39 protein-coding genes and 2 pseudogenes (2 of these 41 cut by a window edge) are annotated in these 57,671 nt (G+C 60.3%); 32 read left to right on the top strand and 9 right to left on the bottom strand.

The features are described 5' to 3' along the window. Window positions 1–954: the 5' portion of an Ldh family oxidoreductase gene (locus ACIPZE_RS09455; RefSeq protein ID WP_283436588.1), read on the bottom strand. It extends 87 nt beyond the left edge of the window; the window shows 954 of its 1,041 coding nt (coding positions 1–954); its start codon is at window positions 952–954; its stop codon lies off the left edge, out of view. 222 nt (window positions 955–1,176) lie between these two features. Here ACIPZE_RS09455 and ACIPZE_RS09450 point away from each other — a divergent pair, with 222 nt between their 5' ends. Then, window positions 1,177–5,994, top strand: a complete 4,818-nt coding sequence (locus tag ACIPZE_RS09450) for a dermonecrotic toxin domain-containing protein (RefSeq protein ID WP_400772575.1) — start codon at window positions 1,177–1,179, stop codon at window positions 5,992–5,994. Between the two features lie 58 nt (window positions 5,995–6,052). Here ACIPZE_RS09450 and ACIPZE_RS09445 read toward each other — a convergent pair whose 3' ends face one another. Further along, window positions 6,053–6,322, bottom strand: coding sequence for a PepSY domain-containing protein (locus ACIPZE_RS09445; protein WP_122855145.1), 270 nt, complete (start codon window positions 6,320–6,322; stop codon window positions 6,053–6,055). 152 nt (window positions 6,323–6,474) lie between these two features. Between ACIPZE_RS09445 and ACIPZE_RS09440 the strand changes: the two genes are divergently transcribed. After that, window positions 6,475–7,476 carry a FecR family protein gene (locus ACIPZE_RS09440; protein WP_283436589.1) on the top strand — a complete coding sequence of 334 codons (1,002 nt, stop codon included), beginning with the start codon at window positions 6,475–6,477 and terminating at the stop codon, window positions 7,474–7,476. 198 nt (window positions 7,477–7,674) lie between these two features. Here the strand turns inward: ACIPZE_RS09440 and ACIPZE_RS09435 are convergent, their stop codons facing one another. Next, on the bottom strand, window positions 7,675–10,011 hold the full coding sequence (locus ACIPZE_RS09435; protein ID WP_400772573.1) for an acylase: 2,337 nt from the start codon (window positions 10,009–10,011) through the stop codon (window positions 7,675–7,677). A gap of 302 nt (window positions 10,012–10,313) precedes the next feature. Between ACIPZE_RS09435 and ACIPZE_RS09430 the strand changes: the two genes are divergently transcribed. After that, on the top strand, window positions 10,314–10,691 hold the full coding sequence (locus tag ACIPZE_RS09430) for a fe2+ zn2+ uptake regulation protein (protein WP_129393542.1): 378 nt from the start codon (window positions 10,314–10,316) through the stop codon (window positions 10,689–10,691). 18 nt (window positions 10,692–10,709) lie between these two features. Here the strand turns inward: ACIPZE_RS09430 and ACIPZE_RS09425 are convergent, their stop codons facing one another. Continuing rightward, complete coding sequence (locus ACIPZE_RS09425) at window positions 10,710–10,898, bottom strand: hypothetical protein (RefSeq protein WP_283436591.1); 189 nt, start codon at window positions 10,896–10,898, stop codon at window positions 10,710–10,712. A gap of 537 nt (window positions 10,899–11,435) precedes the next feature. Between ACIPZE_RS09425 and ACIPZE_RS09420 the strand changes: the two genes are divergently transcribed. Genes ACIPZE_RS09420 through ACIPZE_RS09400 form a run of 5 tightly spaced genes read left to right on the top strand, consistent with a single transcriptional unit; the run spans window position 11,436 to window position 18,512 of the window. Then, the gene (locus ACIPZE_RS09420) at window positions 11,436–12,656 is read left to right on the top strand and encodes an MFS transporter (RefSeq protein ID WP_283436592.1); all 1,221 of its coding nucleotides are present in this window, start codon (window positions 11,436–11,438) and stop codon (window positions 12,654–12,656) included. 45 nt (window positions 12,657–12,701) lie between these two features. Further along, window positions 12,702–13,832, top strand: coding sequence for an acyl-protein synthase (locus ACIPZE_RS09415; RefSeq protein WP_400772631.1), 1,131 nt, complete (start codon window positions 12,702–12,704; stop codon window positions 13,830–13,832). Window position 13,833: 1 nt separating this feature from the next. Beyond that, window positions 13,834–16,236 (top strand): acyl-CoA reductase, encoded by a 2,403-nt coding sequence (locus ACIPZE_RS09410; protein WP_400772570.1) that lies wholly within the window; start codon window positions 13,834–13,836, stop codon window positions 16,234–16,236. 48 nt (window positions 16,237–16,284) lie between these two features. Then, window positions 16,285–17,586: a phenylacetate--CoA ligase family protein gene (locus ACIPZE_RS09405; RefSeq protein ID WP_400772568.1), complete on the top strand. Its 1,302-nt coding sequence runs from the start codon at window positions 16,285–16,287 to the stop codon at window positions 17,584–17,586. After that, entirely contained in the window at window positions 17,574–18,512 is a 939-nt protein-coding gene (locus ACIPZE_RS09400; RefSeq protein WP_283436595.1) for a GNAT family N-acetyltransferase, read from the top strand. The genes ACIPZE_RS09405 and ACIPZE_RS09400 overlap by 13 nt, the downstream gene beginning before the upstream one ends. Window positions 18,513–18,565: 53 nt before the next feature. On the opposite strand, the gene ACIPZE_RS09395 is transcribed toward ACIPZE_RS09400, so the two are convergent. Beyond that, window positions 18,566–19,093: a hypothetical protein gene (locus ACIPZE_RS09395; protein WP_283436596.1), complete on the bottom strand. Its 528-nt coding sequence runs from the start codon at window positions 19,091–19,093 to the stop codon at window positions 18,566–18,568. Between the two features lie 383 nt (window positions 19,094–19,476). Here ACIPZE_RS09395 and ACIPZE_RS09390 point away from each other — a divergent pair. The 20 genes and pseudogenes from ACIPZE_RS09390 to ACIPZE_RS09295 all read left to right on the top strand — a co-directional run. Beyond that, window positions 19,477–20,607, top strand: a pseudogene (locus ACIPZE_RS09390) (cache domain-containing protein); the annotation flags it as partial. Between the two features lie 333 nt (window positions 20,608–20,940). Continuing rightward, a pseudogene (locus ACIPZE_RS09385) lies at window positions 20,941–21,468 on the top strand (methyl-accepting chemotaxis protein); the annotation flags it as partial. A 241-nt stretch (window positions 21,469–21,709) separates the two neighbouring features. Beyond that, entirely contained in the window at window positions 21,710–22,156 is a 447-nt protein-coding gene (locus ACIPZE_RS09380) for a DUF411 domain-containing protein (RefSeq protein WP_400772566.1), read from the top strand. Continuing rightward, the gene (locus ACIPZE_RS09375) at window positions 22,156–22,590 is read left to right on the top strand and encodes a YqaA family protein (RefSeq protein WP_400772564.1); all 435 of its coding nucleotides are present in this window, start codon (window positions 22,156–22,158) and stop codon (window positions 22,588–22,590) included. Before ACIPZE_RS09380 ends, ACIPZE_RS09375 begins: the two co-directional genes overlap by 1 nt. A gap of 86 nt (window positions 22,591–22,676) precedes the next feature. Continuing rightward, entirely contained in the window at window positions 22,677–23,723 is a 1,047-nt protein-coding gene (locus ACIPZE_RS09370) for an alpha/beta fold hydrolase (RefSeq protein ID WP_400772562.1), read from the top strand. A gap of 13 nt (window positions 23,724–23,736) precedes the next feature. Then, entirely contained in the window at window positions 23,737–24,690 is a 954-nt protein-coding gene (locus tag ACIPZE_RS09365) for a D-2-hydroxyacid dehydrogenase family protein (protein ID WP_283436600.1), read from the top strand. 636 nt (window positions 24,691–25,326) lie between these two features. Continuing rightward, a complete protein-coding gene (gene glgA / locus ACIPZE_RS09360; protein ID WP_129393503.1) occupies window positions 25,327–26,913 on the top strand; it encodes a glycogen synthase GlgA in 1,587 nt (528 codons plus the stop codon). Between the two features lie 14 nt (window positions 26,914–26,927). Further along, window positions 26,928–28,730, top strand: coding sequence for a malto-oligosyltrehalose trehalohydrolase (gene treZ, locus ACIPZE_RS09355; protein ID WP_400772560.1), 1,803 nt, complete (start codon window positions 26,928–26,930; stop codon window positions 28,728–28,730). Beyond that, window positions 28,727–30,805, top strand: coding sequence for a 4-alpha-glucanotransferase (malQ, locus tag ACIPZE_RS09350; protein ID WP_400772558.1), 2,079 nt, complete (start codon window positions 28,727–28,729; stop codon window positions 30,803–30,805). Before treZ ends, malQ begins: the two co-directional genes overlap by 4 nt. After that, window positions 30,802–33,570: a malto-oligosyltrehalose synthase gene (locus ACIPZE_RS09345; RefSeq protein WP_400772556.1), complete on the top strand. Its 2,769-nt coding sequence runs from the start codon at window positions 30,802–30,804 to the stop codon at window positions 33,568–33,570. Before malQ ends, ACIPZE_RS09345 begins: the two co-directional genes overlap by 4 nt. Window positions 33,571–33,597: 27 nt before the next feature. Continuing rightward, window positions 33,598–33,915, top strand: a complete 318-nt coding sequence (locus tag ACIPZE_RS09340; protein ID WP_283436604.1) for a DUF2934 domain-containing protein — start codon at window positions 33,598–33,600, stop codon at window positions 33,913–33,915. 303 nt (window positions 33,916–34,218) lie between these two features. Continuing rightward, window positions 34,219–36,378 carry a glycogen debranching protein GlgX gene (glgX, locus tag ACIPZE_RS09335; protein WP_129393485.1) on the top strand — a complete coding sequence of 720 codons (2,160 nt, stop codon included), beginning with the start codon at window positions 34,219–34,221 and terminating at the stop codon, window positions 36,376–36,378. Between the two features lies 1 nt (window position 36,379). Next, complete coding sequence (locus tag ACIPZE_RS09330) at window positions 36,380–37,378, top strand: acyl-CoA dehydrogenase family protein (RefSeq protein WP_283436606.1); 999 nt, start codon at window positions 36,380–36,382, stop codon at window positions 37,376–37,378. Then, window positions 37,375–38,133, top strand: coding sequence for a PIG-L deacetylase family protein (locus ACIPZE_RS09325; RefSeq protein ID WP_400772554.1), 759 nt, complete (start codon window positions 37,375–37,377; stop codon window positions 38,131–38,133). The genes ACIPZE_RS09330 and ACIPZE_RS09325 overlap by 4 nt, the downstream gene beginning before the upstream one ends. Beyond that, window positions 38,130–38,729: an SAM-dependent methyltransferase gene (locus ACIPZE_RS09320; RefSeq protein ID WP_400772552.1), complete on the top strand. Its 600-nt coding sequence runs from the start codon at window positions 38,130–38,132 to the stop codon at window positions 38,727–38,729. Before ACIPZE_RS09325 ends, ACIPZE_RS09320 begins: the two co-directional genes overlap by 4 nt. Then, complete coding sequence (locus ACIPZE_RS09315; RefSeq protein ID WP_283436609.1) at window positions 38,726–39,382, top strand: glycosyltransferase family 2 protein; 657 nt, start codon at window positions 38,726–38,728, stop codon at window positions 39,380–39,382. The genes ACIPZE_RS09320 and ACIPZE_RS09315 overlap by 4 nt, the downstream gene beginning before the upstream one ends. 187 nt (window positions 39,383–39,569) lie before the next feature. After that, a complete protein-coding gene (locus ACIPZE_RS09310) occupies window positions 39,570–40,325 on the top strand; it encodes a PIG-L deacetylase family protein (RefSeq protein WP_129393474.1) in 756 nt (251 codons plus the stop codon). 193 nt (window positions 40,326–40,518) lie between these two features. Beyond that, on the top strand, window positions 40,519–41,301 hold the full coding sequence (locus tag ACIPZE_RS09305; RefSeq protein WP_400772549.1) for an endonuclease/exonuclease/phosphatase family protein: 783 nt from the start codon (window positions 40,519–40,521) through the stop codon (window positions 41,299–41,301). A gap of 194 nt (window positions 41,302–41,495) precedes the next feature. Beyond that, a complete protein-coding gene (locus tag ACIPZE_RS09300; RefSeq protein ID WP_400772547.1) occupies window positions 41,496–44,000 on the top strand; it encodes an autotransporter outer membrane beta-barrel domain-containing protein in 2,505 nt (834 codons plus the stop codon). Window positions 44,001–44,322: 322 nt separating this feature from the next. Continuing rightward, window positions 44,323–45,393, top strand: a complete 1,071-nt coding sequence (locus ACIPZE_RS09295; RefSeq protein WP_283436611.1) for an autotransporter outer membrane beta-barrel domain-containing protein — start codon at window positions 44,323–44,325, stop codon at window positions 45,391–45,393. Window positions 45,394–45,516: 123 nt separating this feature from the next. On the opposite strand, the gene glgB is transcribed toward ACIPZE_RS09295, so the two are convergent. From glgB to ACIPZE_RS09280, 3 genes are all read right to left on the bottom strand, one after another. Then, window positions 45,517–47,748, bottom strand: coding sequence for a 1,4-alpha-glucan branching protein GlgB (gene glgB, locus ACIPZE_RS09290; protein WP_283436612.1), 2,232 nt, complete (start codon window positions 47,746–47,748; stop codon window positions 45,517–45,519). Window positions 47,749–47,750: 2 nt separating this feature from the next. Further along, window positions 47,751–51,092 (bottom strand): maltose alpha-D-glucosyltransferase, encoded by a 3,342-nt coding sequence (gene treS, locus ACIPZE_RS09285; protein ID WP_400772545.1) that lies wholly within the window; start codon window positions 51,090–51,092, stop codon window positions 47,751–47,753. Between the two features lie 147 nt (window positions 51,093–51,239). Beyond that, complete coding sequence (locus ACIPZE_RS09280) at window positions 51,240–53,237, bottom strand: alpha-1,4-glucan--maltose-1-phosphate maltosyltransferase (RefSeq protein WP_283436614.1); 1,998 nt, start codon at window positions 53,235–53,237, stop codon at window positions 51,240–51,242. Between the two features lie 217 nt (window positions 53,238–53,454). Between ACIPZE_RS09280 and ACIPZE_RS09275 the strand changes: the two genes are divergently transcribed. After that, window positions 53,455–53,613: a hypothetical protein gene (locus ACIPZE_RS09275; protein ID WP_007966757.1), complete on the top strand. Its 159-nt coding sequence runs from the start codon at window positions 53,455–53,457 to the stop codon at window positions 53,611–53,613. Window positions 53,614–53,738: 125 nt separating this feature from the next. Here ACIPZE_RS09275 and ACIPZE_RS09270 read toward each other — a convergent pair whose 3' ends face one another. Next, window positions 53,739–54,251, bottom strand: coding sequence for an MgtC/SapB family protein (locus tag ACIPZE_RS09270; RefSeq protein ID WP_283436615.1), 513 nt, complete (start codon window positions 54,249–54,251; stop codon window positions 53,739–53,741). A gap of 123 nt (window positions 54,252–54,374) precedes the next feature. Here ACIPZE_RS09270 and ACIPZE_RS09265 point away from each other — a divergent pair, with 123 nt between their 5' ends. From ACIPZE_RS09265 to mapR, 3 genes are all read left to right on the top strand, one after another. Continuing rightward, window positions 54,375–54,623 carry a DUF3203 family protein gene (locus tag ACIPZE_RS09265; protein WP_283436616.1) on the top strand — a complete coding sequence of 83 codons (249 nt, stop codon included), beginning with the start codon at window positions 54,375–54,377 and terminating at the stop codon, window positions 54,621–54,623. Between the two features lie 195 nt (window positions 54,624–54,818). After that, window positions 54,819–56,249 carry a cytochrome c oxidase accessory protein CcoG gene (gene ccoG / locus ACIPZE_RS09260; RefSeq protein ID WP_400772543.1) on the top strand — a complete coding sequence of 477 codons (1,431 nt, stop codon included), beginning with the start codon at window positions 54,819–54,821 and terminating at the stop codon, window positions 56,247–56,249. A gap of 274 nt (window positions 56,250–56,523) precedes the next feature. After that, a protein-coding gene (mapR, locus tag ACIPZE_RS09255) for a GntR family transcriptional regulator MpaR (RefSeq protein WP_129393444.1) crosses the window boundary here: on the top strand, window positions 56,524–57,671 show its 5' portion. Its footprint extends 262 nt past the window's final position; 1,148 of the gene's 1,410 nt are visible here — the first part of the coding sequence; the start codon lies at window positions 56,524–56,526; its stop codon lies off the right edge, out of view.

The raw sequence follows: 57,671 nt of genomic DNA, 5'->3' as shown, positions 1-57,671 counted from the left end.
GCGACGGTCGCCCGGCAAACGCTTCAAACCGACGCCGTGCATCTGTCGCACCAGTTCCTGACTGCGCGCGGCGAAGTCCTGCCCGGCGGCTTTGCTCGGATCGATGACAATCAGCAACTGACCAGTCCAAGGCGTCCGTGCGCCCGGATGGTTCGACCAGTCGAACTCGAAGGAAAAATTGCCCCCGGTCAACGCCGCGGCGAGCAATTCCACCATCATCGACAGCGCCGAGCCCTTGTGGCCGCCGAACGGCAGCAACGCCCCGCCCTCAAGAATGGCTTTCGGATCGCAGCTTGGCTGGCCGAGGCCGTCCACGCCCATACCCGGAGGCAAGCGCTCGCCCTTGCGCGCGGCGATCTGCACATCACCATGCGCAATGGCGCTGGTTGCCAGGTCGAAGACAATCGGTGCGCCGCCGGCTCGTGGGGCAGCGAATGCGATCGGATTGGTGCCGAACAGCGGCCGGTCGGCGCCGTGCGGCACCACGCAGGTCATGCTGTTGACCACGCTGAGCGCCACCAGGCCTTCTTCGGCAAAAGGTTCGACGTCCGGCCACAGCGCGGCAAAGTGATGGGAATTACGAATCGCCAACACCGCGATCCCGGCGTTGCGTGCCTTTTCCACTAATAGCGGGCGGGCCGCCGCAAGCGCCGGTTGCGCAAAGCCGTTGCCGGCATCGACCCGCACGAAACCGGACGCCACATCCTCGACCAGTGGCACGGCCTGACCGTTGACCCAACCGCTCTTGAGTGTCGAGACATAACCGGGGATGCGAAATACGCCATGACTGTGGGCGCCGTCACGTTCAGCCCCGGCGCAGTTGGCCGCCAGCGAACGTGCGACAGGCGCGGACGTTCCGTGGCGCAGGAAAACCTTTTCGAGCAACTGCGTCAGCGCTTCGAGCGACAACGCGGGCGAGACAGCAGAAGACACAGCATCGTGTGGCGCAGACATCTGAAGCTCCAGACTAATTATTGGAGGGAACAACAGCGTACTAATGGCTTGCCCTGCGATTAACCACGTCAGGCCCGGGTGCTGTCAACCGTTCAGAAGCGCCCATGCACATCTGCACCCCTTGTGTGCGGTAACTATGTACCACCTTCTCTGACCGCAGGGCTTTTAGGCTGGCAGTTCAATTTACCGGCGCACTGAAAGCCGCCTGACCGAGACCCGACAATGTCCGCTTCCGTTCCACCGCTGCTGTTTGCCTTTTTTCTTGACTCTCCTGGCCTATGGGCCGAACTCGGTGTTGCACACAATCTGTCCACCCAGGACTTCAAATGGCTGCAGCATGTACAACTGGCTACCCAGGCCCTGCGCAGTCAGCAAACGCCGCCCATGCTTGCTCATCGTTTGCTGCTCAATACCGAGGATCCACCCGCCCTGCCGCTGGCCGGCTGTTTCATCCTCAGTAGCACTCCCGAAGACGGCGCTTACCTGCTTTACACGCCGTTTGCAGGATTGAAGAAGTTCGACAGCCTCAAGGCCTTGACCGGACACCTCGAACAACGCCTCAACGAAGCTGACGAAAAGGACCGGTTGCTGGCGTTCCTCGCCCTGTCGCAACGCAAATACCTGCTGGAAAAGCGCGGTATGACCGTGACCTGCCAACTCATCGACGGCGACATATTCGATGATCAGCGCGCCGCGCTCGAACACTGCCAGAGCCTCAACGCCCAGGCTTTGCTCAACGAGACGTTGCACCTGCCCGCGCTCGGCGCCCTGCTTGAGACCATCCTTGCCCAATTGCTGGCTTTGACGATGCCGGGTGTGAACCAGGCCCAGACTCGTCTGAGTTTTCACGCGGGCACTGATACTGCCGATGATACGGGGCCGAGACGCTGGCTCGATACAATGACACTGACTGATGCCGTGCTGCTTTATTACCGCCATGGCGGATGGCCTGCCGATCAGACCCATGTATTTTCCCATCCGCACAGGCCGGCTCAGACTGACGACCAAAAGCACTGGGAAAGCGCGGTCAAAAACGCCTCCGCCAACCTCCTGACCCGGCTTTACAAACAGATGGAAGTTTACTGGAACGGAGCAAGCGCCGACGGCAGCACACGGCGCGCGTTCTTCACCCAGGCCATCCGCCAACAGGCGCTCACCGACTTCGTACTCAAGCGCGAGGCGGGCATCATCGATGCAAAAAAATGCACAGACCTGCTGGCATGGATAGAACTCGATAGCGTTTCCCGGCGCATTGCCACACTGGAAACCGTACGTTTGTGGGAATACCAGGCCAACTTTGTCGAGCTGGCAGGTTCGCTGATGTTCAGCCACACCGACGCCTGCCTGTACACCCCCTCTCAAGGGTTGCAGGTGCTCAAGGATTATCAGGATCTGAAAAATACACTGCTGAGCAAGTTCAGCAGTGCTGGCCACGAAGAGGAACTCTATGGCTTGCTGAGCCTGGAGGAACGCCAGCAGTTTCTTGGCTTCGACAAACCCCACGTCTCGGGTGAAATGATCGCTGGCGACATCTTTGCCGTGCTGCTGTCCGGCATTATCACCAAGCAACGCCAGAACATCGAATATGCCTTGCAGGTATTTCGTCACAGCGAAGGTGCGATAGACATCCGCGCCCTGTTCGATAAAGCGCTGGATGTCCGCTCGATGCTCCACGATCGCCTGCTGACGCTCGACACCGAAGGGCGCTGGAGTACCCGCCCGGCACTCAGCGGCGGCGTTCTGCCGTCTTTGTTGAGCGCAGATGCGGCGGCGGCTGAAACGAAGAAATTTGCCAGTGTGCTGGACGCCATCAGCGGCGACTTTTTCGCGCAACCGATCACAACGCCAGCGTTGCAAAGCCTGTACCTGGACAACATGAAAAACAAACTCGCGCATGCGCTGTTTGTCGGCATGACCGGTGAAGCCAGAATTCGCGTGCTCAACGGTACATTGCGCCGTGATGAACAAGCGATTGTCGATACGGTATTCAACCCCGAAAAGCCTGAGCGCGTTCGGCGCAAGGGCCTCAACGGCTTCCGTCCCGACGCCTTTTCGCTCAGCTTGCAGGCTACCGGCCAGAGCGAAATTTCACCGCTGGCGAACTGCGTCATGCTGACCGAACGTGGAGGCCTCGATAATCAGCATTCAGGGCGCGCGCTGTTGTGGACACCTGCCTTGGGCCTTGAAGTATTCGATGGCGTCGACGCGGTGCGGTCAGTTCTGAACCAGCGATTGCTCGACTCGGAAAAAAGACCCTTGCTGCTGGAGAACCTTTCACCGCTCAGCAATGGCTTTCACCAGAAATACACGATGGCAGAGTTCCACCTGATCGGCGAAAGCGTGCCAGAGAACCGCGTGCAATCGGCCATCGAGCAGTTTCTCCAGCGCTGCAAACGCGTGCGGGATCTGAATGTGCCGAAACTCGCCAAGAATAACGCGCTCAAAAACCTGAGCCAGCAGGTAATCGACAGCAACCTGCATCAGGCCAGCGCACTGGCCAAAGCCCTCGGCAAGCAACAGTCACTACCGGCATGGCTGGGCATGGCCGCGCTCGGTGATCAGCAACTGCACCTCGAAATACTCGAGCAATGGCGCAACAGCGTCACGGATGACAAAGACTATCTGCACGGGCTGCCGACCCTGCATGACTATGTTCAGCAGACCCTGAAGTCATTGTTGTCCAGCCGTTTCCAGGCACCGGACCTTGATCCCCGGCAAATCGCGATCACCCCGGCGCTGGCCTTGGCCGGTCCTGCCATGAGCCTCACCGATTTCGCCCTGAATCATAGCCACACCGCCCAGCAAACCAGCTTCAAGGTGACGTCAGGTACGAACGCCGTGCTGCCGAAGAATATCGACCAGCAAGCAATCCGAAGCCTGCTGCTATCGCTGGATATAGGCTCGACGTTCGCCAACAAGCTCACCAGCGCACTCTCAGCCAAAAATAGCGATGCACAAGCATGCCAACAGCGCTATGTCCGTCAGTTGCCCTGGCAACTCCTGCAACACGCTCATCAATTGAAACTGCAACAGCGGTTGAGCGCTATGGCCTTCGACCTGATCACTCAGGTACTCGACATGCCGGATGCCACCGCGCGCGCAAGGGTGCCGGGGGCCGATGCGCTGTTGCGTCCACTGGCGCTGATCAAAACCGCCGGAGCAAAAGCCGTCACCGCTCTTGGTATGTACCTGATCGGCCCCGCATCCGGCAAACCCGGGCCACAAGTGCTGTATACGCCGTACCACGGTGAACAAGCGTTCAGCGAATTTGCCGATGAAGCTGCTGTCATCTCCGCCCTCAACATTCCGGGGGCACTACAGAACCTGCTGCTGCGACGGTTGCCCGCCAGCGAACAATCGATCTTCGGCGCGCTGTTCAAGAGCAGTACCGGACAAACCAGCGAAATAACCCTCGCGTCAAAATCTGTCGACGGCAATGCGCTGATGCAACTGTTCAGTGACAACCTTGCGTTGTTGCCACGCTTGCTGAGCAGTCATTCGTTGCCGTCGGCACAAGAGGACTGGGAAGTGGCGAAAAACCTCTTCAGTTCCGGCATCAAACTGGTTCGCGGACTGCTGCCGGGCAAACTCGCCTATGTGCAGTTTCTCTGGCAAGCCTTCAAGGACGCCATGAACTCCGCCGAGGCGCTACAGGATCATCACTGGAAGCGTGCGCTGGAAACGTTTATTGCCGGCGCCGCAGAAATGATCACCCTCGGTCGGCTTTCACTGGAGTCGAAATTGACTACAAAAGAAGCATCGATTCAGCAGGTGCCCGTCGCAACAACGCCCAGCGCGCCTCAATGGCAGGAGATTCGCCCCACTGCGGCGTCTCGCACTAATCTGCAAACGTTCGAAACACCCACGATTGCGTTAAAAGACCTGACGCATAAAGTGGCGGATGGCACCTATGAGGATCTGCCGACGAAAACCCTCTATGCGCCGATCGCCGGCAAGGTCTATCCAGTGGAGAAGCCTGGAGCGGTCTGGCAGATCAAGGGAGCCGAACAGGCAGGCCCGGTATTGCAACACACGGCATCCCGACAGCTGATTATCGATACCGACCGGCACACCGTGCATTTCGGCAAAGCCTTGTCAAAAATGTACAACCGCCACGCCAACGAGCGAGAAGCCAGAGTGTGGTTGAACATCGAAGCCCAGGGCATGGCAGAAATTCGCGCCAGGCACCCGGAAAAGGCACGGTTGCTGACGCAGGCCGTCGACATGGCCCGGTACTATGCGCTCAACAGCCTGCACAACATGGCGCAACTGAAAAACCATGCCCCTGGGACGCGACTGGACACGTTCCTCAAATCGTTCTTCGGCGTGCAACGCATCGATGCCGACATTCTCGCCAAGATCAAAAAGACCATCGTGCCGATCTGCAATGCCCTGGTCGACCCTACCGAAGACCTGATGAACACCGACCGCTTCGTCGTCGGCTCGAACAAATACCGCAACAGCGGGCTGATCGCCTTCGTGCTTGATGACGACGCACGGAAAATGGTGCATTTCACTGAAAAATTCTTCAATCAGGAACTCGACTGGTACAAGGTTGGCCTCACCCAGCCGTTCAACGTCGAGGGGCATGCCCAGGCATCCACGCTGATCCATGAATTCGCCCATCAGGCCAACAAGGCGGTGGACATCGCGTCCCTCGAAGCCCGGCGGCCGTTCAGTGACCTGATTGCCACCATTACCGGTTACGGCGCGGCGATGAAAGAGACCCAGACGCGATTCCAGCGCGAAGCACTGTCACTCGAAACACCGCGCGAGGAGCTGTTTGCACGCTGGAGCAATGAACTGCAGGAGTGGATCAGCTTCGATGAGATTCCAGGTATCGAGCATGTCGCCAAGGAAATTCTCAAAGTCACGCAGAGCCCAACCGTCGAGGACGCGCGAACGGCATTTCTGAGCACATCCAATCCACACCCGCGCATCGACACGATTTTGCGCAATGCCGATTCGATCGCTTTTCTGATCTGTGAAATGGGTCGGCAACTGGACCCGGTTACCAGCCCCAACGAAGCGCTGAGCTGACCGGCAAAAAAAATGCGCAGGCCATGGTGCCTGCGCATCGCTTGATTACGCGGCGAGGTCAGTCTTTCTGGTCGCGCAACACGTTGCCCGAGGCACCGTCGATGCGGAACTCATAGACCACGCCATCGGCTTTGCGCCCCTCGCCTTTCCAGTAGCCGTCGTTGTCGGCTTCGATCTCATACACTTCGACGTAACCGGCCTTGGTCTTGATAATCTCGATAGCCTTCTCGATGGTGATCCATCCCGCACCCGGGCGGTCGGCCATGGCCGCGCCGGCACTCAACAAGGCGGCGGTTGCCACGAAAGCTGCGAAGGTTCTTTTGATCATTTTTTCACTCCATTTATGGATGATGTTCGTCAGACGTCCTGTTTTTGGGTGTTGCCGAGGAAAATAAGTTCCAATTTGATGGGTAAATGCCATGACGGTTGTTCTCGACCAACGGCCCGGAAGGTTAGAATGCAGCAAACCAGGATGAGTCAATGACCGAAGACACCCTCTCGGAAGCCGAATACGATGCGATCACCGATGCCGCCGCGCATTGGTGCATGCGTCTGCACGCAGTCGACTGTTCCGCCGAGGAGCGTGTGGCATTCGAGCAATGGCGCGAGGCGCATCCGCTCCATGCCTTCGAATACGAAGCGATGCTGGAGATCTGGGACGTCGCCGAACATCTGCCGCGTCCGGATCCTGTCGTCGCGCTGCCGGCCAGCAATCCGGCCCCGGCCTGGCGTCAATATGCAATATCCGCCAGCATCTTCGCGCTGGGCCTGCCACTGGTCGCCTACACCGGGTGGAACATGGGCTGGCTACCCAACAGCTACCAGCATTTCGAAGCCAGCGACAATGTCCGCCAAGTCACTTTGAACGATGGCAGCCAGGTCGAGCTGAACCTGAACACCGAGCTGACCTACAGCAACTACAAGGACGAACGCCGGGTCACCCTGAAAAAGGGTGAAGCGTTTTTCAGCGTCAGTCACGACATCACTCACCCATTCATCGTCAAGGCTGCCGAAGGTCGCGTCCGCGTCACCGGCACTCGCTTCAACGTGTGGATGTATGAAGATCAGGTACGCGTCAATCTGGTCGAAGGCTCGGTGCTGGTCACCAGCAACACGGCATTGCCTGGCGACGGTTTGCGCCTCGGCCCGTCGATGCAGGCGCAGTACAGGCATGGCGACTACACGCCACAGATCAGCCAGACCTACGACAATGACAGTTCACTGGCGTGGCGCAACGGCAAACTGATCCTCGACAACCTTGCACTGAACGACGCGTTGCCGCTGATCAACCGTTACCTGAACAACCCGCTGATGCTCGCCGACACCAGCACCGGCGCGATCCGCGTGGGCGGCGTCTACAACATCAAAGAGATCAACGGCCTCGTCAACTCTCTGCCCAAAGTGCTGCCGGTCTACCTGACCCGCAATGCCGAAGGCAATCCGGTGATCAACTCGATCCCCAAGCACGCACCGAAGTCCTGACAACCCAGTGGCAAGGGGATTTATCCCCGTTGGGTTGCGCAGCAGCCTCTTCTCCATCTGACTTGCCCCCCATATCCTCCGCCAACTCGACACAATGTGCCGCACGCCAAAAAGTCCCGGCGCCTTAGACGATTGCAGGTGAAAAAAACCGCCGCCCTCAATCAGAGGACAGCGGCTTTCTCATTGCGACGCAGACGTCTATTGCGCAGCCACCTTATCCGCCGCTTCGCTGATGCTCTGCACCTGATACTGCGGATCAGCCTTGATCTGCTGCTCGGTGAAGGGCAAGACGCTCCACTGCTTCTTCGAAAACGCTTCGGTCTGGTCGCGCGAGTATTTCGACGCCGGATCGCTGGACAGCGAGAACGCCAGCAGCCCCTGAGCGTGCGGTCCTTTATCGTCAAAGCTCACCACTTGCAGATAGCTGGTGCCGCTGACCACTTCGAGTTTGCCGTCTTCACGCGGAACGCTCTGAATGGCGTTGTAGATGCCGAGAGTACCTGGCCCGCCGTGAATCGCGGTTTGCTGACCACCACTGCTGACCACTTGGATATCGCCCCAGCGGGTATCAGGCTTGATGCCCATTTGGCTGCTCAGTTCGAGCGAGGCGAGCATCGCTTCGCGCACGGCTTTGCTGACGTCAGGCTGTTCGATGGCAAGCCCGCGCGGCGTGCTTTGCGCGGCCTTCGGGTCGAACGCGACACGCCAGACCTGCGGCGATTCCTGCAGGGTTTGCATGATGTTCTGGAAATGCACCAGGCCGCTGCCGGAATCCAGATTCGCGCGGCCGTCCCAGGCCTTGAGGCTGGCGCAGACCGGTTTCAGTTTGCTCGCGTCCGCGCCAAGGTCCTTCGCGCAGAATTTCAGCAGGTCCGGTAACACCTGGCTCGCCAGATAGACGTTGTCGTCCATCACCATCCGTTGCAGATCCTGCACCGCCAACGGGCCTTGCTTGTCCAGCGACGCGAGACGATCCAGGGCGAAGCGCGAGCGCATCCCCAGCGGTTGACCGTCCTGACTGATCAGCGGCGAGAAACCGGTCAGCGGTTGCGCCGGGTTGGCCAGCCACGCGGAATCGTTGGAGTGCTGGACGAAGTCTTTACGCAGCAGTTGCGGTAACTGGCTGGAGGCATAAATACCCGGCTGCGCGGCTTGCGGATCGATATCCCAGGCACAGCCACTGCGGGCACCGTCGAGCACGATCATCTGCAAACCGGCGCGCGGATCACTGCACTTGGCGAGCTTGTCAGCGCTGACGTTCGGCACCACTGACAGATTCATGTACAGCGTCTGGCCCTTGTCATCGACCGCCAGGGTATTGACCCACGGAATGCCCTGAATCTTGTGCACCGAATCCTGCAGATCCTTGAGACTGTTGGCCTGGTTCATCGCGTACCACTGTTTGAGCACGCGATCATTTTCGAGGTTGGCATCGCGCAGGCTGAACGCATATTGGTGATCCCAGTCGAGCTTGCCCGGCCACTGCACGATCGGCCCGAACTGCGAGCTGTAGATCTCACGCGACACCGGCACGACCTGACCATCCGCCTGTTTGACCTGCACGGTCACCGTCTGCTTGTTCAGCGGCAGGGATTTGCCGTCGAGCAAATAGCGCGTCGAATCCCTTGGATCGAGTTGCAGGCGATACAGGGTGAAGTGCTTCGAAGAGTCGACCGTGTGGGTCCAGGCCAGATGCTGGTTGAAACCGATATTGATCATCGGCAACCCCGGCAGAGCGGCACCCATGACGTCGAGTTTGCCAGGTATGGTCAGGTGCATCTGATAGAAACGCATGCCGCCGACCCAAGGAAAATGCGGGTTGGCCAGCAACATCCCACGACCATTGAACGACCGCTCGCTGCCCACCGCCACGGCGTTGCTGCCGCGATCCAGGGCAAAGCGTTGCTGACGCGTGTCGGCCAGTTGCCAAGCGTGTGATGGCTGCTCGATTTGCGCGCTGGCTTGCGGCGGAGTGGCCCCGGCCAAGGCTTCGGCGAACTGCCCGACACCGCCTTCAACCAATAGCCGACGGGTCAGTTTGACCAGGTCTTCGGCGGCGATATCGCGTACCCACTCGCCTTGGCATTGCTGCGGCAGCCCTTGCTGACGGCGCTCGCCAAGATAGCGGTTATAGCCGGCGACATAACCCTGCATCAGGTCGCGCACCTCGGTCGGCTGCGCCTGCCAGAACGCCTGCACTGCCTCGGGCGTGTTCAACCAGGTGAAGAACACATCGCTGACACGATTTTCACGCTCCTCGACGGTGAACTGATCCGGGCCGAAATAACGCGAACGTTGGCCGTTGACCGTAACGATCTCGTTGGCCAGCAAACACAGATTGTCCTGCGCATAGGCGTAGCCAATGCCGAAACCCAGGCCACGCTCGTTTTCGGCGCGAATGTGCGGCACACCAAAAGCGGTGCGACGAATATCGGCACTGGCCTGGGTGGCGGGACTGAGCGCATGGGCTGACAGACTCAGCCCGAGAAACATGCCGGCAAGGGCCAACCCGGTTAACTGCCTGGAAATAATCACGCTCGCTCCTGATCGATAAGGCAAGGATCGGCCCGCGCAAGACGTAGAAAAACACCAATTGCGCCGGGTCCGATCTGAAAGTCATGCTCGCGCCTGGGCGCAATGCTGCTGTTCAGGAAACGAATCGGCGAAAAAAAATTTAGCCGGGTAGGCAGCTATCTGGAGCCGTGATTACGGGGAAACGACAAATCAGCGACAAATTTTCTACATATTGCCCTTCATGATTTGTCGTGCTGAAACGTCTTGTTTAGAGAGAGCACAAAAAACCCTTTCCTGATCAGGTCCTGAAAAGGAGTCACCGCATGTACAACTCGCAACTACCAACGGAAGGTAGCCAGGCGCCACAAGGAGCTTCCATGGGGCCGAGCGCCAGCGATTTCGGACAAAGGATCGAGCGCCACGGCAATGAACGAATCCGCCTGCTGCTGAAGAGTTTCGGCCTGCGCACCAGCCTGATTCGTCTGAAGGTCATCGACGCGCTGTTGAGCGCTGCGCATGGCAATCGTCGCCTTGGCGTGCGTGGCGTGCACAGCCAATTGCTCGATCTGGACATTCCGCTGTCGTTTCTCAGCGTGCGCGAAGTATTGAAGCGTTTGTGCGCCGAAGGCGTGATCACCATCAACGCCGACAAGAGCTACAGCCTGCACCCGCAGGCTGCTGCGATTCTCGACAACGAGTGATGCATCAAGCAGTCGCCGTCAGGGTTTGACCTTGCGGCGCATCACGGCGTTGATCACTACCACGACCACCGCCACACCGATGGCGATGTACTGGAACATTTTCTCACTGATCGCCCCGGTGTTTTGCAGCCAGGACAGGCCGAGCATGATTGCCAGCACCATGAGGGCGATCAGAATCGAGTATTTCAAGCGTTGCGACTGAGTCATTGCAGGTTCCTGAAGCGTTGGAATGTATCCGGTTTGTATCCGTTAACATGCCAGGCACATACCTTGTTTCGGGGATGCGCGGCAATTGCCGGAGTCTCATGTTACAGCCGCTGAAGAGTTTTGGCTTCATGGCGGCGTAACCATGAGGATTGTAGAAATGTTCCGTCGAATCGCCTGGCTGATTCCCCTGCTTGCCGTGCTGACCTTGAGTGGTTGCATCATATTTCCCCACGGCGGGTGGCACGATGACCACCATCGCTACTATGGCGGTGGCCCCGGCTACTACCATCGATAGAACAGGATTGTTCGCCCCGCTGGATGATGGCTGATCCCGTAGATTCAACAGCAAAAAATGCCCGCCTTCTGGTGGGCATTTTTTTTGCCTCAAGTTATCTCAAAGCCCCGCCAGCCAGCGCTCAGGGCGCATCGAAACAACCCGCTACTTTTTGAAATTTCCTGTCTACGCAGACCGTTAGCACGCCCAGCCAAGCCCCAATAGGCTATGCAGCAGGTTTTTGACAAAAGAGACAGGATGTCATGCAGAGAACACTCATCGCCCTTGGACCGGTAAAAATCATTGGATTTTGCTTGGCCATAACCCTCTTCGAACTTCTGACCTACATGGCCAGCGACATGATCATGCCGGCCATGCTCAGCGTGGTTAAGGAGTTCGAAGCAGACGCACGTCATGTGCCAAATGCATTCAATCTTTATCTGATCGGCGGGGTCTGTCTGCAATGGCTGATCGGGCCTTTATCCGATCGTTATGGACGACGACGTTTGTTGTTGATCGGCTGCGCACTGTTTGCTCTAGCCAGTTCGGCAGCCATAGCGACACGCTCGATCGAAGCATTCAATGTATTGCGCCTGATACAAGGCATGGGCCTGGGCTTTGTCGTCGCCGTCAGCTATCCGGCATTGCAGGAAGTTTTCCGCGAGGCCGATGCCGTACGCCTCATGGCGCTGCTCGGCAACGTTGCATTGCTGTCTCCGTTGCTTGCGCCACTGTTGGGCAGCCTGTTGCTGGAATGGCTGAGTTGGCGACAGCTGTTTCTCGGCCTCGGGTTTGCCGCAGCGCTGGCCTGGCTGCTATTGCTGATGTGCATGCCGGAAACCATCGGTGTACTGCGCAATGACGGCAAACATCTGCCGCCGACGCCGCTGTCTTTCAGGCAGATCTTGCGACGCTACGCAGCGCTACTGGGTAACCGCACCTTCCTTTGCGCAAGCCTTGCGCTGGGGTTCATGAGTTTGCCGCTGATCGCCTGGATCGGCCTTGCCCCCTTGTTGTTGATGCAATGGCAAGGCTTGTCTGCCGTGGAATATGGCCTGTGGCAGATACCGGTATTTGCCGCCGTGATTGTCGGCAACCTTCTCCTTGATCGACTGCTGCCCACCCACGCACTGCCGCGTTTGATTGGTCTGGCGCTGTGGCCTTACTGCCTTGGATTGCTGGCCCTGCTCTGTTCGATGCTGACCGATGAATCGGTGCCGATGCTGGTCGCAGCGCTGGCGATGTATGCGGTCGGCCTGGGTATGAGCAATGCGGTGCTGTATCGAATCGCCCTGTTTGCCAGCGAGGACAGCAAAGGTCTGGTGTCCGCCATGATCGGCATGCTTTCGATTGCTGTCATGGGCGCTGGCGGCTGGCTGATTGCGACGCTTGGAGGTGGCACCAGCCTCAAACTTTTTAGCTTGTGGGCCGCTTTCGGCGGCCTGTTGTGCCTGCCCCCCTTGCAGCGTGTTCTGCGCACCTGACCGGGTGCGTTCCCCCCTGTCCCCTCTCGATGATGGATATTGATGATTAATCACTTCCCCCTGGGCGATGCGCTTTGTGCGTTGCCGCAGCCCTATTGCGCCGATTCCGTGCCGGCCGGTCTGTTCGACCGGGCGATGGCCGAAATCAGTCACTTTCATTGTCAGCAGACACCGGGCTATCGGCATTGGCTGAATGCCAACGGTTTACAGGAAAGCGACCTCGACAGTCTTGAAGACTGGTCGCGCTTGCCAGCGATCTTCGCCAACTTCTTCAAGCAACAATTGCTGCTCAGCTCAACGGGCGAAAACGCGCTGGAGCTGACGTCCTCCGGCACCAGCGGCCAGAAAAGCCGCATGCGCTATGACGAACGCAGCATTGCCGGTGCGCAATACATGGTTGAGCGAATTTTTCAGCATTACGGCTGGAACACACCGGACACGCCGTGCAACTACCTGCTGTTGAGCTATGAACCGCAGGGGCAAATCAGCCTGGGAACCTCATACACCGACCAGTTCCTGTGTCGCTTTGCCAAGGCCAACCGTGTCGCCTATGCCTTGCGCAACACTGGCGATGGTCATCAGTTCGACGTGTTCGGGGTGATCGCCGCTTTGCAGTCGTTCGCCGAAGAGGGTATGCCGGTGCGCATTTTCGGTTTCCCCGCATTCCTCTGGCAGTCCCTCGAGCACATGCAGGCAACCACCGTGAAAGACCTGCAATTGCCATCAGGCTCGCTGGCATTTTTTGGTGGCGGCTGGAAAACCCGCGCCCGCGAGGAAATCCCCAAGGCGCAGTTGTATGCACGCATCCACCAGCAATTGGGCATCGATACCACGGATTGCCGTGATGGCTATGGCGCTGTCGAGCATGCGGTGCCGTATGTCGAATGCAGTCACCACCACTTCCATGTGCCGGTATATGCCAAGGCCTATGTGCGCGATCCGGCGGACTTGCGCGTGCTGCCCTTTGGCCAACGTGGCCTGCTCGGATTCGTCTCGCCCTATATCTCGTCAAGCCCCGCCCATGCGGTGGTCATGAGCGATCTCGCCACCCTGCATACCGGTACAACCTGCGGATGCGGATTGAGCGCCGACTGGTTCGAACTGCATGGCCGTGCCGGCACCACTGCCAGCAGAAGTTGCGCAATGGCTGCGGCCGAATTGCTCGGAGAGCATTGATATGTATTTGATCAACGGACAACTGCACGCCGATTACCCTGTCGACACGGCCCTGGAACAATTGCACCAGGCGCTGCCACAACATCTGGCGAGCCCGCTGCACAGCCGCACAGTGATTCACGCGGCGGCGCGTTTTGCCGAACAATTGCGCAGCGGCGATAGCAACGTAGTGCTGGATGAAGATCAGCGCCAGGCTTTGATCGGGTTTTGCCAGCCGCAGGCGCTGCAAAGCAAACTTGAACGCGAGCTCGGCGATCAACCCGGTTCTCTGCGACGCCTCGATTACACGCAAGCGCGCTTCGAGAACTGGAGTCCGCTCGGACTGGTTGTGCACATCACCCCGGCGAATGCACCCATGCTGGCGTTCTGTGCAGTTGTGGAGAGCCTGCTGGCCGGCAACATCAACTGGCTACGCCCCAGCAGCAGCGATCAAGGCCTGACTGCCCGCTTGCTCAGCGCACTGCTGCAATGCGATCCAAGCGGTCAGTTGGGTCACTACCTCGCCGTGTTGCCGGTAGCAACCACGCAAATCGCTCAATTGTGCAAACGGGCCAATGGTGTTGCCGCGTGGGGTGGCGCTGCGGCGCTGCAGGCGATTCGTCAACACCTGCCTTCCGGGTGCCGCTGGATCGACTGGGGACATCGCATAAGTTTCGTCTACATGACCCCCGATTCGGTTTCCGCAGAAGCGCTGGATGCCATCGTCGACGAAGTCTGCCGCCTCGATCAGCAGGCGTGTTCGAGCCCCCAATGGTTATTGGTCGACAGTGACGAGCCGGGCGTTCTCAAGCAAATCGGTGCGGCGCTGGCAGATGCATTCGGTCGTCGAGCCGAACGCTGGCCAGCGTTGCTGCCGACGCTGCAGGAAGCCTCGGAAATCACCAGCCGGGTGGCGATGACTCGACTCGGCCAGAGTTTTTCCGGATTGACCGCCGAAGTCTGGAGTGCTCCCGGCTGGCGCGTGATCTGGACTCACGATCAGGTGCTGACACCCTCCCCGCTGTTTCGCACGCTGTTGCTCAAACCGCTGCCGCGCGCTCGCCTCGCACACGTTCTGCTCGATTGGCGCAACGTGTTGCAGAGTTGCGCGCTGGTGTGTCCTGCGGCACAGACCGGCGAACTGTCGCGCACCTTGATTGCGGCTGGCGTTACGCGCATCGCACCGATCAATTTGATTCATGACGGTTACGACGGTGAGCCCCATGACGGTGTATATGCGCTGCAACGCTTGAGCCGCCGCGTCTCGATCAGCTTGCCGGCAACGCTGCTGCCGACTCACGCGACGCTCGATCCGCAGTCCCAGGCGATAGACGTCAGTGACCTGCCGATCATGGATAAACAAGCCTTTGTCGAACGGCCTGCCAACGCGGCTGCGCAGTTGTATTTCCGCTCGGGAGGCAGCAGCGGCACGCCGACCTTGTCCGGCTTCAGCCATCGCGACTTCCAGCGCCAAATGCGCGCGACTGCCGACGGCATGTTTGCCGCAGGGCTTGATCCGCGCCGCGACCGGGTGATGAACCTGTTTTTCAGCGGTGGGCTGTACGGCGGTTTTTTCAGTTTCGCCAAAGTGCTGGAATTGCTCGGCGCCACGCACCTGCCAATGGGCGCGCCGGCCGATGACGATTACAGCGAGATTGCGCAACTGATCGTCGAACAACGCGTGAGCGTGTTGATTGGCATGCCGAGCACCCTGCACCGCTTGTTCCTCAACGAGCAGCAAACGTTACGCGATTACAACGGGATCGAAAAAGTCTTCCTTGGCGGTGAACACCTCAGTCAGCCCTGCCGTGAGCTGCTGCAAAGTTGCGGCGTCAAAAGCATTCGTTCGGCGGTGTATGGCAGCGTCGATGCCGGCCCGCTTGGGCATGCCTGCGCTGCGACAGGCGATAGCGTTTTCCATCTGCTGAGCGATATCCAATCGCTGGAAATTGTCGCGTTCGATGACGATGTGCCGGTTGCCGGCGACGAAGTTGGCCGACTGTTATTCACCTCGAAGGCGCGTGAAGGCCAGCCGATCCAGCGTTATGACGTGGGTGACAGCGGCCGCTGGCTATCCGGCCCATGTGATTGCGGCCTGACATCGCCGCGTTTCGAACTGTTGCAGCGACACGGTCGGCTGATGCGTATCGGCACCGATTTCATTTGCCTGAGCACGCTGGCCGAGCATCTGCAGACCGAATTTCAATTGCTGATGGCGCACGCGCCTGACGGCGTTGAAAGCCTGCTGTTTCGCAGTCCCCGCGAACCGGCAGATGTTCTCGAACGCCTGCAAGGCTATTCCCTCCTGGCAACCCTGGTGCGCAGCGGACTGCTGAAACTGGAGGTCGAGGTCTGCCCACCGGCGTCATTCCACCGCAACAAGCACAGCGGCAAAACCCCTTTATTGATCGATGCGCGCCGTTGAAGTGCAGCAACCGCACCCGGCCTGGCGCCATTACTTCGAGAGATCACCATGACAGCTGCAATTGAACTGAACCAGTTGGTCGGCTTTGCCCGAGCGTATTCGAATTACTATCGCGAACATTTGCACAACGTCGCGCCCTGTATAGCGAGCCTCGGTGAATTACCGCTGATTGATCCGCACACCTACTGGCAATCGAGCCATGACCTCGATCATTGGTCAGTACTCACAGGCAGCCTCGCCAAGGCGCTGGTATTCAAGACCGGTGGCACCACCAGCAACGGCAAACTGTCGGTATTCACCCGTGACGAATGGCAGACACTGGTCAGCGACTTTGGCGTCCAGCTCACCGCGCAACTGAATGACGGCGACCGCATTGCCAATCTGTTTTTCGTCGGCGACCTGTATGCCAGTTTCGTGTTCGTCCACGATGCCCTCGCGCATACGGGCAGTGCCGTCACCGAATTCCCGTTTACCGGTAACGTCGATTCTGCAGTGTTGGCCGATTCGATTGCTCAATACCGGATCAACGTTTTAGCCGGTGTACCGGCGCACCTGCTGACGTTTGCTGCGTGGCTTGCGCGTCAGTCGCGCACGCTTGAAGGTATCGACACCCTGCTCTACGGCGGCGAAAGCCTGTTCGGCGGGCAATTGCTGCTGTTGCGCCGGATCTTTCCCAACGCCCGGATCGCCTCGATCGGTTACGCCAGTGTCGACGCCGGGTTTATCGGTTTCAGTAGCCGTGACTGCGCCCTGGACGAACACCGCATGCTCGACCGCCACAGTGTGGTGGAAATCCTCGATGAACAGACCGGTGAGGTTATCGAGGATTGCGGGCGGACGGGACGTCTGGTCCTCACCAATTTCACCCGTCGCCTGATGCCGCTGATTCGCTATCCGGTGGGCGACCTCGCCTGCTGGAAAGAACCTTGTGGCGCACCGATGCGTAAATTCGCCTTGATGGGGCGCAGCATGGACAGCCAGCGTGTGCGGGTCGGCAGTTTGACCCTGCTGACCGCCGAAATCGGCGAGATCGTGCAACGCATTGCTGCCGGAGGTGAATGGCAACTGGTGCTCGATCATTCAAACAATCGCGATGACTTGCACCTTAAGTGGCGGCACGCCGCGCAGCGCCTCGACACGACGCAAGTCAGTGCAGAACTGCGCGCGGCGTTGATCGATCAGTACCCTTTGATCGAACAACTGACTGCCGATGGATTACTCAATCTGCAAGTGGCGAGCTGCGTCGGTGAGGATTTCGCCTGTCATCCCCGCTCGGGCAAACACCAGAAAGTTGTCGACCTGCGCCTCTATGGCAATGCTTCTGCGGAGCCGCACACATGGACATCGTGACCCTGAGAAACTACCGCAGCACCGATGCTGTGGCGGTCAGCCGCCTGTTCCGCGAAGTCTATGGCGACCACTACGTTCATCCCCACGTTTATCTGCCCTACATGATCAGTCAGAACCACGACGATGGCCGTTGGCATTCGCTGGTGGCCGTGAGCGGCAAAAAAATCCTCGGCCACGCGACACTGTTCAGAAATGCCGGCTCGCCGGTCGCCGAACTGGCGCTGACTGTGGTTCATCCAGCGACACGTGAGCAAAACATTGCCACGCGGCTGGGGCAACAGTTGCTGATCCATGCGCAAGCGCTGGGCTGCCGTGGCGTGACGATCAAACAAGTGACCCATCACGCCTACTCGCAAAAAATGGCCGACAGGCTCGGATTTCACAGCACGGGACTGTTACCCGACTACGCGCCTTCGCCATTTGGCGAGATATTGCCGGAGTCGATCGTCATGGGTTTCAGAGGCATCGACGACTACGAGCGGCCGCTGCCATCGCTTGACTGGCCAGCCAGCTGCGCCGATTTCATGCAGCAGATGTGCAACGAGTTTGGCACGCGCAAAAAACCCTCACCCTGGGTCGGGCAAGCAATGCATTTCGACCAGCATTCAGGGCGTTATGACATGGTGCTCAAACAACTGAGCAGTGCCGTGCTCCAGCAACTGCGGCAATTGCCGGCACACTGGATGGTTTCGATCAGGCTCAGGCTGGCAGAAGGTTTTGCCGGCGCAATGCACAATCTGTCGATGGCAGGGTTCACGTTCACCGGGATTGTCCCGGATGATCGCGGCGAAGGCTGGCTGGCACTGTTTCACCGCAACTACTTGCCGCGCCAGTTGCAATTGCACTGCGCGCGCATGCAACAGCTGCAGGATCAAATACAGCAACGCTTCGGCGATTACTGCAATACCGCACTGCAAGCTCGTTGAACCAAAGACTGGCAGGCCCGCCGAGAGATTGTGCGGGCCTTGTTCCGTGGTCTTTACGCTTTGGCTTTGACGCCGCTGTCGACAGGTTTCGGCATGTTGCCTTCACCGTAGGTTTTCAGGTTCTGCAGGACGTAAATCGCTTTTTTAAACTCGGGGATCAGGCTCTTGCCGTAAGCGTTGCCATTGAGGCCGTTGCTCTGGATGGCATCGAGTTGGGTCGCGAAGTACTCCAGCGCGTTGAATTTCGCATCGATATCTTTCGTCACGCCAAAACGATCGAACTTGTCGCCGGCGTTCTTCAGCGTAAAGGAAGTAATCTCGGAGATCAGCCCGCGGCTACGCAACGTTTCGCTCAGGTTGCCCAATTGTTTTACCGACACATTCGCCGGATCGAAACCCTTGATTGCCCGTCGCAAACCCTGCTTATCCATTTCGGCAGTATTCAACGCCATAGGATTGCTGCCGACCATGGTGAGCATCTGCTGCACCTTGACGCTCTGGGATACTTGTTTTTTGGCGCCGGTGTCGCGTACCAGAACCCCTGCCTTGGCCTGCCAGCCGCCGACAATACCGATCGTCATGAGAAGACTCCCTGAAAAATGACCATAAAAATGTCCGTGTTGAACGCAGTAATGGACGCGAGTATCAGCGGGGCGAACTGATGGCACCAACCTGTTTCTGCACTTTTTTACAATTCTTGTACATTCTCGATACAAATAACCCATAGCCCCACAAACCTTGGGCTAAAGCGCCTGCGACTGTCGGTAAACAACCAGCGCTTGACGCTGACAAGCAGGTAAGTCCGCTTGAATGTATCCAACCCGATACTGACCAGTCATCGGCGGCAATCTTTTTAGTACGCCAGTACCTCAAGCTTCTTGCCAGCGCGACGATACGCTGAGATACCCGCACTGTTTCACTCCCACCCCTCTAACAAGAATCGCAGTTCAAGGACCGGATCCCCATGCCCGCATTCCGTACCATTCAGGCTCGCTACACGCTGTTTCTGGTTCTGTTTATCCTGCTGTTGTCGGTGCTCACGGTGGTTGGCATCAGCCAACTGGTCGCGCCCAAGTTGCGCCACACCGAAGAACAGGTGGTGCTCAACCGCATCGCTGAAGTCGCCGAGCAGATTCAGGGCGAACTTTACAAAGTCCAGGCGCAGCAACGCAGCATCACCCAGACCATCCCGCTGCTCGACAGTGCCGCGATCGACACGGTGTTGCCGGGGTTGGTGGATCAATACGGCGAGCTGAAGGTTTTTGGCGGCGGCATCTGGCCGTTGCCGGGGCAGCGTGAAGCCGGGCGCAACAAGTTCAGCACCTTCTGGCACCGCGATGCTTCGGGCAAATTGGCGGTGAACACCTTCTGGAACAGCGACGCGGCACCCAACTATTACGACCAGAGCTGGTACAAGGGCGGCATGGCGACGCCGCGCGGCCAGTGCGCCTGGGCCGCAGCCTATAAAGACGACGCCAGCGCCGAGCCACGTACCAACTGCGCGATGGCCATTCAGAAGAATGGAGCCGCTTACGGCGTGTCGACCATCGACGTCACCCTCGGCTTCTTCAATGACCTGGTCGCAAGCAAGGAGAAAGACCTCAACGCGCAAATGCTGATCGTCGAAGCGGACGGCAAGATCATCAGCAACAGCTCGCGCATCAGCGGCCCGATCGTGCTGAAGAACATCAGCGAACTGGCCGGCGCCTCGACTTTCGCCAGCCAGGTCAAGGCCGGCCTGCAAAACCGCGATCAGGCGCAACGCGTCGAGTTCGACAACAACGGCGAAGCCAGCACCTTCTTCATGCGTCCGATCGAGGGCACGCCGTGGTTCCTCGCCACGGCCCTGCCGACCAAAATGCTCACCGCGCAGCGTGACGATGTACTCAGCACCCTGAGCCTGCTGCAGATTCCGCTGGTGATCCTGCTCGTGCTGTTGCAGGTCTATGCGATCCGCCAGTTGGTTTCGCGCCTGAAAGCCTTGAAAGCCAACATCGATTCGCTGTCCAGCGGCGACGCCGACCTGACGCGACGGATCACCATTCGCGCCGAGGATGAACTGGGCGCGATCGGCCATTCGGTCAACACGTTTATCGCTTACCTGCAAAGCATGATTGGCGAAGTCACCCAGGCCACCGGCGCCATGGCGTCGGGCCTCGACAACCTGCAACGCACCTCGGCGCACACCAGCCAGATCCTGTTGCGTCACGCCTCGGAAACCGATCAGACCGTCACCGCCATCACCGAAATGAGTTCGACGGCGGAAAGCGTTGCACAAAACGCCGCCGAGACCGCTGCCTTCACCCAGCGCGCCAACGAAAACGCCGACCGTTCACGCGTGGTGGTCGGTGAAGCGACCAGCAGCGTGGTCGCGCTGATCGATGAGGTGGCCAGCGCTACACACAAGGTTGAAAACATGCAGCAAGACGCCCAGCGCATCACCGAGATTCTCGGGGTGATCGGCGCGATTGCCGGCCAGACCAACCTGCTGGCACTCAACGCGGCGATCGAAGCGGCGCGTGCCGGTGAGCAGGGTCGTGGCTTTGCGGTGGTGGCCGACGAGGTGCGCGCCCTCGCCGCCCGCACCCAGGCCAGCACGTCGGAAATCAACGAGATGTTGACCCGTCTGACCCAAGGCGTCAGTTCTTCGGTCAGCGCCATGGAAAACACCCAGGCCAGTTGCCAGTCGGCAGCGGATGCCACCGCGCGGGTCAACTCGGGTCTGGATGAAATGGCCGGTTCGGTCAGCCACATCAACAGCCTCAGCACGCAGATCGCCACCGCCGCCGAACAGCAAAGCGCGGTGACCGAAGAGATCAACCGCAGCATGGTGCAGATCCGCCACATGGTCGACGAACTGGTGCAGAGCGGCCAGGCCAGCGAACTCAACACCCGGCAACTGCTGGAAGCCAACAGCCGCGTGAGCGCAATCATGGGCCGCTTCAAAGTCCGCTGATCCAACACAATGACACCTCTGCAGGAGCTGCCGCGGGCTGCGGTCTTTTGATCTTGATCTGGAAAGACAAAGTCAAAAGATCGCAGCCTGCGGCAGCTCCTACAGGGGGTCGCAGGTTTTTGATCTACGATGATCGTGCCGGTTTGTCTTGTAGCAACTGGAAACACTCCGTTGATGCCAGGCAGGAAAAACCGGTCAAAATGCGTTCTTTTTTGACCGCCATCCGAGTCGAGATCTCATCATGCGAAACCACCTGCGTCTGGTCGCCCTGAGCGCCCTGTTTCTCTCTTCCCTGGCCCAGGCGGCCGACCTGATCCCGATCGAAGTGCATCGCGACGCCAATTGCGGTTGCTGCAAAAAATGGATCAGCCATCTCGAAGCCAACGGTTTCAAAGTCGAAGACCACGTCGAAAGCGACATGAGCAGCTTCAAGCAACAACACGGCGTGCCACAGCGCCTGGCGTCGTGTCACACCGCACTCATCAACGGCAAATTCGTCGAAGGCCACGTGCCGGCTGATCAAGTGCTGGCCCTGAGCAAGCGCGACGACCTGCTCGGTGTCGCCGCACCAGGCATGCCGATGGGCTCGCCTGGGATGGAAATGGACGGCATGAGCGATGCCTATCAAGTGATCGGCTTAAAGAAGAACGGCGCTGACGTGGTGGTGGCGGACTATCCGGCGCACTGATGGCAGTTGCCTATACCGGGCTGTTCTTTGCCGCATTCGGCGCGGCGACGTTGTTGCCGTTGCAGTCCGAGGCGGTGCTGGTCGGCTTGCTTGCCAGTGAGCGATATTGGCTGTGGGGGCTGCTTGCCGTGGCGACGCTGGGCAACGTGCTCGGCTCGCTGGTCAACTGGTGGCTGGGGCGGGGCATCGAACGGTTTCAGCAGCGGCGCTGGTTTCCGGTCAGCCCCAGGCACATGGCGCGGGCGCGCAAACACTATGAACGCTACGGCCATTGGTCATTGCTGCTCAGTTGGCTGCCGGTGATCGGCGACCCGCTGACATTGATCGCCGGGGTGATGCGCGAGCCGCTCGGGCGGTTCCTGTTGATCGTCAGCCTCGCCAAAGGCGCGCGTTATGCCGTGGTCGCAATGCTGACCCTCGGCTGGCTCGGTTGAACGATCAGACGTGCTGATTGCCTGTGTTTAACGTCGCCCTAATCCCGCCGTTCCAGGATCGGCCGATTTCAATGGAGTTTGCCCTTATGTCCGTCACGCGTTTCCGCTGGCTGCCCGGTCTGTTGCTCAGTGCCGCGCTGCCGCTGTTTGCCCATGCTGCCACTGAGGCAACGCCTGCCGAAGGCCCGGCTTACGGGCCAGAGCTGCAAGGCTTTGAATACCCCTACACGCTGAAACACTTCGCCTTCCAGTCCCAGGGCAAATCGTTGCAGATGGGTTACATGGATGTCGCTGCCCACGGTAAGGCCAACGGTCGCACCGTGGTGCTGATGCACGGCAAGAATTTTTGCGCGGCGACCTGGGACAGTTCGATCAAGGCTTTGAGTGAAGCCGGTTTTCGGGTGATTGCCCCGGACCAGATCGGTTTCTGCACCTCCAGCAAACCAGACAATTATCAATACAGCTTTCAGCAACTGGCGACCAACACCCAGCAATTGCTCAAGGCGCTGGGTATTCAGAAGGCTACCCTGCTCGGCCATTCCACCGGCGGCATGCTCGCCACCCGTTATGCGTTGCTGTTTCCCGAGCAGGTCGAGCAACTGGCGCTGGTCAACCCGATTGGCCTGGAAGACTGGAAAGCCCTCGGCGTGCCTTATCGCACCGTCGATCAGTGGTATCAGCGCGAGTTGAAAGTCAGCGCTCAAGGCATCCGTGATTACGAGCGCAGCACCTATTACGATGGTCGCTGGAAGCCCGAATTCGATCGCTGGGTCGACATGCTCGCCGGCCTCAGCAAGGGGCCGGGCAAGACCCAGGTCGCGTGGAACTCGGCGCTGATCTACGACATGATTTTCACCCAGCCGGTGTACTACGAGTTCAAGGACCTGAAGATGCCGACGCTGTTGCTGATCGGCACCTCCGACACCACGGCCATCGGCAAGGACCTCGCGCCACCTGAGGTGAAAGCCAGAATCGGTCACTACGAGGTGCTCGGCAAACAAGTGGCCAAGCTGATCCCGCAGTCGACGCTGGTAGAGTTTCCCGGCATGGGCCACGCGCCACAAATGGAAGAACCGGCGCAGTTCCACAAGGCGCTGCTCGGCTGGCTGAACACAACCAATCCCGTTCGTTGATGAGGTAAGGCTGATGGCGGTGCAGATTGCAGTAATCGATGACTGGCAGGACGTGGCCCGCGACGTTGTCGACTGGTCGCTACTCGACAGCATCGGTGAAGTGACGTTCGAGCATGACTACCCGGCGGACAACGCCACCCTGGCCGCGCGCCTGGGCAAATATCAGGTCATCTGTGTGATGCGCGAACGCACGCGCTTCGATGCCGACCTGTTGGCGCGTTTGCCTAATCTGAAACTGCTGGTGACCGGTGGCATGCGCAATGCTGCACTGGATCTGCCGGCGGCAGCAAAACTCGGCATCCAGGTCTGCGGCACCGACAGTTACAAGCATGCGGCGCCGGAACTGACCTGGGCGCTGATCATGGCGGCCACGCGCAATCTGCTTGCTGAAGCCAACGCTCTGCGCGCCGGGCAATGGCAACAAGGGCTGGGCGGCGACCTGCATGGCAAGACTCTGGCCATTCTCGGTTTGGGCAGTATTGGCCAGCGTGTCGCGCAGTTCGGTCAGGTGTTTGGCATGCGCGTGATTGCCTGGAGCGAAAACCTCACCGCCGAACGCGCGCAGCAGGTTGGCGTGACCTATGTCAGCAAGCAGCAACTGTTCGAGCAGGCTGATGTGCTTTCGGTGCATCTGGTGCTCAGCGAGCGCAGTCGCGGGCTGGTCGATGCACAGGCACTGGCCTCGATGAAAGCCACAGCATTGCTGGTGAACACGGCGCGCGGGCCGATTGTCGATGAACCTGCGCTGATCAAGGCGCTGCAGAAGCGGCAGATCGCCGGCGCGGCGCTGGATGTTTTCGCTGAAGAGCCGCTACCAGCGCTGCACCCTTTTCGCACACTGGATAACGTACTGGCGACACCGCACGTGGGGTATGTCAGCCGACAGAACTATCAACAGTTCTTTTCGCAAATGATCGAGGATATTCAAGCCTGGGCGACGGACAAGCCAATTCGCCTGTTGAATTAATTTGCCTGACACCGCACCTGTGTAGGAGCTGCCGAAGGCTGCGATCTTTTGATGTTGTTTTTAAGATCAAGATCAAAAGATCGCAGCCTTCGGCAGCTCCTACAGGGGTCACCTGATCAACAAACTGTTCGCACCACAACAGTGCACCCGCACTTCTCGCTAGCACAAAATCGTGACCGCCCAGTCACCGTTTTGGCCCCTCCCGCTAAAAAAACCTGCACTTCGTCGGTGCGTTTGCCCCTCCCGAGCACGGTTGCCGTTAACGGCAAACCGATTGTCGAACAATTTACCCATTTGCTCTGGCCCGCTCTAGGATCTGGCCTAGACTGGTTTTTTCGGGGTTCGACCTGCCGGTCATATTGCGGAAAAAAACTCGAAACTTTTGCACGAAGCGGCAGGTCATCTGAAAGGCAGGGCCAAAGCGACTGGTGCAATCCTTGCAACGGCCCGATCACCCATTCTGCTTGCGCGTGTTGGGTAGCGTTTGCTCACCGATGCCGGGCGTGATTGCGCTCGCGGTATGTAGGAGCTGCCGCAGGCTGCGATCTTTTGATCCTTGCAAAAGCCAAAGATCGCAGCCTTCGGTAGCTCCTACAGGGAATGAGAAGAATCAGATCAATAACACGGGAGATTCATATGATCAGTGCGGCATTGGATATTCAGGGAGAGCGTGCTCAACAGTCAGTTGGCGAAGCGAGCACCGTCAGCGTTCCCGGCAGCCGACAGATCAACGTCCCCGGCACCAAGACGCTGACTCCGGTTGCGAGTCAGAATCCCAACAAGAAGAAAGTGTTGTTCGTGACCTCGGAAATCGCCGATCTGGTCAAGACCGGCGGTCTGGGTGACGTGTCCGCCGCCCTGCCCCGCGCCATGGCGCACCTGCATGACGTGCGCGTGCTGATTCCCGGTTACCCGCAAGTGATGCACAGCGAGAACCCGATCCACATCATCGGCGAACTCGGCGGCCATGCTGCGCTGCCACCGTGCCAGATCGGTCGCATGGACATGCCGGACGGCCTGGTGATTTACGTGCTGATCTGCCCTGAACTCTACGAGCGTGAAGGTTCGCCCTACGGCGCCAACAACGGTCGCGACTGGCCGGACAACCACATTCGTTTCGCCCGCCTCGGTCTGGCCGCTGCCGACATTGCCGCCAACCTTGCGCAAATCCACTGGTGCCCGGATCTGGTGCACGCCCATGACTGGCCGGCCGGCCTGGCCCCGGCATATATGCACTGGCGAGGGCAGCGCACGCCAACACTGTTCACTATTCACAACCTTGCCTATCAAGGCGTGACCAGCCTCGGCTCTTGCCCTGAGCTGGGTATTCCCGCGCATGCCCTGCAACAGGAAGGGATGGAGTTCTACGGCAAGATGTCGTTCCTCAAGGCCGGCATGGCCTATTCGAGCCACATCACCACCGTCAGCGCGACTTATGCTCAGGAAATCACCACCCCGGATTTCGGCTGTGGCCTCGACGGTTTTCTGGCCGCCAAGACCCAGCAAGGCTTGCTCAGCGGTATTCCCAACGGCATCGATGAGAGCTGGGACGCGGCCACCGATCCACACCTGTTCGCACCGTTCGCCATTGGTGACTGGGAAGGCAAAGCCGTCAACGCCGCCCACGTCCGCGACCTGTTTGAACTGAATGACTCCGAAGGCCCGTTGTTCGCTGTGGTGTCACGCTTGGTCTATCAGAAAGGCCTCGACCTGACCCAGGCCGTTTCCGAGTACATCGTACAAAACGGCGGCCAGATCGCGATCATCGGTCGCGGCGAGCCGGAGGAAGAACAGGCCATGCGTGAACTGGCACTGCGCTTTCCCGGGCAGATCGGTGTGCGCATCGGCTTCAATGAAACCGACGCCCGACGCATGTTCGCCGGCAGCGATTTCCTGCTGATGCCATCGCGTTATGAACCTTGCGGCCTGAGCCAGATGTACGCCCAGCGCTTCGGCTCGTTGCCGGTGGCGCGCAATACCGGCGGGCTGGCCGACACCATTGAAAACGGTGTCACCGGGTTCCTTTTCGACGAATCCACCGCTGAAAGTTACCAAGAAGCCCTGAGCCGTGCGTTCAAGGTTTTCGCCTTCCCAGAGCTGCTCAATGCCATGCGTTGCCGCGCGATGGCGGCGCCGTTCAACTGGTGCAAAGCGGTTGAACCGTACGCCGAACTCTACGAACAACTGGTGGCCAAGGCCTTGGGCAAAGCGATTCACAAGTAACAGGGAGGTCAACGATGCCGTTACGGTCTACTGAAAACTGGCCCCACGGCGCGATCATGCTGGACGCCGAACACACGCAATTTGCGCTGTGGGCGCCGGATGCGTTTTACGTCAGTGTCGAGCTGGACAATGGCCAGTCGCTGCCGATGCTGCCGCAGGCAGACGGCTGGTTCGTGATCAAGACTCGCTGTCCGGCGGGTACGCGTTATCGCTACAACATCGACGGCGAACTGGAGGTGCCCGACCCGGCCTCCAGAGCGCAGGACGGCGACCTCGACCGTCACAGCGTGGTGGTCGATCCGCTGGCCTACGCATGGCGACACAGTGCTTGGCACGGTCGGCCGTGGAGCGAAGCGGTGATCTACGAGTTGCACGTTGGCGCGCTCGGCGGTTTTGCCGAAGTCGAACAACATCTGGCGCGCCTCGCGGGGCTTGGTATCACCGCCATCGAACTGATGCCGCTGGCGCAGTTCCCCGGCGAACGCAACTGGGGTTACGACGGTGTCTTGCCCTACGCACCGCAAGCCTCCTACGGCACCCCGGAACAACTCAAACACCTGATCGACAGCGCTCACGGCCACGGCTTGGCGGTCATTCTCGATGTGGTTTACAACCACTTCGGCCCTGACGGCAATTACCTGCACCGATACGCCAAAGGCTTTTTTCGCGAGGACAAACATACGCCGTGGGGCGCAGCGATCGATTTTCGCCGCGACGAAGTGCGCGAATTCTTTATCGAAAACGCCCTGATGTGGTTGCTCGAATACCGCTTCGACGGACTGCGCCTGGATGCCGTGCATGCCATCGAAGACCCGGATTTCCTCACGGAGATGGCCCAGCGCATCCGCGCGCAGATCGACCCGAGCCGTCATGTCTGGCTGACCGTGGAAAACGAACTCAACCAGTCGAGCCTGCTGGAATACGACTACGACGCGCAGTGGAACGATGACGGCCATAACGCCCTGCACGTCCTGCTCACCGGCGAAACCGACGCCTATTACGCCGACTACGCCGCGCAACCCACCGAACAATTGGTGCGCTGCCTGAGTCAGGGCTTTGTCTTCCAGGGCCACATCACCCGCCACGGCGAACCGCGCGGCGAGCCGAGCGAGCACCTGCCGTCGACGGCGTTCGTGCTGTTCCTGCAAAACCACGATCAGATCGGCAACCGCGCGTTCGGCGAGCGCCTGCATCAATTGGCCGACCCACGCGCAGTGCAGGCCGCGACCGTGCTGTTGCTGCTGTCGCCGATGATTCCGCTGATGTTCATGGGCGATGAATTTGCCGCCGAGCAACCGTTCCTGTTTTTCACCAGTCACCACGGTGAACTGGCCGAACGGGTGCGCGAGGGGCGACGCAGTGAATTCGCCGCGTTCAGCGCCTTCACCGATCCGCACAAGCGCGAGCAGATTCCCGACCCGAATGCCGAACAAACCTTCCACGCCTCGCAGCCAAGGTTGATCGGCACTGGCAGCGCAAAACAGCAGGAAACCTTCGCGCTGTACCAAAAACTCCTGCAGTTTCGCCATCAATACCTCATTCCGCATCTGTCCGGCACGCAAGCGCTCGGCGCGCATATGCTCGGTTATGGCGCGGTCAGTGCGCGCTGGCGCCTGGGCGACGGCAGTGAGCTGCGAATTGACCTGAACCTCAGCGACACGCCAGTGGTCAACCCTCCACAGACCGACGCCGTGTGGCTGTTTCAACAGCCGCCCGTTGCGGCGCTGTCGGAGCCGGGCCAACTGCCGGCGTATTGCGCGCTTGTCAGCCTCACGGCCGCAACCCCTTTGCAACCTCTGGATGGAGAGCGCCTATGAGCGATGCGCAACTGGAAATTCTCGCCAGCCGAGCCGGCCTTGCCGTCGACTGGATCGACGCCAATGGTCGCCCGCAAAAAGTCGCCCCGGCGGTACTGCGCAACGTCCTCATCGGATTGGGCCACCCCGCCAGCACGGCGCAGGAAATCGACGCCAGCCTGCTCGAACTGCAAGCCGTGCAGCAAGACCGCCATCTACCGCCGCTGCTCACCAGCGATGTCGGCGTCGGCCTTGATCTGGCGCGTTACTTCGCACCGCAAACACCTTGTGAAATCCACCTCGAAGACGGTTCGCGGCTGAACCTCAAACTCGACAGCGAAGCGGTCTTGCCCGGCCTGATCCCGGTCGGATATCAGCAAGTGCACATTGCCGATCAATATTTCACGCTGGCCGTGGCCCCGGAACGCTGCTTCAGCGTCGGTGATGCGGTCGACAATCCGATCCCGCGCGCCTGGGGCCTGAGCGTGCAACTGTATTCGTTGCGCCGCCCCGGCGACGGCGGCTTCGGTGACACTCAGGCGCTGGAAGAACTCGTCCGCGTTGCCGGTGAGCGCGGCGCCGAAGCGTTGGCGATCAGCCCGTTGCATGCGATGTTCAACGCCGACACCGGCCGTTACAGCCCTTACTCGCCGTCCAGCCGCCTGTTCCTCAACTCACTTTACGCCGCCCCGGGGGCGATTCTTGGCGAACGCGCCCTGCGCGATGCCATCGACGCCAGCGGCCTGGCCGAAACATTCGCGCGACTGGAAGATTTGAAACTGATCGACTGGCCCAGCGCTGCCGAGGCCAAACAGCAACTTCTGCACGCCTTGTATGAAGGTTTTATTGCCGGTGATCACCCCTTGCATCCGGACTTCGCCAGTTTCCGTCATAGCGGTGGCGAAGCCCTGGAAAACCACTGCCGCTTCGAAGCGATTCAGGAAATGCGCGCCGCCCGTGGCGAAAGTCTCGACTGGCGCCAATGGCCGGCGCACTGGCATGACCCGCGCGGCGCCGCGCTGGAAGCCTTCGCCGAAGAATATGCCGAACGCATCGGCTACTTTGCCTTTTGCCAATGGCTGATCCATCGCTGCCTGGAGCGTGCGCAAACCGCCGCCCGCAGCGCTGGCATGGGCATTGGCCTGATCGCGGATCTGGCGGTCGGGGCCGATGGCGCCGGCAGTCAGGCCTGGAGTTTTCAGGATGAGTTGCTCGCCTCGCTCACCGTCGGTGCTCCGCCGGATATCCTCAACCGTTCCGGTCAGGGCTGGGGGATTTCCGCGTTTTCCCCTGAGGGTCTGATCCGCAATGGTTTCCGCGCTTTCATCGACATGCTCCGGGCCAATTTCGCCCACGCGGGCGGTCTGCGCATCGACCACGTGATGGGCCTGCAACGCCTGTGGGTGATTCCCAACGGCGCGCTGCCCGCCGACGGCGCCTATCTGTATTACCCGGTCGATGACCTGCTGCGGCTGCTGACCCTCGAATCCCATCGCCATCAAGCGATCGTCCTCGGTGAAGACCTCGGCACCGTGCCCGATGGCCTGCGCGAGAAACTCATCGCCCGCTCGATGCTCGGCATGCGCGTGCTGTTGTTCGAACAGGACAACTGCCACTTCAAACCCATCCTCGACTGGCCGGACAACGCCCTCGCAACCACCAGCACCCACGACCTGCCGACAATCAATGGCTGGTGGCATGGCCGCGACATCGACTGGAACGCCCGACTGGGTTTTGTCGATGCCAACGGCGAAATCGAATGGCGTCATCATCGCCAGCGTGAGCGCGAAGGCCTGCGCAGTGCCTTGAGCCAGGACCCGCAAAACTTTCGCGAGGAATCCCACGAAGCCGATCAAGTGGTCGACGCTGCGGTGCGTTTCCTCGGCCATACCCGCGCGCCACTGGTGCTGCTGCCGCTGGAAGATGCGCTGGGTATCAACGAACAGGCGAACCTGCCCGGCACCGTCGACACGCACCCGAACTGGTCGCGGCGCCTGCCCGGCACCAGTGAAGCCTTGCTCGACGGTGCCGATGCAGCGCGGCGGCTTGAGTTGCTGGCGTGCGCACGCCTCCAGGCTGCCGAGCGTGACCAATGAATCAAACGCTCATACAGCCCCTGCGCGCGACGTTGCGCCTGCAATTTCATCAAGGTTTCACCCTCGAACAAGCGGTGCCACTGGTGCCGTATTTCGCCAGTCTTGGTATCAGCCATATCTACGCCTCGCCGCTACTCGCGGCGCGGTCCGGTTCGATGCATGGCTACGACGTGGTCGACCCGACCCAGGTCAACCCGGAACTCGGCGGCGAGCTGGCACTGCGGCGATTGGTCAGCACCCTGCGCGAACACAACATGGGGCTGATCCTCGACATCGTCTCTAACCACATGGCCGTCGGTGGTAGCGATAACCCGTGGTGGCTGGACCTGCTGGAATGGGGAAGACTGAGCCCCTACGGTGAATTCTTCGATATTCAATGGCACTCGCCCGACCCGTTGATGGAGGGTCAGTTGTTGCTGCCATTCCTTGGCAGCGATTACGGCGTGGCGTTGCAAGAAGGCACGCTGAAGCTGCATTTCGATGCAGACAAAGGCCGCTTTCATGTCGAGCATTACGACCATCACTTCCCGATTTGCCCGAACGATTACGGCGAATTGCTGAAATCCATAGAAGCGCTTAAACCCCTCGCGGATCGCTTCAGCACGCTGAGTTACCAGACCGATGCGCATGCGCTGGCGATCCCGCTGAAGGACGAGTTGCGGCAACTGGCGCGCGACCCACAGATCCTCGCCGCCATTCAGCGCAACCTTGAGCGTTACGACTCGACCACGGCCGAAGGCTTCCAGCAGTTGCATCAATTGCTCGAACGGCAAAGCTATCGCCTCGCCAGTTGGCGCACGGCGGCGGATGACATCAACTGGCGGCGTTTTTTCGACATCAACGAACTCGGCGGCCTGCGCGTCGAACGCCCCGCCGTGTTCGAAGCCACCCACGGCAAGATCTTCCAGCTGATCGCCGAAGGCCTGGTTGACGGTTTGCGCATCGACCACATCGACGGCCTCGCCGACCCGCGTGGTTACTGCCGCAAATTGCGTCGTCGTGTCGATCTGTTGGCACCGGGCCGGCACTTGCCGATCTACGTGGAAAAGATCCTCGGAGCCGGCGAAACCCTGCACCGCGACTGGGCGGTGGACGGCACCACCGGTTACGAGTTCATGAATCAGCTGTCGCTGTTGCAACACGATCCCGATGGTGAATACGTTCTCGGTGATCTGTGGCAGCGGCGCACCGAACGCCCGGCAGCGTTTATCGAAGAAGCGCAACTGGCGCGTCAGCAGATTCTCAACGGTTCGCTCGCCAGCGATTGCGAAAGCGTCGCCCAGGCCTTGCTGCAAGTGGCGCGCGACGACCTGATGACCCGCGACCTGACGCTTGGCGCGATCCGCCGAGTGCTACAGGCGTTGATCGTGCACTTCCCGGTTTATCGCACCTACATCAGTGCCATGGGTCGTTCCGCCGAGGACGAGGTGTTTTTCCAGCAGGCCATGGACGGTGCCCGGCAAACCCTCAGCGAAGCCGACTGGCCAGTGCTCGACTGCGTGGCGACCTGGCTCGGTGGCACGCCGTGGCGGCGCAAACCGCGCGGGCGCTCACGCAAGATCCTCAAGCATGCCTGCGTGCGCTTTCAGCAACTCACCTCACCGGCAGCGGCCAAAGCCGTCGAAGACACCGCGTTGTATCGCTCGGCAGTGCTGCTGTCGCGCAACGATGTCGGCTACAACACGGAACAATTCAGCGCGCCGGTCAGCGATTTCCATGCGGTCAATCAGCGTCGCCTGAGCGAGTTTGCCGACAACCTGCTGGCCACCGCGACGCACGATCACAAACGCGGCGAAGACACCCGCGCGCGTCTGGCCGTGCTCAGTGAGCGCAGCCATTGGTACGCCGAGCAGGTCGAACTGTGGCGCGCCCTCGCCCGCCCGGTTCGCGTCGATGATCAAGTACCGTCGGCCGGCGATGAGCTGATTCTCTATCAAGCCTTGCTCGGCAGTTGGCCGCTGGATTTGCGGGATGACGATCAACAGGGTTTCGCCGACTACGCCAAGCGTATCTGGCAGTGGCAACAGAAAGCCCTGCGTGAGGCGAAGCTGCAAAGCAGTTGGAGCGCGCCGAACGAAGCCTATGAAAATGCGACCCAGGCGTTTACCGAGCAACTGCTCACCGGTGATGACGGCGAACTGCTGCGCGCCGCACTGGCCAAGACCGCCAACAGCATCGCCGCTGCCGGCGCCCTCAACGGTTTGGCGCAAACCTTGCTGCGCATGACGGTGCCGGGCGTTCCGGATCTGTATCAGGGCAACGAGTTCTGGGATTTCAGCCTGGTCGATCCGGACAATCGCCGGCCGGTAGATTACGCCGCTCGCGCGCAGTCCCTGCAGGAGCCACTGGCGACTGTGCAATTGCTGACGAACTGGCGTGACGGGCGCATCAAGCAAGCCTTGATCGCCGAGGTGCTGAACCTGCGCGCCGAACATGCCGGGTTGTTTCGGCGCGGCACGTACCAGGCCCTGGAGGTGCTGGGCAGCCAGGCGCACAACGTGCTCGCGTTTGCCCGTGAACACGAGGGGAAATACGCCATCGTGATCGTGCCGATCCGTTGTGCAACGTTGCTGGAAAACGGTGCTGTACCTCAGGTCGATGCGCTGCGCTGGGGCGATACACGGGTGGTTTTACCGTTCGCCGCCTCTGACACAAACCTGAAGGGACTTTTTTCAAGCCACGCAGTCACAAAAAACAGGGAGCTGAATATCAGCGACGCGCTGGGGGATGTCCCGGTCAATCTCTTTATCCAACACTTAACGTAAGCACGAGTTCAGTTCAGGAGCATTGCGATGAGCACCGACGATAAACGCATCCGCGAATTCGCCTATCAGATCTGGGAATCCGAAGGGAAACCTGAAGGCCACGAAGAGCGCCACTGGGAGATGGCGCGCAAACTGGCCGAAGCTGAAGCGCTGGCGCCGAAGAAGCCGCCAAAAGCCGCTGGCAGCAAAACTGCGGGCAAGACCGCTGCTGACGGCAAGAGCGCTGCTGACAAGCCCAAAGCGGCTGCCAAGGCCAAACCGGCGACCGCCGCCAAAGTTCTTCCCCCGGGCGAAAAACCTGCCGAGAAAAAGCCTAAAGCGCCGCGAAAGCCTTCGGCGATCTGACGCTTCCCGGATATTTGAACTAAACGACTGTGTGGCGGGTTTGCTCGCCACTGAGGGCCAACTCGCCCTGAAGAAACCCACAATTCCCCTATGGACCTGGGCATTTTGTGGCGAGGGGATTTATCCCCGTTGGGTTGCGAAGCAGCCCCAAATGCTGCACATGCGGTACTTCAGATGCGCCGAGTGCAATGATTTTGCGACTGCTACGCAGCCGAACGGGGATAAATCCCCTCGCCACAAAAGCCCGCTGCCACAGGGGATCAGTGTCAACTGAACCATCCCCGTTTTTTTGCAGGAGCAATCATGACCCGTCCAAAGAAAGCCGAGCCCACCGCGCACGTCGAGCCGTCGAGAATTCGTGAAGGCCTGCCCTTCCCGCTCGGTGCGACCTGGGATGGGCTGGGGGTGAATTTTGCCCTGTTCTCCGCCAATGCCACCAAGGTCGAACTGTGCATCTTCGACGACGCCGGCGAGGTCGAACTCGAACGTATCGAGCTGCCGGAATACACCGACGAGATCTACCACGGCTACCTGCCCGATGCGCATCCGGGGCTGATCTACGGCTACCGCGTCTACGGCGCGTACGACCCGGCCAACGGTCATCGTTTCAACCACAACAAATTGCTCATCGATCCGTATGCCAAGCAACTGGTCGGCGAACTGAAATGGTCGGAAGCTTTGTTTGGCTACACCATCGGCCATCCCGACGCCGACCTCAGTTTCGATGAACGCGACAGCGCGCCTTTCGTGCCCAAGTGCAAGGTCATCGACCCGGCGCACACCTGGGGCAACGACCATCGGGTCAGCGTGCCGTGGGACAAGACCATCATTTATGAAACCCACGTACGCGGCATCAGCATGCGTCACCCGTCCGTGCCGGAGAATGTGCGCGGCACCTTTGCCGGGTTGATGGTCGATGACGTGCTCGAACACATCCGCAAACTCGGCGTGTCGACCGTCGAGTTACTGCCGATCCATGCTTTCGTCAACGACCAGCATCTACTGCACAAGGGCATGACCAATTACTGGGGCTACAACAGCATTGCGTTCTTCGCCCCCGACCCGCGTTACCTCGCCAGCGGCAAGATCGCCGAGTTCAAGGAGATGGTCGCGCACCTGCACGAAGCCAACCTCGAAGTGATTCTCGACGTGGTCTACAACCACACCGCCGAGGGCAACGAGCAAGGCCCGACCCTGTCGATGCGCGGCATCGACAACGCCTCGTACTACCGTTTGATGCCTGACGACAAGCGCTTCTACATCAATGATTCCGGCACCGGCAACACGCTGGACCTGAGCCACCCGTGCGTGCTGCAAATGGTCACTGACTCGCTGCGTTACTGGGCAAGCGAGATGCACGTCGACGGTTTCCGCTTCGACCTCGCGACCATTCTCGGCCGCTACCACGACGGTTTCGACGAGCGTCACAGTTTCCTCGTGGCCTGCCGTCAGGACCCGGTCCTGCGCCAGGTGAAGATGATTGCCGAGCCGTGGGACTGCGGCCCCGGCGGTTATCAGGTGGGCAACTTTCCGCCGGGCTGGGTCGAGTGGAACGACAAATTCCGCGACACCGTACGTGCCTTCTGGAAAGGCGACGACGGCCAGGTCGCTGATTTCGCCAGCCGCATGACCGCTTCCGGCGAAATGTTCAATCAGCGCGGGCGGCGGCCGTACTCGTCGGTGAACTTCATCACCGCCCATGACGGTTTTACCCTCAACGACCTGGTCTCGTACAACGACAAGCACAACGAAGCCAACGACGAGAACAATCAGGACGGCAGCAACAACAATCTGTCATGGAACCACGGTGTCGAAGGCCCGACCGACGACCCGGAAATCAATGCCCTGCGCCACCGGCAGATGCGCAATTTTTTCGCCACCCTGCTGCTCGCCCAGGGTACGCCGATGATCGTTGCCGGCGATGAATTCGCCCGCACCCAGGACGGCAACAACAACGCCTACTGTCAGGACAGCGAGATCGGCTGGGTCAACTGGGACCTGAGCGAGGACGGCAAGGCCCTGCTGAAATTTGTCAAACGCCTGATCAAGTTGCGTCTGGCCTATCCGATCCTGCGGCGCGGGCGCTTCCTCGTCGGCGAATACAACGAGGATATCGGCGTCAAGGACGTCACCTGGCTGGCGCCGGACGCCACCGAGATGACTACCGAGCATTGGCATGACGCGCACAATCGTTGCCTTGGCATGTTGCTCGATGGTCGCGCGCAGGAAACCGGGATTCGCCGCAAAGGTGGCGACGCGACGTTGCTGCTGGTGGTCAACGCTCACCACGACATCGTCAATTTCACCTTGCCGGAAGTGCCTGACGGCGGTTTCTGGACGTGCATGATCGACACCAATCAACCGGCGATTCGCGGTCAGGAACGCTTCGATTTCGGTCACGAATATTCCGTCACCGGACGCTCATTGCTGCTGTTCGAACTGCAACACGAAGAAGAAGATTGATATGGACTTGCACAGCTACCTCGCCCGTCGTCCGCCGGACTACGCCAATACCGCCGCCCTCGGCAGTTGCCTGCGGGCGATGGTCGAGGCCGGGCATGACCGCTTGCCGTTGCCGGGCAGCGGTCGCACTCTGGAACGCTTTCAGCACTTGGCCGATGTCGGCGGGCATGATCTGGGCCTGTGCAAACTCTTCGAGGGCCACACCGACGCACTGGCGATCATCGAACAACTGGGCGGATCGCCGACGCCCGGCAGCACTTGGGGCATGTGGGCGGCGGAACCGCCGCAGGCCCGAGTCAAGGTCTCGCCAGCCGGGCACATGGTCGCGTTGCACGGTCGCAAGGCTTGGTGTTCCGGCGCGGCGGTGCTCAGCCATGCCCTGCTGACTGCATGGGATGCTGATGATCAGCAACAACTGGTCGCCGTCGCCCTCGATCAGCCGGGCGTGACCATCACCGATCAGGGCTGGCAAGCGGTGGGCATGGCCGCGACCGGCAGCGTCGAGGTGCTGTTCGAAGGTGCCGAAGCACAAGCCATCGGCAACCCCGGCGACTACCTGCAACGCCCGGGTTTCTGGCAAGGCGGCATCGGCATCGCCGCTTGCTGGTACGGCGCCGCGCGGCAGCTTGGCGAGAGTCTGCGCCAACACTGCGCACAACGCGAAGAAGCCCACGCTCTGGCCCATCTCGGCGCGGTCGACACGGCTTTGCAGGCTGGCGCAGACGTCCTGCGCTTCAGCGCTCTGCACATCGACGCACATCCCGAAGACGACGCGCAATTACTCGCGCGTCGGGCGCGCGCGGCGGTCGAGCAATCAGCCGAACAGGTGATGCGCGAAGTGGGCCGAGCCCTCGGTGCCGGACCGTTTTGCAAAGACCGGCATTTCGCCCGGTTGATCGCCGATCTGCCGGTGTTTCTGCGGCAAAGCCATGCCGAACGCGATCTCGCCGCCCTCGGTCAACTGATCGCCGCGCAACCGGATGAGGTATGGACGCTATGAGAACCAATCCAATCGTCGGCCAGGGAACCTCGCTGCATCAGTGGCAAGGCTCGCAACATCTGGCCGAGCTCGACAGCATCGACATCCTCAGCCTGGTACCGCCCGGCTCACGCGCGGTGATTGTCGCGCCGCACCCGGACGACGAAGTGCTCGGTTGCGGCGGCCTGCTGCAACTGCTGGCTGCTGCCGGGCGACCGTTGCAACTGATCTCGGTCACCGACGGCAGTGCCAGCCATCCCGGCTCCGCGCGCTGGCCGGTGGCACGCCTGAGCGTGGTGCGTCCGCAGGAGTCCGCCGAAGCCTTGCGCCGTCTTGGCCTGCCGATGCATCGTTTGAAATGGCTGCGCGCAGGCTTTAACGACACCCAGGTCGCCGCCGAAGAACCAGCGTTGCGCGACTTCATCCAGCGCCACCTGCGCCCCACCGATGTGCTGTTCACCACCTGGAGCGAAGACGGCCATTGCGACCATGAAGCCGTCGGCCGCGCCAGTGCCGAAGCGGCGCGGCGTGTCGGCGCGACCTGTCACGAGCTGCCGGTGTGGACCTGGCACTGGGCAACCCCGGAAGACGCTTTGGTGCCGTGGCAGCGGGCACGCAAGATTCTCCTGTCGCCCGAGCAGATCGCGCGCAAGCGTCACGCCGTGCACGCGTTCGCCAGCCAGTTGGAGGGCGACGCTGAAGCGGGGCTTGCGCCGGTGCTCGCGCCGTATGTGCTGGATCGGCTGCTGCAACCGTTCGAAGTGGTGTTTTTATGAGCGTCGAAGATCGCTACTTCGAAGGATTGTTCGCCGGCAACGACGACCCGTGGGCGTTTCGCCAGCGCTGGTACGAACAGCGCAAACGCGCGATCACGCTCGCCGCCCTGCCGCGTGCGCACTATCGGGCGATTTTCGAACCGGGTTGCGCCAATGGCGAATTGAGCGCCGAACTGGCTGGCCGCTGCGACCGTCTGCTGTGTTGCGACACGGCGAACGCGGCAGTGAGTCTGGCGCGCACTCGATTAAGCCTGTTCGATCACGCCGAAGTCCGGCAAAACCGCTTGCCGGACGACTGGCCGGAGGAAAAATTCGACCTGATCGTATTTAGCGAAATCGGCTACTACCTCGACAGCAAGGATCTGACAGAAGTGATCCGTCGGATCAGTCAGAGCCTGACCGCAGACGGACAATTACTCGCTTGCCACTGGCGTCCGCCGATCGATAACTGCCCGCTCAACGCGCGTCAGGTCCATGACCTGATCCACGAACAGTTAAAGCTGCCGCGACTGGCGCTGCATCAGGAAGCCGATTTCATTCTTGAGGTATGGAGCCGCGAACCGCGCTCGGTGGCGGCACTGGAGGGTTTGCGATGATCGGCATCCTGATTCCGGCGCACAACGAAGAGGACCTGCTCGACGATTGCCTGAGCGCAGCGATGCGCGCCAGCCGGCACGGGCTGCTCGCCGGTGAGCGCGTCGAAGTGCTGGTGGTGCTCGACAGTTGCACCGATCGCTCGGCGCAGATTGTCAGCCGCTACCCGGTGCAGAGCCTGCACATCGAGGCGCGCAACGTCGGCCAGGCGCGTGCCGCCGGGGCGCAGGTTCTGCTGGAGCGCGGCGCTCGCTGGATCTCCTGCTCGGATGCCGACAGCCGCGTCGCCGACGATTGGCTGGTGGCACAACTGGGCTTGGGCGCGGACGCAGTGTGTGGCACGGTGACGGTCGAACGCTGGCACGAGTCATTCAACGAAGCCGCGCAAATCCGTTATCACAGCCACTATCAGGCCCGCGATGGCCATCGACACATTCACGGCGCCAACCTCGGGATCAGCGCCGATGCCTATCGTTGGGCCGGAGGCTTTCCGCCGCTGGTGTGCGATGAGGATGTGCAGTTGGTCCGGCAACTGGAATTGTCCGGCGCCGACATCGCCTGGAGCCATCGGCCGAGAGTGCATACCAGCGCGCGCCTCGACAGTCGCGCCCGTGGCGGATTTGGCGACTACTTGCGAAATCTGGCACAGCTTTGAGAAATAAATCCGGATCAGATTGATCTGTGACGCGACGAACTGTACTTCATGAGCAATACTCTCCTGCGCGGCAATCCAGGGTTCGGAGCGTCGCATGGCAATTACCCCGCCTTCACGGGTCGTTCGCGACAGCCTTCTAGGTTGTGAGCACGACTGAGGGCCTGACTCAACAAGGACGTCATCCCCCATGAAACCGTTATTCCTCAGTGAAAGCCCGAACGGGCAAATCTGGAACAGCGCTGCACAACTCGACAACATTCCGGTCATCGCCACGCAGAGCCTGGTGCCTCTCGGCGCGCGCGCCGTGGTCATCGCGCCGCATCCCGGCGATGAAGTGGTGACTTGCGGCGGCCTTCTGCAACTGCTCGCCAGCCTCGGCCACCCGTTGCAACTGCTGTCGATCACCGACGGCAGCGCCAGCCATCCCGGTTCACGCCAATGGTCGGAGAAGCGCCTGAGCGTGTTCCGCCCGCAGGAAAGCGTCGAAGCCCTGCGGCGCCTGGGCTTGCCGATGCACAGTTTGAAGTGGGTACGCGGCGGTTTCACCGATAACGCGCTGCAGGATCAGGAACGGCAACTGACCGACTTCATCGGCCGCTACCTGCGCCCCGGTGACGTGGTATTCAGCACCTGGCGCGAGGACAGTAACGACGACCATGAAGTGGTCGGCCGCGCCAGTGCCAAAGCCGCCGAACTCGCCGGCGCCAGTTTTCACGACGTACCGGTCTGGGCCTGGCACTGGCCGGAACGCGATCACACGCTGATCCCCTGGCAGCGTGCACGCAAACTGCGCCTCGACACCTGGACCGTCGCCCGCAAGAGCCACGCCACCCACGCCTACGCCAGCCAGCTCAAGGGCGAACCGGCCATCGGCATTGCGCCAATGTTGCCGCCGGTGATCCTCGAGCGCATGCGCCTGCCGTACGAAATTGTCTTCCTCTGAAACACCGCCCGCCGCACCACCATGGACGCTTTTGTAGGAGCTGCCGAAGGCTGCGATCTTTTGATCTTGTTTTTTAGAGGATGAAAGTCAAAAGATCGCAGCCTGCGGCAGCTCCTACACGGTGATCTGGAAGGAACTGTCGCCGCGTCGTGTCAGTCGCATGCATAGGCAGTCAGGATTCAGAGGAGTGAACGTGTCCAGCGATCCCAAGCGTCATGCGGTCGACGCGCCAGTGATTCATCGTCTGCGGGTGCTGACGGTCAACACCCACAAAGGCTTCACCGCGCTGAATCGGCGCTTCATCCTGCCGGAGCTGCGTGAAGCGGTGCGCAGTACCTCGGCCGATCTGGTGTTCTTGCAAGAAGTAGTGGGTGAACACGAGCGTCATTCCAGCCGCTACAACGAATGGCCGCAAACCTCGCAATACGAATTTCTCGCCGACAGCATGTGGAGCGACTTCGCCTACGGACGCAACGCCGTCTATCCCGACGGTCACCATGGCAACGCCCTGCTGTCGAAATACCCGATCCGCGAATACCGCAACCTCGATGTGTCGATCACCGGCCCCGAACGGCGTGGCCTGCTGCACTGCGTGCTCGACGTCCCGGGGCACGCTGAGGTCCATGCGATCTGCGTGCATTTGAGTCTGCTTGAAAGTCATCGGCAATTGCAGTTGCAACTGCTCTGCCAGTTGCTCGAATCGCTACCCGACGACGCCCCGGTGATCATTGCCGGCGACTTCAACGACTGGCAGCTTCAGGGCGACGCCGCCCTCGCCCGGCGCGATTACTTGCACGAAGCGTTCGAGCGCCATCACGGGCGACCGGCGAAGACGTACCCGGCGCGGTTTCCATTGCTGCGGCTGGACCGCATCTACCTGCGCAATGCCAGCAGCCATGACCCGCAAATCCTCGGCAACAAGCCGTGGACGCATCTGTCCGATCACTTGCCGCTGGCGGTGGAAGTGCATTTGTAATGGCGATTATGACAAGACCGTTGGTCAGCCGTTGTTGATCCAGCGGTAAAACCAACTACACCTAAATCAGCTCAAGGAGTAGCGCATTCAGTTTGTTAGCGCAGCAACCTGACGTAGTGCCTCAGTTGCACGACCGGGCTTGATGCAGCGCTGACACAAGGACGGATTCCCGGAATCAGCCGTAGGGAATTACCATGACGCGCTACCGTCATCTGTGGGCTTTGCCGCACCTGCTGCTGCCCGCCTCGCTTCTGCTGCTCGGCAGCTCACCCGCCACGGCGGCCTGTACGCTAGTCGCCGGCCCCGGCAATGACAACTTTACCTGCGACAGCGGCAGCAGCGGCCCGCTGACCGACCTCGCGGGCAATAACAGCCTCACCTTGCCGGCCAATGGCACCGGGCAAATCAACGGCAATGTGACGTTCGGCGCCGGCACTGACCGGGTCGAGGTCAACTCAGGGGTGATCACGGGCGCCGTCAGCCAGGGCAACGGCATCGACGACTTTGTCATGAGCGGCGGTTCGATCGGCTCTCTGGCGCAGGGCGACAGCCGCGACACCTTCCTGATGACCGGCGGCACCATCGTTGGCGCTTTCGAGGATGGCGATGTTGCACGCATGACCGGTGGCACCATCGGCCGCGTCGACATGAAGCTCGATAACAATATTTTCGACATGTCCGGCGGGCAGATTCTCGGCAATCTGGTCACCGGATTCGGCACCGACACCATCCTCGTTTCCGGCGGGCGCATCGGTGGCAACATCAGCGTCAGCGGCGGCAACGACAGCATCACCGTGACCGGCGGCGAAATCGTCGGCGAGATCCGCGCCAGCGTCGGCGATGACCGGTTTGTCTGGGACGGCGGCGGGGTCATTCGTTCGGCGGTTCTGCTCGATGTTGGCAATGACACCGCAACGCTGCGTAATCTCGACGACAGTCTTCTCACGCTGACGCCGAGCGTCGATGGCGGTGTCGGCAACGACGTACTGACCTTCGACAACACGCGCACGGCGCTTCCCGCGCGCTTCACCAACTGGGAAACGGTCAACCTGAGCAATGCCGCGCAACTCGACCTCGGTTCCGCCAGCCTGGTGCTGGGCGACGCCGGCACGGGCACGGGCGTGCTGAACATCGATGCTAGCAGTTCGCTGTATTCGACCCAGGGCGCAGTGTCCCCCGCCGTGGCCGGGCAGGCAGTGACCTTGAACAACGCAGGCGTCATCGATCTCACCCGTGGCAACAGCCGCGCCGATGACACGCTGACCGTGCAAGGCAACTATGTCGGCAACAATGGCCAGTTGTTGCTGCAGAGCGTCGTCGCTGGCGATGACTCACCGAGTGACAAACTGGTGGTCAACAATGGCAGCCTCAGCGGTGCGACGGTGATCAGCGTGAGCAATCTCGGCGGCGCGGGTGGGCTGACCCAGGCCAATGGCATTCAACTGGTGCAGGCCCAAGGCAGCACGGTCAGCAGCAATAACGCCTTTACCCTCAATGGCCCGATTTCCGCCGGCGCCTACGATTACTACCTGTTCAAGGGCGGCGTCACTGCCGGCACCGAGAACAGCTGGTACCTGCGCTCTGCCGTGGTCGCGCCGCAAGTGGTTGCCGTGCCAAACCCCGACCCGAGGCTGCCACCGATTCTGGTACCGGTGGTTGCCGTGCCGGTTGCGGCCATCGCCCCGGCTGGCAGCCCGCCGTTACCGGTGTTGCCTGCCGCCGTGGCTGGGGCCGAGCCGATTCCGTTGTACCGTCCGGAAGTGCCGACCTGGTCGGTGTTGCCCCCCGCCGCCGCGCAACTCACGCTGAATGCACTGGGCACGTTCCACGACCGTCAGGGCGACCAACGCCTGCTCAATGAGACCGGGGCGTTCGGCGCCGGATGGGGCCGGGTCTATGGGAAGAACTTCGATCAGCGTTGGGCCGGCACCGTCACGCCGCGCCTGGACGGCTCGCTCAATGGCTTTCAGGTCGGCAATGATCTGTACAGCTCGCTGACCGCCGGTGGGCAGACGCAACGCCTCGGTTTCTTCGTCGGCCACAGTCGTTTGCAAGGCGACGTCGATGGATTCAATGAAGGCTTCGAGAACAACAGCGCCGGCAAAATCAAACTCGAAGGCGACAGCTACGGCGTGTACTGGACCTTGGTCGATCCGTATGGCTGGTACATCGACACCGTAGTGATGGGCACCCGATTCGATGGCGACAACCGCTCCGACCGTGGCGTCAAACTGGACAACCGCGGGCATGCACTGACGCTGTCGGCAGAGGCCGGCTATCCGTTCCCCATCAACGACACGTGGGTGGTCGAACCGCAGACTCAGGTCATCCACCAGAAAATCTCCCTCGACAGCCAGGACGACGGCATCTCGCGGGTCTCGTTCGACTCCGACGGCGCCTGGACCGGACGCCTCGGCGCACGGCTCAAGGGTCGCTATCAGGTCAGTGGTCTACCAGTGGAACCGTATCTGCGGGCTAACCTGTGGCACACCTTTTCCGGTACCGACTCGGTGACATTCGGCGACACAGATGTCATCAGCAGCGAACAGAAATCTTCCACGGCCGATATCGGCCTCGGCGTCATAGTGACACTCGACCGTGCCGTGAGCGTGTACGCGAGTACCGATTACAGCCGCAATATTGACAGTAATGACCTGCGTGGCGTGGCCGGCACTCTCGGCGTGCGCATCAGTTGGTAGACCTTCCGTCGGACATAAAACCGCTCTAACACGAGGCCTGCAAAACGATTTTCCATACAAACAACCACTTAGTTATGTGCAGAAGAACAAACACTTGCCAATCCTCTTTGGCCACTACCGTTCATCGTCCAATTTCTTGACGCGCGCCTCGCACTCTTCTTATCTCTACCTTACTACCCCCGGAATCACTACCCGGAACGAGCCTTCGGACACTCGCGAAATCGAGCGGCCACGGTTTGTCCCGCTCCATTCGGTCGCCCCTCGTTCGGGGTAGGAGAGACGCCACATCGAGATGTCGCATGCGCTTGCAAGGTAGACCTCCATGAAAATTTCATTCACCCCACACGAGATCAAAATCACTTTCTGCACAGTGTCGAGTTCCATCTTGCTGTGCTCATCCATGGAGGCGCAGGCCGGCCCTGCGGCGGATGAAACCACGCCGTGGTATCGCGCGGACGTACCGGTGATGACCTTGCCCGCCACGGTCATCACCCCCGATCAGCAGCGCTTCAGCCCGCGGCCCGACCTGCGCGGCGCCAACCTGATCACTGAAGATCTCGCCCCCGGCGCCTGGGACCAGCTCTACGGCCGCAGCGCCCGGCAAGCGCAAACCGACGTGTTGTCTTCGGGTTTTGCCACACCCGGCAGCGGCGAGTTCAAAGGCCCCGCCGTCCTGACTCTGCAAAGCGGCAGCGGCCATACCCAGACCATCGGCCTGATCGGCGGCCTCAATCAGATTCAAGCCAACGGCAACGGCTTGCTCACCAGTCGCGCCCTCGACGACCCGACCACCGACACCCTCAACCTGCAAGGCCAGAGCCTCGGCGCCTATTACAGCCTGACCGGCGCCCAAGGCTGGCACGTCGATCTGTCGGCCAGCGGCGGCCGCGTCAGCGGTTTCAGTCGCAACGAACAAGGCGCGCGGCAAGCCACCGAAGGCAGCGCGATGACCTTCTCGGTCGAAGGCGGCTTCCCGATTGGCTTGAGTGAAAACTGGGTGGTCGAACCGCAGGCACAATTGATCAACCAGCGCATCACGCTCGACACGCCCTATGCCGGTTCCGGCAATGCCTCATCGACGGATCTCAGCGCCTGGAGCGGTCGCGTCGGCGCCCGTTTGAAAGGCAGTTACGATTTGAATGGCCTGCCGGTAGAACCCTATGTGCGCACCAACCTCTGGCACACGGTGTACACCGGCAACACGGTGACACTGGATCAGGTCGACAAGATCAGCAGCAGCCGCAAATCCTCGACAGTGGAGTTGGGCTTGGGCCTGGTGGCGCGGATGACGCCTTCGGTGAGTTTGTATGTCAGCGCCGATTACAGCAGCGATGTCGATGACAATGATTTGAATGGTCTGATCGGCAGCCTTGGCGTGCGGATGCGTTGGTAGCGTTTGGCTTAGCGGCGATAGTGTTTGTGCTGACGCCATCGCGAGCAGGCTCACTCCTACAAGGGGAACGCATTCCAAGTGTAGGAGTGAGCCTGCTCGCGATGGCAGCAACTCGGTACTGGATCAACCCTCTGGTTTGAGGATCAACACCGCCAGCGGTGGCAGATTCAGCTCCAGCGACAACGCCTGCCCATGGCTCGGCACTTCTTCGGTCTGCGCCCCGCCGCCGTTGCCATAATTCGACCCGGCATAAATCCCTGCATCGCTGTTGAGCAACTCGGTCCAGCGCCCGGCAAACGGCACACCGACGCGATACGACTGACGCGGCACCGGGGTAAAGTTGGCCACGACCACCACCGGTTTACCGTCCTTGCTCCAGCGCAGCCAGGCGTAAACGCTGTTGATCGCATCATCGCCAATCAACCACTGGAACCCCTGCGGCGCGTCATCCTGATCGTGCAGCGCCGGCTCCTCGCGGTACAGCCGGTTAAGGTCGCCAACCAGTTTCTGTACGCCCTTGTGCTCGGAATACTGCAGCAGATACCAATCCAGCTGCTGATCGTGATTCCACTCGCGCCACTGGCCAAACTCGCAGCCCATGAACAACAACTTCTTGCCCGGATGCGTCCACATGAAGCTCAGGTAAGCGCGCAGGTTGGCAAATTTCTGCCAGCGATCGCCGGGCATCTTGTCGATCAGCGAATGCTTGCCGTGCACCACTTCGTCGTGGGAGATCGGCAGGATAAAACGCTCGGACCAGGCGTAGACCAGGCCAAAACTCAGTTCATTGTGATGATGCGCGCGGTACACCGGATCCTGCTGAATGTAGTGCAGCGAATCGTGCATCCAGCCCATGTTCCACTTGTAGGCGAACCCCAGACCGCCCTGCTGAGTGCTTTGGCTGACACCCGGCCACGCGGTGGATTCTTCAGCGATGACCAGCGCACCCGGCGCTTCCAGCTCGACGACGTCGTTCAAGTGCCGCAAGAAATCGATGGCTTCGAGATTCTCGCGCCCACCATGACGGTTCGGCACCCACTCGCCAGCCTTGCGCGAATAGTCGCGATAGAGCATCGAAGCCACGGCATCGACGCGCAAACCATCGACATGGAAATGCTTCAACCAGTGCAGCCCGGAAGCGAGCATGTAACCGTGCACTTCAGTGCGCCCGAGGTTGTAGATCAGCGTGTCCCAGTCCTGATGAAAACCTTCCAGCGGGTTGCCGTATTCGTACAACGCCGTGCCGTCGAATTGCGCCAGACCGTGGGTGTCGGTGGGGAAATGCGCGGGTACCCAGTCGAGGATCACGCCGATTTCGGCCCGGTGGCAGGCGTCGACGAATTCGGCGAACTGCGCCGGCGAACCGTACCGCGCGCTCGGCGCGAATTGCGAAAGCAACTGATAACCCCAGGAACCACCGAACGGGTGTTCCATGATCGGCATCAGTTCGATGTGGGTGAAGCCGAGTTCCTTCACATAGGGAATCAGCCGTTCCGCCAGTTCCGGCCAGCTGTACTGGCGCGCCACTTCGCCGAGATCATCCAGCTCGCATTGCCACGAACCGGCGTGCAATTCGTAGATCGACAGCGGTGCTGAATGCTTCTGGCGCTCGCGGCGACTGTTCATCCAGTCGTGATCCTGCCAGTCGATCTGCAGCGGCTCGGCGACTTTCGACGCGGTATCCGGCGGCAGGCTGGTGGCCAGCGCCATCGGGTCGGCCTTCAGCGGCAGAATCCCGTGGGCGCCGAGGATTTCGTATTTGTACAACTCGCCCGCTTGCAGCCGTGGAATGAACAACTCCCAGACCCCGGACGGATGCCGCAGGCGCATCGGATGGCGACGGCCGTCCCAGACGTTGAAATCCCCGACCACCGACACGCGCCGGGCATTCGGCGCCCACACGGCGAACCGCACGCCGTCGACGCCATCGACGGTTTTCAACTGCGCGCCGAGGCAAGCGCTGAGGTCGCGGTGATTGCCCTCGGCGAATAGATACAAATCCATTTCACCGAGCAACTGGCCGAAGCTATACGGGTCTTCTGCCACCTGCTCGCCACCGGCCCAGCGCGTGCGCAACTGATACGGTCGCGCCTGCTCGAAATGACCGACAAACAACCCCGGCGTTTCCGCCTGTTGCAGCGGACCGCGTTCTTCGCCGCTGTCTTTGTCCAGCACGACAACGCTCAACGCACCCGGAAGATAGGCGCGAATGAATTGCCCGCCAGCGCCATCGCCGTGCGGGCCAAGAATGGAAAAAGGGTCCTGGTGTTCTGCACGCACCAAGGCATCGATATCTTTCGCCGAGGGCAGCAATGCTTCTTTGACCTGTCCCTGTTCCTTGTTCGAGAAACTCATGACTACTCTCCACCAAGATCGGAAAAGGGTTTAAGCCCCGTCAATAACCCATACAAACCGTGCAACGGCACGGGCAGCCACGTGGGGCGATTTTCGGCTTCATAGGCCACTTCATAGGCCGCCTTCTCCAGACCGAACAATGCCAGCGCAGCGTCGGCCCCTTCAGGATCTTGCCAGGCATGCTGAAGACTAGCTGCCGCGCGGCGATATGCCTCGACAAATGCTTCTCGCGCTTCACGCAAATAGCGTTGCGCCACCCGACGACGCGCGTCTTCGGACTCGGCACTGTGATCGACGTTGTGCACGTTGATGGTCATCGCCGCCGCGTAATCGAACGAGCGCAGCACGCCACTGACATCCTTGTACGGACTGTGTTTGCCACGGCGCTCGCTCAATGGCCGCGCCGGCTCGCCCTCGAAGTCGATCAGGTAGGCATCGCCCTTGATCACCAGCACCTGCCCCAGATGCAGGTCGCCGTGAACGCGAATGCGCAAACCGCCGACGGCTTTTTTCGCCAGATCCTGCACGTGATCAAGGATGGTTTTTTTCTCGTCGAGCAGGCGTTTGACCAATTTCTGATCCGCCGCACCGAGTTCGCCCTGATGCTGCTTGAGCAGCTTCAGCGCATGCTCGACTTGCGCGGCAACGTCCTTGCCGGAAGCCTGCATATCCTTGGCGGTCGACACTTGCGGGGCGAAGTCGGCGTTGTCCGTCGCTGTCGCCAGTACCTGATGCATTTCGCCCAGACGCTGGCCAAGCATGCCGGCAAAATCCTTTAACTCGCCCAGTGCGTTGTAATGCTGTTCCTGCTCGGACATGGCATCGGCGAGTTCATCGCGCAGCGCTCGTTCGAGGTTGTTCTGCGTCCATTCCCAGGCATCGCCCTGATTGCTCAGGTAACCCTGGGCGATCATCAGCAGATTGTCCTGGCCCTGAGCGTCACGGCGAATCACCGAACCGAGCAAGGGTGAAATATTGCCGAAGCCAGCCTCGGTCAGATACGCACTCATCTCCAGCTCCGGGTGAACGCCTGAGGCGACTTTGCGGATCAGTTTCAGCACCAGACTGTTGCCGATCACCACTGAACTGTTGGATTGCTCGGCAGACAGGTAACGCACTTCCGACTCCTCGCCGAGGCCGAGTTTTTCCAGCTGCGGCGTCGGTGCGAAACGGATTTCGCCTTCGCTGGATTCCAGCACCGTGTGGTTCTGCATGCCTTGCAGCACCGCGCGAATAAACGCTTCGAGGCTGAACGCATCAGTGATCAAACCGACCTGACGCACGCGACGCACACGTGACAACGCCAGTTGCTGCGGCAACGCCGGGCCGACCTGATCTTCCGCAATGAAGCCGAACGGCAATTGATAACGGCTGGTCTGGCCGCCACTGCTGACTTCGATTTCGCTGAGCAGCACTGGATGCTGGGCATCGCCGAAGCGCACGCCATAGGCCAGATGGACTTTATCGATGGCCGCGTCCTTGCCGGCAAACCAGCGGCGGTTTTGCAGCCAGCTCGGCAGGATGTTTTGCTCCAGCGTCGTGCGGGACGGCGCTTCGAGCAGTTCTTCCATGCGTTTTTTCAGCACCAGCGTGGTGAAGTCCGGCAGGCTCTGCGCCGGCTCGACGTGCCAGCTCGGCATCTGGTTTTCGCTGGCCAGCGCAAACCAATAGAAACCGTACGGCGCCAGGGTCAGGAGGAAATTCAACTGGCCAATCGGCGGGAAGGCATTACCGCCCAGCATCTCCACCGGCACCATGCCGACGTACGCCGACAGGTCCAGCTCCGCCGCTTGCGCACTGCGCGAGACGTTAGCCACGCAGAGGATGATTTCGTGTTTGCCATCGGCGTCGGTGAATTCGCGGGTGTAGGCGAGAATCCGGCGATTGCTCGGCGAGAGCATTTTCAGCGTGCCGCGACCGAACGCCTTCGACTGCTTGCGCACGGCGAGCATGCGCCGCGTCCAATTGAGCAGCGAATGCGGATCACCGGCCTGGGTTTCGACGTTGACCGAGAGATAGCCGTATTGCGGGTCCATGATCGGCGGCAGCACCAGGCTGGCCGGGTCGGCTCGGGAGAAGCCGCCGTTACGGTCAATCGACCACTGCATCGGCGTGCGCACGCCATCGCGGTCGCCGAGGTAGATGTTGTCGCCCATGCCGATTTCATCGCCGTAATACAGAGTCGGCGTGCCCGGCATCGACAGCAGCAGGCTATTGAGCAATTCGACGCGGCGACGGTCGCGCTCCATCAGCGGCGCCAGACGCCGGCGGATGCCGAGATTGATCCGCGCGCGACGGTCAGCGGCGTAGTAATTCCACAGGTAGTCACGCTCTTTGTCGGTGACCATTTCCAGGGTCAGTTCATCGTGATTACGGAGGAAAATCGCCCATTGGCAGTTGGCAGGAATTTCCGGGGTCTGGCGCAAGATATCGGTGATCGGAAAGCGGTCTTCCTGCGCCAGCGCCATGTACATGCGCGGCATCAGCGGAAAGTGGAACGCCATGTGGCATTCATCGCCATTCAGGCCTTTGGCATCGGTGTCGCCGAAATACAGCTGAGTGTCTTCAGGCCATTGGTTGGCCTCGGCGAGCAGCATGCGGTCGGGGTAATTGGCGTCGATCTCGGCGCGAATCTGCTTGAGGACGTCGTGGGTCTCGGGAAGGTTTTCGTTGTTGGTGCCGTCACGCTCGATCAGGTACGGAATGGCGTCGAGGCGCAGGCCGTCGATGCCCATGTCGAGCCAGTAACGCATCACCGACAGCACCGCTTTCATCACTTGCGGATTGTCGAAATTCAGGTCGGGCTGGTGCGAATAAAAACGGTGCCAGAAGTACTGGCCAGCGACCGGGTCCCAGGTCCAGTTGGATTTCTCCGTGTCGAGAAAAATGATCCGCGTGCCATCGTATTTCTGGTCGTCATCCGACCACACATAGAAGTCCCGCGCAGCCGAGCCGGGTTTGGCCTTGCGTGCACGCTGGAACCACGGATGCTGGTCAGAGGTGTGGTTGATCACCAGCTCGGTGATCACCCGCAAGCCACGCTTGTGCGCCTCGGCGATGAAGCGCTTGGCATCGGCCATGGTTCCGTAATCGCTGTGCACACCACGGTATTCGGCAATGTCGTAGCCGTCATCGCGACGCGGCGATGGGTAGAACGGCAAGAGCCAGATGGTGTTGACGCCGAGTTCGGCGATGTAATCGAGTTTGGCGATCAGACCGGGAAAGTCGCCGATCCCGTCGTTGTTGGAGTCGAAAAACGATTTGACGTGAACTTGATAGATCACCGCGTCCTTGTACCAGAGCGGGTCTTTGATGAAGGTGGCTGCCTTGGGTTTCTTCGCCATGTGAAACTCCTGCTGAATTCTTTAGAAGCGTCCCACGATGATCGTTCCCACGCTCTGCGTGGGAATGCCGCCATGGACGCTCTGCGTCCGATTTTGGGACGCAGAGCGTCCCGGGATGCATTCCCACGCAGAGCGTGGGAACGATCATTACGTAGTGGTGATTCGCCAGATGCCGAACGGCTGGTACGCCGGGTCAATGCGCATGAATTGGTACTTGCCATGCCAGTCCCAGCGATGGCCGTTCATCAAGTCCTCGCCATGGGTCGTCGCATCGTCCGGCAAACCCATCTCCCACAACGGCAGTTCAAAATTCGCCTCCTGCACGTTATGCGGATCAAGGCTCACCGCGACCAGAATGAAATTGCTGCCGTCGGCACTGCGTTTGCCGAAGTAGAGAATGTTGTCGTTCCAGGCGTTGTAGACCTTCAGGCCCAAATGCGTGTGCAACGCCGGGTTCTGCCGACGAATACGATTGAGCTGGGCGATCTCGGCAATGATGTTGCCCGGTGCGGTGAAGTCGCGAATGCGAATCTCGTACTTCTCCGAATCGAGGTATTCCTCCTTGCCCGGCACCGGCGCCGCTTCACACAGCTCGAACCCGGAATACATGCCCCACAACCCTGATCCCATGGTCGCCAGCGCCGCACGGATGAGAAAACCCGGACGTCCCGACTCATGCAGGAACGCCGGGTTGATGTCGGGCGTGTTGACGAAGAAGTTCGGCCGGTAGCACTCGCGCCACGGCGATTCATTCAGTTCGGTCAGATACGTCGCCAGTTCGGCCTTGGTGTTGCGCCAGGTGAAATAGGTGTAGCTCTGCGTGTAACCGACCTTGCCGAGGCGCGCCATCATCGCCGGGGTGGTGAAGGCTTCTGCGAGGAAGATCACTTCCGGGTATAGCGCGCGCACATCGGCGATCAGCCATTGCCAGAACGGCAGTGGCTTGGTGTGCGGGTTGTCGACGCGAAAGATCTTCACGCCCTCTTCAACCCAGCCAATGACGATGTCACGCAGCTCGACCCAGAGACTCGGAATGGCGTCCGGCGCGTAGAAGTCGACATTGACGATGTCCTGATATTTCTTCGGCGGGTTTTCCGCGTATTTGATCGTGCCGTCCGGGCGCCAGTTGAACCAGCCCGGATGCTGCTTGAGCCACGGGTGATCCTGGGAACACTGAATGGCGAAATCGAGGGCGATCTCCAGTCCATGATCGGCAGCCGCCGCCACCAGCCGGCGAAAGTCTTCGCGAGTGCCGAGTTGCGAGTGAATCGCCTCGTGGCCGCCCTCCTCGCTACCAATCGCGTAGGGGCTGCCGGGATCGTCCGGGCCGGCGGTCAGGGAGTTGTTGCGGCCCTTGCGGTGTGCGCGGCCAATCGGGTGAATCGGCGTGAAATACAGCACGTCGAAACCCATGTCCTGAATCATCGGCAAGCGTGAATGCACGTCATTGAAGGTGCCGTGACGGCGCGGATCATCGGTGATCGAGCGGGGAAACAGCTCGTACCAACTGGCGAACTCGGCCAGTTCGCGCTCGACATCCATAGGGAATTCGGCGCTGACACTCAGATAGGCGCGGTGATCGGCCTCAGCCATCAATTGCGCACTGCGCGAGTGCAGAAACAGCGCCACCTGCTCGGTTTCGAGCAGGCCGGAGAGCTCATGGTGCAAAGCGGCCAAGTGCTCGCTGAGTTGACCTTCACTGCGCTCGGCGGCCTGTTGCACCATGCTGCGGCCTTCCTGCAGCTCCAGTGAAACCGGTACGGCAGCGTTGTGTTTCTTCTCCAGTTCATACTGGAAACTGGCGAAATGGTCGATCCACGCCTCGATGCAATAGAGGAAACGCCCCTGATGTTCAGGGCGGAATTGGCCTTGCCAGCCATTGTTGCCCTGATCGGACATGACCTCGCTCTGCCAGGTCTCTTCGCCTTCTTCGCGCCAACGAATGCGTACAGCCAGCTTGTCGTGACCGTCGGCGAACACCTTGCTGGTGACGATCACCGCACGCCCGGCAATCGACTTCACGGCAAACTGCCCGCCATCAAGGGTCGGCATGGTGTTTTCGATGGCGATACGCGGCAGCAGCAACGCCTGCGACAGCGGCATGTGTGGGTTGTAGCTCAGCTCTGAGGGTTTTTCAGCAGTCATTGAGCATCTCTCCTTAACGCCCCAAGGACGCTCTTGTGCCGGATCGGTATTCGCAACGAAGCGCCTGCCCCGCAATGAACTCACTTAGGTTCCGAGCGACCGCCGCCGGGAAAAGTTCAGATGAAATTGCCGTGACACAAAAGCGGATCGAATTACGCGCTGGGTGGTCAATCCACTTAAGCACTTCTCACGCCATGTGCCACACGGAGGTCATCAGATGAATATCCCGATCCCGGCGGAAACGCCCGATCCGAACATCGACAAACCCACCCTGCCGGAGACGGAACCGCAGCCGGTTCCCGAGCAGGAACCACCGGGCACCACGCCACCGCCCAAGGAAGAACCACCAACGACGATGCCACCAGTCATCGTCTAACTGATCGTTCCCACGCTCCGCGTGGGAATGCAGCCCGGGACGCTCCGCGTCCCAAAGCGGACGCGGAGCGTCCATTGAGACATTCCCACGCAGAGCGTGGGAACGATCAACGTGGCAACGATCAGTCAGTGATCATCAGTCTTCTCCTCCTCTTTTTCGAAGAGTTTTACGATGCGCGGCATCACGCTGAAAATCCCCAGCGCCAGCAAGGTACTGAGCAACGCCGTGGCTTCCTTGCCCAATCCCGCCGCGACACCAATAGCCGCCGTCATCCACAGCCCGGCCGCCGTGGTCAGGCCTTTGACGTGACCTTCATCACCCTCATGATTTTTCAGAATCGTCCCGGCGCCAAGAAAACCGATCCCGGCGATCACCCCCTGCAGCACCCGACTCATCGCATCGGACTCCGCCCCTGACGTTTGCGGCACCAGCACAAACAACGCCGCGCCGAGCGCCACCAACATATGCGTGCGCACCCCGGCTGCCTTGCCCTTGTGCTCGCGTTCGAACCCGAGAATCCCGCCAAGCACCGCTGCCATCAACAGCCGCACGGTAATCCGCGTCAGTTGCGAAGCATCGCCAATGTCGGCGAATTCCACTTGCAGGGTTTCCCACACTTCATGCCACCACGCGTTCATCGTGCAGTCCTTGTTATTGGCTCGATAGATGATGGACAGCGGCGACCATTAATCAGTTGCGCAGAACGATCGGCGCAGCGTGTGCCCTAACCTTGCAGACCTCCCTGAAAAAAGGACTGCCCCATGCCCCTTCGAGTCGATGAAAGCAATCCCGAACAGAAAGTGTGTTTTTTCACTGTCGAAAATGGCGAGGAAATTCGCATCTGCGACACCCTGGAAGTCCGCACCGATAGCGAAAAATCCATGTCGTTCGTGGAAATAGAAGGTCGGCGCGTTTACGTCACCGAATCCGAAGCCGACGCCTTGACCGTTGCTGGCGCGAAGGACGGTCGCAAACACCTGAAGGCTGACGAGAGTGATTCGGTGATTTGACTGACCTTGGTCAACACCCCGCGCAAACGTCTGCGATAGGCGTTTGCGCCCGTGCCTGCGGGCTGCTTCAAGTTGTCGCAGGCGCTGTGAAAAAGCGCATCTGATACGCTTTTTATTGAAATACCTGAGTCTGTTATGCAAACAGATCGACGCTCATAGTGCTCTGGCCTGATGGAGGCTGATGAGCGAATAACCATGAGCGAACAAATCCCCGTCCGAACCGTAGAAGCATCTCCCACGATAAAAAGTGTGCCCGCACGCCCAATGAAGGCGACGGCCAAATCCAGCGACAATCAAATTCACACCCGCAGCTTCACCGGCCTGTTTCGCTCGCTGCGCATGAGCGGTGCGGGATTTCTGTTTGTGCTGTTTTTCGGCACCGTGTGGCTGAACTGGGGTGGACGCCAGGCGGTGCTCTGGGACCTTTCCGAAAGCAAATTCCACATCTTCGGCGCGACCTTCTGGCCACAGGATTTCATTCTGCTCTCGGCCCTGCTGATCATTGCCGCGTTCGGCCTGTTCGCCATCACCGTGTTCGCCGGACGGGTCTGGTGCGGCTACACCTGCCCGCAGAGCTCGTGGACGTGGATTTTCATGTGGTGCGAGAAGATCACCGAGGGCGAGCGCAACCAGCGGATCAAACTGCAAGCGGCGCCGTGGGGCCTCAACAAACTGGCGCGGCGTGCGGCCAAGCACACGCTGTGGCTGGCGATCAGCGTACTGACCGGCCTGACCTTCGTCGGCTACTTCACACCGATCCGGCCACTGGCCGAAGAGCTGCTGACCTTGCAGATCGGCGGCGTCAGCCTGTTCTGGGTGCTGTTTTTCACCGCCGCCACTTACATCAACGCCGGCTGGCTACGCGAAGCGGTGTGCATGCACATGTGCCCGTATGCGCGCTTCCAGAGCGTGATGTTCGACAAGGACACCCTGGCGATTTCCTACGACGTCGCCCGGGGCGAAAATCGTGGCCCGCGCAAACGTGATGTAAAACCGCTCGAAGCCGGCCTCGGCGATTGCATCGATTGCCATTTGTGCGTGCAGGTCTGCCCGACCGGCATCGACATCCGCGACGGCTTGCAGATGGAATGCATCGGTTGCGCCGCGTGCATCGACGCCTGCGATTCGATCATGGACAAGATGAACTACCCGCGCGGCTTGATCCGCTACAGCTCCGAGCGCGAATTGCAGGGTGGCAAGACGCACCTGCTGCGGCCACGATTGATCGGCTACACCGTGGTGCTGCTGGCGATGATCGGTGCACTCGCGTTGGCGCTGGTTGAACGGCCAATGGTCTCGCTGGACGTGACCAAGGATCGCGGATTATTCCGTGAGAACGGTCAGGGCCAGATCGAGAACATCTATAGCCTGAAAGTCATCAACAAGACCCAACAACGCCAGGATTACAACTTGAGTCTGGTTGACGGTGAAGGCTTCCAGTTGCAAGGCAAGACCGAACTGAGCCTAGCGCCAGGCGAAATTGTCGACGTGCCGGTGTCGGTGGCAATGACCACCGAGCGCCCGAGCAGCAGTTCGCAGACCTTGAGCTTCAAGATCGCTGACAGCGATGAACCAGACATCTACAGCGTGGCGAAGAGCAGGTTTGTGGCGCCGATGAATCGTTGAGCCGTTAGAATCCTTTCCCCTCACCCCAGCCCTCTCCCAGGGGTAGAGGGGGCCGACCGAGGTGTCTGTCGCTATACATCGACCTGACAGACCGAGTTGATTATGGATTCGCCAAAGCACTTTCCGGCCGAATCGATTATGGATTCAGCAAAGTACTGTCAGGTCGGTGTAGTTCACAAGCATCCCGCAATCAGTCCCCTCTCCCTCCGGGAGAGAGCTAGGGTGAGGGGCTTTTTACCTGACACTCACAATCAACCAGCACCAAGGCTCCTCGATGAAACGCTACGAAAAATTCGCCGACGACATCGCTGAACTGATCCGCTCCGGCGTGCTGGGCCCCGGCCAGCGCGTGCCTTCGGTGCGCTACGCCAGCCAGACCTACGGCGTCAGCCCGTCCACGGTGTTCCAGGCCTATTACCTGCTCGAACGTCGCGGCCTGATCCGTGCGCGGCCGCGCTCCGGCTACTTCGTCAACACCCACGCGCCAAGCCCGTTCTCGGAGCCGGTGATCAGCAGCCACGTCAACGACTCCACTGAAGTCGACGTCAGCGAATTGGTGTTCTCTGTTCTTGAGTCGATCAAGGACCCAAACACCGTACCGTTCGGCTCGGCGTTCCCCAGCCCGACGCTGTTCCCGCTGCAACGCCTGTCGCGCTCGCTGGCCAGCGCCGCAAGGGAAATGGACCCGCGCATGGTCGTCACCGACATGTCGCCGGGCAACCCGCAACTGCGCCGACAGATCGCCCTGCGCTACATGGTCGGCGGGCTGATGTTGCCGATGGAAGAACTGCTGATCACCAACGGCGCCCTCGAAGCGCTGAACCTGTGCCTGCAAGCCGTGACCGAACCCGGCGACCTGGTGGCCATCGAAGCCCCGGCGTTCTACGCCAGCCTGCAAGTGCTCGAACGGCTGAAACTCAAAGCCGTGGAAATCCCCGTGCACCCGCGCGACGGCATCGACCTTGGCGTCCTCGCGCAAACCCTGGAACGCCACCCGATCAAGGCCTGCTGGTGCATGACCAGTTTCCAGAACCCGATGGGCGCAACCATGCCCGAGGCGAAGAAACAGGAACTGGTCGAACTGCTGCGCCGCCATCAAGTGCCGCTGATCGAAGACGATGTCTACGCCGAACTCTATTACGGCCAACAGGCACCGAAACCGGCCAAGGCCTTCGACACTGAAGGCCTGGTGATGCATTGCGGCTCGTTCGCCAAAAGCCTCGCCCCCGGCTACCGCATCGGCTGGGTCGCCGCCGGGCGTTATGCGCAGAAAATCGAGCGCCTGAAACTGATGACCTCGCTGTGCGCCTCGATGCCGGCGCAAGCGGCGATTGCCGACTATCTGCAACATGGCGGCTATGACCGTCACCTGCGCAAACTGCGCTATGCGCTGGAAGAACAGCAAAGCGCGATGCTCGCCGC

It is taken from the genome of Pseudomonas sp. NPDC089741, from assembly GCF_044748825.1.
GTDB lineage: Bacteria > Pseudomonadota > Gammaproteobacteria > Pseudomonadales > Pseudomonadaceae > Aquipseudomonas > Aquipseudomonas helmanticensis.
The sequence above is the reverse complement of the archived record's forward strand: the minus strand, read 5'-3'. Positions and strand labels throughout refer to the sequence as shown.

Excerpts from the sequence above, each read along its gene's own strand:
- ACIPZE_RS09450 (WP_400772575.1), top strand. The coding sequence starts at position 1,177 with ATGTCCGCTTCCGTTCCACCGCTGCTGTTTGCCTTTTTTCTTGACTCT.
- ACIPZE_RS09445 (WP_122855145.1), bottom strand. The coding sequence starts at position 6,322 with ATGATCAAAAGAACCTTCGCAGCTTTCGTGGCAACCGCCGCCTTGTTG.
- ACIPZE_RS09440 (WP_283436589.1), top strand. The coding sequence starts at position 6,475 with ATGACCGAAGACACCCTCTCGGAAGCCGAATACGATGCGATCACCGAT.
- ACIPZE_RS09430 (WP_129393542.1), top strand. The coding sequence starts at position 10,314 with ATGTACAACTCGCAACTACCAACGGAAGGTAGCCAGGCGCCACAAGGA.
- ACIPZE_RS09425 (WP_283436591.1), bottom strand. The coding sequence starts at position 10,898 with ATGACTCAGTCGCAACGCTTGAAATACTCGATTCTGATCGCCCTCATG.
- ACIPZE_RS09420 (WP_283436592.1), top strand. The coding sequence starts at position 11,436 with ATGCAGAGAACACTCATCGCCCTTGGACCGGTAAAAATCATTGGATTT.
- ACIPZE_RS09410 (WP_400772570.1), top strand. The coding sequence starts at position 13,834 with ATGTATTTGATCAACGGACAACTGCACGCCGATTACCCTGTCGACACG.
- ACIPZE_RS09405 (WP_400772568.1), top strand. The coding sequence starts at position 16,285 with ATGACAGCTGCAATTGAACTGAACCAGTTGGTCGGCTTTGCCCGAGCG.
- ACIPZE_RS09400 (WP_283436595.1), top strand. The coding sequence starts at position 17,574 with ATGGACATCGTGACCCTGAGAAACTACCGCAGCACCGATGCTGTGGCG.
- ACIPZE_RS09395 (WP_283436596.1), bottom strand. The coding sequence starts at position 19,093 with ATGACGATCGGTATTGTCGGCGGCTGGCAGGCCAAGGCAGGGGTTCTG.
- ACIPZE_RS09380 (WP_400772566.1), top strand. The coding sequence starts at position 21,710 with ATGCGAAACCACCTGCGTCTGGTCGCCCTGAGCGCCCTGTTTCTCTCT.
- ACIPZE_RS09375 (WP_400772564.1), top strand. The coding sequence starts at position 22,156 with ATGGCAGTTGCCTATACCGGGCTGTTCTTTGCCGCATTCGGCGCGGCG.
- ACIPZE_RS09370 (WP_400772562.1), top strand. The coding sequence starts at position 22,677 with ATGTCCGTCACGCGTTTCCGCTGGCTGCCCGGTCTGTTGCTCAGTGCC.
- ACIPZE_RS09365 (WP_283436600.1), top strand. The coding sequence starts at position 23,737 with ATGGCGGTGCAGATTGCAGTAATCGATGACTGGCAGGACGTGGCCCGC.
- glgA (WP_129393503.1), top strand. The coding sequence starts at position 25,327 with ATGATCAGTGCGGCATTGGATATTCAGGGAGAGCGTGCTCAACAGTCA.
- treZ (WP_400772560.1), top strand. The coding sequence starts at position 26,928 with ATGCCGTTACGGTCTACTGAAAACTGGCCCCACGGCGCGATCATGCTG.
- malQ (WP_400772558.1), top strand. The coding sequence starts at position 28,727 with ATGAGCGATGCGCAACTGGAAATTCTCGCCAGCCGAGCCGGCCTTGCC.
- ACIPZE_RS09345 (WP_400772556.1), top strand. The coding sequence starts at position 30,802 with ATGAATCAAACGCTCATACAGCCCCTGCGCGCGACGTTGCGCCTGCAA.
- ACIPZE_RS09340 (WP_283436604.1), top strand. The coding sequence starts at position 33,598 with ATGAGCACCGACGATAAACGCATCCGCGAATTCGCCTATCAGATCTGG.
- glgX (WP_129393485.1), top strand. The coding sequence starts at position 34,219 with ATGACCCGTCCAAAGAAAGCCGAGCCCACCGCGCACGTCGAGCCGTCG.
- ACIPZE_RS09330 (WP_283436606.1), top strand. The coding sequence starts at position 36,380 with ATGGACTTGCACAGCTACCTCGCCCGTCGTCCGCCGGACTACGCCAAT.
- ACIPZE_RS09325 (WP_400772554.1), top strand. The coding sequence starts at position 37,375 with ATGAGAACCAATCCAATCGTCGGCCAGGGAACCTCGCTGCATCAGTGG.
- ACIPZE_RS09320 (WP_400772552.1), top strand. The coding sequence starts at position 38,130 with ATGAGCGTCGAAGATCGCTACTTCGAAGGATTGTTCGCCGGCAACGAC.
- ACIPZE_RS09315 (WP_283436609.1), top strand. The coding sequence starts at position 38,726 with ATGATCGGCATCCTGATTCCGGCGCACAACGAAGAGGACCTGCTCGAC.
- ACIPZE_RS09310 (WP_129393474.1), top strand. The coding sequence starts at position 39,570 with ATGAAACCGTTATTCCTCAGTGAAAGCCCGAACGGGCAAATCTGGAAC.
- ACIPZE_RS09300 (WP_400772547.1), top strand. The coding sequence starts at position 41,496 with ATGACGCGCTACCGTCATCTGTGGGCTTTGCCGCACCTGCTGCTGCCC.
- ACIPZE_RS09295 (WP_283436611.1), top strand. The coding sequence starts at position 44,323 with ATGAAAATTTCATTCACCCCACACGAGATCAAAATCACTTTCTGCACA.
- glgB (WP_283436612.1), bottom strand. The coding sequence starts at position 47,748 with ATGAGTTTCTCGAACAAGGAACAGGGACAGGTCAAAGAAGCATTGCTG.
- treS (WP_400772545.1), bottom strand. The coding sequence starts at position 51,092 with ATGGCGAAGAAACCCAAGGCAGCCACCTTCATCAAAGACCCGCTCTGG.
- ACIPZE_RS09280 (WP_283436614.1), bottom strand. The coding sequence starts at position 53,237 with ATGACTGCTGAAAAACCCTCAGAGCTGAGCTACAACCCACACATGCCG.
- ACIPZE_RS09275 (WP_007966757.1), top strand. The coding sequence starts at position 53,455 with ATGAATATCCCGATCCCGGCGGAAACGCCCGATCCGAACATCGACAAA.
- ACIPZE_RS09270 (WP_283436615.1), bottom strand. The coding sequence starts at position 54,251 with ATGAACGCGTGGTGGCATGAAGTGTGGGAAACCCTGCAAGTGGAATTC.
- ACIPZE_RS09265 (WP_283436616.1), top strand. The coding sequence starts at position 54,375 with ATGCCCCTTCGAGTCGATGAAAGCAATCCCGAACAGAAAGTGTGTTTT.
- ccoG (WP_400772543.1), top strand. The coding sequence starts at position 54,819 with ATGAGCGAACAAATCCCCGTCCGAACCGTAGAAGCATCTCCCACGATA.